This window comes from Stenotrophomonas sp. Y6, assembly GCF_022436665.1.
Lineage (GTDB): Bacteria > Pseudomonadota > Gammaproteobacteria > Xanthomonadales > Xanthomonadaceae > Stenotrophomonas > Stenotrophomonas acidaminiphila_A.
Window position 1 is genome coordinate 1 of record NZ_JAKUKB010000006.1, and the last position, 56131, is coordinate 56131.

Sequence of the window (56131 nt, forward strand, 5' to 3'; positions counted from 1 at the left end):
TAGATGTCCCCCCGCCCCCCCCCCACCCCCCCCCGCCCCCCCCCCCCCCCGCCCCCCCCCCCACGCCAACTCACATCAGAACTTCACACTGACGCTAGTGAAGAAGTAGCGGCCGGCCTGGTCGTAGCCACCCGGAGCATTGCCGTTGAGTGCCAGCGCGTTGCCGACCATCGGCGGTTCCTTGTCCGCGATGTTGTTGACGCCCATCGTCCACACCATGGGACCGATGTCGAAGTTGGCCGACAGGTCGAAGTAGTTGGCTGCGCTGAGTTTGTTCCCATTGGCCACCAACAGCTTGTCCGTGCTGAGCTTGCTGCCGGTGACGGCATTTACATAATCGACACCGGCGGTGTAACGCCAGCGCAGATTGACGCTGTACCAGTCACGCGCGAAGCTGGCATTGGCGATATGGCGCCACTTGGGATTCAGGCAGGAAACATTGATCTTGCCAGCGCAATCGAACTTCGTGCCTTCGATCTCGGGCAGGTTGTCGATCTCAACCTTCTGCGTACGGGTACCAACGAAGGTCGTGTTGAATCGGCCACCCAGGGCATCCCAACCATAGGCCGCGGTGAAGTCGAACCCACGGTGATGCGATTTGCCGAAGTTGCCGGTCAGGTTCTCGATGTAACCCGTGGTCGCCACATCATTGCCGATCCAAAGATCACCGCTTCCACTACGGCGGTGGATCATCGAGCACAGCGTCGGGTTGCCGGTACTGCCACACAACTCGAGGATCGTGGAGGCGCCGATATCGGCGATGCGATCGGTCATCTTGATATCGTAGAAATCAAGACTGAGATCCAGGCCATCGATCGGGCTGTACGCCGCACCCAGCGTCCAGGTCTTGGCCTTCTCCGGCGTCAGCTCCAGGTTGCCACCCGCATACTGGTTGTACTGGTCGGCGGGACTGGCCGGAATGTTCCCATACTGGGCGCCGGTCACGCCGGTATTGGCGCACTGTGCCGCGGTATAGACCGGGTTGGAACCAGCGCACGGATCTTCGCCTTCCCACAGGGAGATCGACTGCAGCGAGAACAGCTCACCGATGTTCGGGGCGCGGATGGCGCGGTTGAAGCCACCGCGCAGGCGCACCGGGCCCAGCTCGGCATTGGCGCCGACCTTATAGGTATTGGCGCGACCGGACAGATTGTAGTCGGATGCGCGGAAGCCCAGGTCCAGCGACAGGCTCCGCAGCAGCCCCATGTCCTGCGCCAGTGGCACCGCGCTTTCCATGAACAGTTCGCGCACGCTCACATCGCCATTGATCGCGGTCACGGGGCCACCAGCGCCCGTGAAGTTGCCGGACGCGGAATTACTGTCGGCCTCGACCTCGTAATGTTCCTTTCGCCATTCATAGCCAAACACCAGCTTGATCGGATCGTTGTCGGCCGTGGGAAAACCCCATCCCAGGTCTCCGCTCACATAGGCGTTCAGTACCTTCATCGAGGTACTGGTCGACACCATGCTGACGCCCTGCAATGCCTCGGCCGCCTCCTTGGTGACCCCATTCGGTACCCAGACGTTGTAGGGAACGCAGCCGGCGAAGGAGCCCGCCGGGCAGCCCAGTAGCGCCGACGCGACGCGGTCGGACAGGAAGTCGCCGCGCCCGATATTGGTATTCTCGGTACGACTGAAAGCGTACGAGGCGTTGTAGCTCCAGGTGTCGTTGATGAAACCCTCGGCACCGCCGATCAGACGCCATGAATTGGTATCGTCGCTGGTCCTGCGGGCGCCACCTTCGTTGTTGCGCTTGCCAACATAGATCTCCAGCGGTTCGGCGTCCGAAAGTCCCAGATCCGAACACATGGTGTTGATCAGCGGGTCATCGCACGCGATCGAAAGCGTCTGAGCAAAGAACGTGCCGGATTCCGCGACCTGGATGCTGCTCTTCTTGTTGACGTACATCATTTCCGCATAGGGACGGAAATAGTCATTAACGTCATAGCGAACCGATGCGCCGAAGTTATAACGGGTATCGGGGCGCTGGTAATAGTTGATGGGCGCGTAGTTGTACAGCTGGCCCATGTCCGGCGCCCACTTGCCGGTAGTGGGATCGAAGTGCGCGGCGCCGCCCGTATCCGAAAGCACGTAGTCGGCGTCATAGATGTAGAAATTGGGGATCGGCGCGGTTCCCGAGCCACCACAGGCAGTGCCGCTCGCATTCAGGGCACAGGAAGAGTAATCGCGATCGCCCTGCATCAACGCGTCGTTCTCGCGCCAGGTCATCCATGCCATCGCGTGGCCTTTGCCTTCGCCAAACTTGCCACCGATGGCGATGTCCACATTCCGCGAGATTCCGTCGAAACCCGAATCGCCCCTCGGATAGGTATACCCGACCTCGTCCATTTTCCCGCGGAGATAGGAATTGTCGTTCTTGTGCCGGTAGGCCGAGGTGCCGGCATTAAGGCTGATACCTTCGAAATTGGTATCCAGGACGAAGTTGACTACACCGGCGATCGCGTCGGAGCCATAAACGGCCGAGGCACCGCCGGTCAGAAGATCGACACGCTTGATGAGTGCCGCGGGCACGATGCTGATATCGCGCGATTCGAAGGTGCCCGGCGGCAGGCGGTGCCCGTTCACCAGGGTCAGGGTGCGGCCCGGCCCCAGGCCGCGCAGATCCGCCGTCGGATACGACTGCGCGCCGTTATTCGCGAAATTGTCGAAGTAGGGCGCCATCTGCGGGTACTGGTTGATCAGATCGTCCGCACGTGTCGCACCCGTGTTCTTGAAGGCCTCCCGGTCGATTTCCGCGACGGGACTGGAAGCCGTCATGGTCTGGCTCTTGATGCGGGTGCCGGTCACGGTGACCGTGTCGAGCATCTTGGCGTCGGGTTTTGTTTCCGCGTCCTGCGCGGCTGCCGTGCCTGCAAGCCCAGCCGTACCAATCAATGCAACGAGAATCGCATCACACAATTTACGTGTCTTCATCGATTAACCCCTGGATCTTTGAATGGATACCTCTTCTGCGGCGAATCTCCCTCGCCGCCCCCGGACAGCGCATGGCCCCCTTTCGACACCATTGCAGCGTCGAATCCATATGGCAGCGCTTAATGGGAAGCTAACACCCCAAACCTGACTCAGCAAACTCCGGCTGATACGGGGCCGGCCAAGACCAACGCGCCAGAAGTGATAAGCATCACATTACCTTGCGGAGCCATGCCTCCATCGACATGGACTGCAGGCAAGCCACCTGGCGGGAATAAATGACGGATATAGGGCAAAAGCACCACGACTTTCAGTGCCGCCGGAACCTTGACCAAATGCACGTTCCCGATAGCCCATGTCATCACGCTTTCACCTGCGACGGGCAGGCTTGGGGCTCCGCGCCGCATCGCCCTTCCGCCCATGCAACCGCGCAAGACCGACCTCGCGCATGCCGCCCTCCAGGCCCACCGTGCCCCGCTGGACCTGCGCCAGCGCCGCGCCCTGATCCTGTGCGACGGCAAGCGCGACCTGGCCGAGCTGGTCACCCTGCTCGGTGACGACGCCCCGGCCCTGATCGCGCGGCTGCAGCGTGACGGCTACCTGCACATGGCACAGCCGGAACCGGCGCCGGCAGCCGTGCCCGAAGCCGCGCCATCGGCGGCGGCACGGCGCCGCTCGCTGGTGGCCGCGCGCATCTACCTGCTGGACATGCTGGCACTGCAGCGCCACCCCGCCGCCGCGCGCCTGCACCAGCTGCTGCAGGCCACCCGCGGCGAAGACGATACCGTGCATGCGCTGCGGCTGGCGCTGGCGCAGTTGCCGGCGATGGCGTCGGACGGCTACGTCGGCCGCGTGCGCGAGCGCCTGCGCGAAGTACTGCCCGAGTCTTGCCTGGCAGCGGTGCTGGACACACCACTGCCGGCCTGAGTCACCGCGGCGGCACGAAGTTGTCGCGCAGCCCGCTCCAGCACGCCTGGTAGTCACGCTGCCGGTGCGCAGCGGCGATGGCCTGCTCGGTCGGGCGGATCACGCCACGGGTCTCGAACATGAACGCCATGGTGTCGGTGATCACGTCCGGCCGCGACAGGTCGGCGGCGGAGGCCTTGTCGAACGTGGCCGCGTCCGGGCCGTGGCCGGTCATGCAGTTGTGGATCGAGCAGCCGCCCGGCACGAAGCCCTCGGCCTTGGCGTCGTACGCGCCATGCACCAGGCCCATGAACTCGCTGGCGATGTTGCGGTGGAACCACGGCGGGCGGAACGTGTCCTGGGCCACCAGCCAGCGCGGCGGGAAGATCACGAAATCCAGGTTGCTGGTGCCGGGCGTGTCGCTGGGCGAATGCAGCACCAGGAAAATCGACGGGTCCGGATGGTCATGGCTGATCGAGCCGATGGTGTTGAAGCGGCGCAGGTCGTAGCGGTACGGCGCGTAGTTGCCATGCCAGCCGACCACGTCCAGCGGCGAATGGCCGATGGCGGCGCGCCACAGCCGGCCTTGGAACTTGGCGACCAGTTCGAAATCGCCCTCCAGGTGCTCGTACGCGGCCGCCGGCGTTTCGAAATCACGCGGGTTGGCCAGGCCGTTGCTGCCGATCGGACCGAGGTCGGGCAGCTTCAGCAGCGCGCCGAAGTTCTCGCAGACATAGCCGCGCGCCTGCCCGTCCGGCAGCTCCACCGCGAAACGCACGCCGCGCGGGATCACCGCGATCTGCTGCGGTTCGACCTCCAGCACGCCCATCTCGGTGCGCAGCCGCAGCCGGCCCAGCTGCGGCACGACCAGCAGCTCGCCATCGGCGTTGTAGAAATAGCGGCCGCGCATGTCGGCGTTGGCCGCGTACAGGTGGATCGCGGCGCCGGCATGCGCCTCGGGCGAGCCGGTGCCGCCCATGGTGTACAGGCCCTCGACGAAATCAGTGGGCGCCTGCGGCAGCGGCAGCGGGTTCCAGCGCAGCTGGTTGGGCGACACCGCCGCGTGGCTGAAATCGCCGTGCAGGCACGGCTGCGCGAACGGGGTGAACTCGCCGTGCATGGCTGCCGGGCGGATGCGGTACAGCCAGCTGCGGCGGTTGCTGCCGCGCGGCGCGGTGAACGCGGTGCCGGTCAGCTGCTCGGCATACAGCCCGTGGGCCACGCGCTGCGGCGAGTTGCGCCCCACCGGCAGGGTGCCGGGCACCGCCTCGGTGGCGAACTCGTTGCCGAAACCGGTCTGATAATCGTTGCTGAGCATGGAGCTGCCTGCCTGTTTGCTGTTTTCAGAGCCCTCTCCCTACCGGAGAGGGGCCTGGAGCGCTTTGCTTACAGCACGCCGCGCTTGATCTGGTCGCGCTCGATGCTCTCGAACAGCGCCTGGAAGTTGCCTTCACCGAAACCTTCGTTGCCCTTGCGCTGGATGATCTCGAAGAAGATCGGGCCGATGCAGTTCTGGGTGAAGATCTGCAGCAGCTTGCGCTGCTTGGTTTCCGGGTCGGCGTCGATCAGGATCTTGTTCCTGCGCAGGCGCGGCACGTCCTCGCCATTGTCGGGGATGCGCAGGTCGACCACGTCGAAGTAGGTGTCCGGCGTATCCAGGAACTCGATGCCGTGCGCGCGCATCGCCTCGACGGTGTCATAGATGTTGTCGGTGAAGCAGGCGATGTGCTGGATGCCCTCGCCCTTGTACGCGTCCAGGTACTCGTTGATCTGGCTCTTCGGGTCGGACGACTCGTTGAGCGGAATGCGCACGATGCCGTCCGGCGCGGTCATCGCCTTGGACACCAGGCCGGTCTTGGCGCCCTTGATGTCGAAGTAGCGGATCTCGCGGAAGTTGAACAGGCGCTCGTAGTAATCCGACCACTTCTGCATGTTGCCCAGGTACAGGTTGTGGGTCAGGTGGTCGATGAAGGTCAGGCCGAAGCCCTTCGGGTCCTGCTCGGCGCCGTCCACCGGCACGTAGTCCGCATCGTAGATGCTGCCGGCCTCGCCATAGCGGTCCACCAGGTACAGCATGCAGTCGCCGATGCCCTTGATCACCGGCGCCGGCACCGCGCGGGTGTCGGCCAGCAGGGTCACTTCCTCGGCGCCGTTGCCCAGCGCCGCGGACAGCACCTCGGCGGCCGGCTTCTGGAAGCGGATGGCGAAACCGCAGGCGCACGGGCCGTGCTTGGCGGCGAAGTCGGCGGCGAACGAATCCGGCTCCTCGTTCACCAGGAAGTTGACGCCGCCTTGACGGTAGACGGTAATAGCACGCTGCCGATGGCGGAGCACGGCAGTGAATCCCATGTTCCTGAAGTAGTCGTGCAGCCCGGCGGCCTGACCGGCCGGCGCGGCGAATTCGACGAACTCGAAACCGTCGATGCCCATCGGGTTCTCGAAGGTGGTCACCTGCATGCCCAGGTTGGGCGCGTTGGATGCGGCGTGGACGTGGGTGTTCATGGGTTGCCTCCGGAAGTGGGTCGTCGCCGCAGCCGGCGGCGCAATACAGGAAGACACGCGGCGAACGCGGGTCAGAACCGAAGGTTATAGTTTCACATGAAACCACCATCAAGGTGCACTGCAGCATGAGCGCTTCCGATTACAGCAAGTCCACCAGCATCCGTGCCTCGCACGTGCTGCTCGATCTAGAACAGTTCCTGCCCTACCGCATCAGCGTGCTGTCCAACCGGGTCAGCGGCAACATCGCGCGCCTGTACGGCGAGCGCTATGGCCTGTCGATCCCGGAATGGCGCGTGATCACCATCCTGGCGCTGTACCCCGGCTCGTCGGCGAGCGAGGTGTCCGAACGCACGGCGATGGACAAGGTCGCGGTGAGCCGCGCGGTGGCGCGCCTGCTGGAGCGCGGCTTCATCCGCCGCGAGACCCATGGCGACGACCGCCGCCGCTCGGTGCTGGCGCTGTCGGCGGCCGGCTTCGAGGTCTACGAGACCGTCGCGCCGATGGTGATGGAGATCACCCGCAAACTGATGTCGGTGCTCACCGAGGAAGAAGAGCAGGTGCTGGAACGGCTCATCACCCGCCTGGCCGATGCCGGCCTGGCGCAGATGACCCTGGATTGAAACGCCTGGCGGTCTTTCCCGTGGAAGCGGGGCACGCCCGGCAGGACACGGTACCGGTGCAGTCCATGCGGCGCAGGCTGCGCATCCACCGCTCTGCTCAGCTCAGGAACTTGCGGCGCGCGTAGATCCACGGCGCGGCCAGCGCGGCAATGGCGCCACCGGCGAAGCCGAGCGCCGCCGCCACTGCCGCGGCCTCGACGCGACCGGGCAGGGCCAGCGCCGCGATCAGCAGCAGTGCCGCCGGCAGGCCGATGAACGAGGCCAGGAAGAAGCGCCAGCGGGGCACCCAGGTATGCAGCTGCATCAGGCTCGCGCTGCTCCAGGCCTCGCCGGCCCGGCTGCGCTGGATCTTGTCCACCAGCCTGACCAGGTCAACCTCATGGGCCCCCTTGCCGGCCCTGGCCAGGCCAAGTTCGGCATCCACCTCGACCGGATCGGGCCATTGCGCCGGCCACGCCTGTGGCGCGACGACGCCGTAGGCGGTCAACAACGGGACGCTCAGCGACGGCGCCGACAGCGCGCGCAGCCTGCGGTTGTCCAGCACGCACCAGACCTGCGTGGCGCCGGCAACGCTCACCTGGTACAGCGCCAGCTGTTCCGGCGCCGGGTACGGCAACGCGGTGACCCGCGCGGCCAGTGACTCGGCCCCCATCGCACGCAGGAAGCCGACCCGGCTGCGGCCGACCTGGGCCCAGCCCAGCCCCAGCGGCCCCAGCAGCATCACCTCGGCCGCATCGGCCGCGCCCGCGGCGGCGCGTTCGTCGCTGGCCAGGAACGCACTCAGCGAACGGGGCTCGGCGACGTCATCCCTGCCCCAGCGATGCGACTGGCCCAGCAGGTACTTCAACGGTACCCGCGCGGCGACGGTCTCGCCGCGCACGCTGTCCGAGGCGAACGGCACCACCGAGGCGACGAACGCGCGCAGCTCGTTGCCCGGCACCGCGCTCCACTCGGCGGGGAACAGGCCGTCAAGCAGGCCTTCGCGGGCCAGCCGGTCGATGCGCTCCTTCTGCTCCACCAGCCGCGCCACCGCGGCCTGCAGCATGATGGTCGGCGGCACCGCCGATTGCGGCAGCCGGTAGCGCGGCGCCGGCGCATCGGCATCGGTATCGGCGGGTGGCTGCTCGTCCATCAGCGCGTCCACCGTGGGCAGGCCCGTGCCCGTCGCCCCGGCGGCGGCCGGGACGCTGGTTTCGAGGGTGGCATCGGAAGGAAGCGACATCGGCAATCGGCCCCGGCGAGCAAGCGAATGCTCCCGTTAGCGGCCGCTGGCCACGGAAATGAAGTCCGGATTGAAAACGGCGCCCTGCGTCGCCGTCGCTTGCCTCGTCCGCGCCCTGCTCAGGGCGTGGCCGGCGGCGCCCACTGCTTGAGGAACGCAAAGAAGCGGGTGCGGTCGTAGCCCTTGCCCTTCTCCAGTTCGCCGGTGAACTGCGAATGCAGCAGCTGGCCCTCGGCGTCGAGCACGAACAGGTGCGGGTAGGCGGTGATGGCGGGGAAGCGCGACAGGAACGCCGCGTTCTCGTTGTCCTCGCTGTAGTTGACCTTCATCCACACGTAATGCGCGTCGCGGAAGCGGCGGATCTCCGAGTCGCCTTCCATGAAGGCGTCCATCAGGTGGCACCAGGAGCACCACTCGCCGCCCACGTCCAGCACGATCCGCTTGCCGCCGCGCTGGGCCTCGACCTTGGCCGTCTCCAGGTCGGCGACCGGGTCGCGCGCGGGGTCGAACTGCGCGTTGAGCGCGGCCACGGCGGCGATGTCCGCCGCGGCCGGGGTATTGCCCGAGGCGACCGGCTGGCTGGTATCGGCCACCGGCGCCTTCTGTTCGGAGGTATCCAGCGGCTGCACCTTCTCCGCCGGCGGTGCCGGTGGCTGCGCACAGCCCCCCAGCAGCGCCGCCAGCAGCAGGGATATTCCACCGGACATCCGCTTCATCGTGGTTTCCTCACTTCACGCCGTGCATCAGCTTCTGCACCAGCGGCGCGATCAGGAACAGCAGCACGCCGGCGCCCAGCAGCGACCAGAAGCCGAAGGTATACCCCTTCAGCGCCGACTCGACGGTCATGCCGCTTTCACCGCTGACCACCGCGGCGAAGATGCCCGACAGGTTGTTGCCGATGGCGGTGGACAGGAACCAGCCGCCCATCGCCAGGCCGACGACCTTGAGCGGGGCCAGCTTGGTGGTCATCGACAGCCCGATCGGCGACAGGCACAGCTCGCCCACGGTCTGGATCACGTAGACCATGAACAGGGTCCAGAACGGGATCTTGCCGGCGTCGTCGACCAGCGAGGACAGCGCGTACATCAGCAGCAGGAAGGCCAGGCCGTTGAAGATCAGGCCCAGGCCGAACTTGCGCGGGATCGACGGGTTGGCCTTGCCCAGCGCGGTCCACAGCCACACGAAGATCGGGCCCAGCGCCAGGATGGCCACCGAGTTCACCGACTGGAACCAGCCGATCGGGAAGATCCAGCCCGCCAGGTCGCGGTCGACGATGTTCTGCGCCAGGAAGTTGAACGAGCTGCCGGCCTGTTCGAAGAACATGAAGAACAGCACGTTGAACACGAAGATGATCAGCATGGCGATGGAGCGGTCGCGCGCCACCTTGCCCTCGCGGATGCCCTCGACCAGGATCATCACGCACAGCGCGGTGAACAGCGCGCCCAGGATCCAGCCGAGGATGCCGGCGTCGATCGTCAGCAGGCCATAGGCCACCGGCACCGCGACCAGCGCGCCGACCAACACCGCGAGGGTGCGGCCAATGCCCGCCCCGGCCGGGGCCGCGCCGACGCTGCCCAGCTGGCGGCGGCCGATCCAGAACCACACCAGGCTGATCAGCATGCCGATGCCGGAGGCGATGAACACGTACTTGTAGGCCGGCATGGCCTCGGTGCCGAACAGCTTGTCGGCCAGGATGCCGGTCAGCACCGGGGCGACCAGCGCGCCGGCGTTGATGCCCATGTAGAAGATGGTGAAGCCCGAATCGCGGCGCGAATCATTGATGCCGTACAGCTGCCCGACCATGCTGGAGATGTTCGGCTTGAACAGGCCGTTGCCGGCGATGATCGTGGCCAGGCCGATGCGGAACACGCGGTCGTCGGGAATGGCGATCAGGAACAGGCCCAGCGACATCACCGCCGCGCCGATCAGGATCGAGCGCTGGTAGCCGATGATGCGGTCGGCGACGAAACCGCCGAACAGCGCCGCCGCGTAGACCAGCGCCAGATAGGCGCCGTAGAGCTTGCTGGCCCCGGCCTGGCTCTCGGCGAACTGGGCGACGATGTACAGCGCCAGCGCCCAGCGGATGCCGTAGAACGCGAAGCGTTCCCAGAACTCGGTCATGAACAGCATCCACAGCGGACGCGGGTGGCCGAGGAGGTTCTTGAACTCCGGCACGGGCGCCGGGGTGGATGCGGAATTCGGCGCGGCAGCGCTCATGCTGGGTTTCCCCCTGAGTGATTCGTTGGGCAGATGATGCAAAGGAAGTCGGCCGGAATCGGCACGACGCGCGAGGATCACCGAAGCGCCGGCTTCACGTCAAATCCACAAGCGCCGCGCCGGCGGCCCGGGCGGCGGCGGGGCGGCTGCGGCCGTGACCGGCCGCAGCCCCGTCCAAAATACTGAATACGTTGGCGTTTCAGGTCCCGGCGGGCACCGCCCCGGTATCGCCGCGGATGCTGGTGCGCACCTCGAACAGTTCCGGGAAGAAGGTCAGTTCCAGCGCCTGTTTGAGGAAACCCACGCCGCTGGAACCGCCGGTGCCACGGCGGAAGCCGATGATCCGCATGACCGTGCGCATGTGGCGGAAGCGCCACAGCTGGAACGCCGACTCGAGGTCCACCAGGTCCTCGCACAGCGAATACTCGCGCCAGTAGCGGTCGGTGTCCTGGTAGATGCGCTCGAACACCGGCCGCAGCGCCGGATCACTGACATGCGGGCGGGTCCAGTCGTGGCCGGCGTACTCCGGCGGGAGCGCATGGCCGAAGCGCGCCAGGTAGCGCAGGAACTCCTCGTACAGGCTCGGTGCCTCCAGGGTCCGGCGCAGCCGCCCCTGCCCCTCCGGGTCGTAATCGAACACCGCCAGCATGTCCGCGTTCTTGTTGCCCAGCAGGAACTCGATGCAGCGGTACTGCAGCGACTGGAACCCGGAGGCCGGACCGAGCACGTCGCGGAAGCCCAGGTACTCGGACGGGGTCAGGGTTTCCAGCACCGACCATTGCTCGGTCAGCTGGCGCAGCACCTGCTTGCCGCGCGCCAGCACCTTGCGGCACTGCCAGACCTGGTCGCGCTGCAGGAAGCCGATGGCCGCGCGCAGTTCATGGTCGAGCAGCTTCAGCCACAGCTCCGAGGTCTGGTGCTGGATGATGAACAGCATCTCGTCGTGGTGCGCCGGGCTGGACAACGGCTGCTGCGCCGACAGCAGCCGGTCCAGGCAGAGGTAGCCGCCATAGGTGAGCCGGCCGTGCAGGTCGGTGTGGATGCCGGCTTCGAGCTCACGCTGGTTCTGTTCTACGGTCATCGGCCTTGCCATCTGCGTGGGGCGCAAAGGGTAACCCGGCCCGGGCGGCGGCCGCTGCCCGCGCAAACGGAAAGCGAACACTTGCGATTGCAACCGGCGCGACAATCGGCCGGCGGCCGCGGCGGCTGGCTGAATGCGTTGGATCCACGTGCCGCGGCGGCCGCCCATGGGCCGGCGCACGGATTTCGTGCTGCGGCGCAGGACGGCTTTTCCCGCCCGATTCCTTACCATGCGCAATTCCTATCATTTGAAACCATCTGTCCAAGGTGTTGCTGCAATGACGGTTTCCGCCCAGTTCCACATCGACTACCTGCAGTACCTGGATGCCGACGGCAGCCTGGTACGCGACGACCTGCCGGCCTCGTTGCGCGATCCGCGCGCGCTGCTGCCCCTGTTCCGGCAGATGCTGGCCACCCGGGTGTTCGACACCAAGGCCGTGGCCCTGCAGCGCACCGGCAAGCTCGGCACCTTCGCCTCCTGCCTGGGCCATGAAGCGGCCCACGTCGGGATCGGCGCGGCGATGAAGCCCGGCGACGTGTTCGCCCCCAGCTACCGCGAGTACGGCGCCATGTTCATGCGCGGCGTGCGCCCGCGCGACGTGCTGATGTACTGGGGCGGCGACGAGCGCGGCAGCGACTACGACCGCGACAGCGACGCCGCGCGCGACTTCCCGATCTGCGTGCCGATCTCGACCCAGTGCCTGCACGCGGCCGGCTCGGCGCTGTCGTTCAAGCTGCAGGGCAAGCCGCAGGTGGCGGTGACCGTGTGCGGCGACGGCGGCAGCTCCAAGACCGACTTCTACGCCGCGGTGAACTCGGCCGGTGCCTACCAGCTGCCGCTGATCCTGTGCGTGGTCAACAACGGCTGGGCGATCTCGGTGCCGCGTTCGGCCCAGACCGGCGCCCAGACCCTGGCCCAGAAGGGCCTGGCCGGCGGCCTGTTCTGCCTGCAGGTGGACGGCAACGACCTGATCGCGGTGCTGGCGGCGATGGAACAGGCGCGCGAGCGTGCCCTGTCCGGCCAGGGCGGCACCGTGCTGGAGTTCCTCACCTACCGCCTGTCCGACCACACCACCGCCGACGACGCGCGCCGCTACCGCGACGACGCCGAGGTCAAGGCCGCGTGGCTGAAGGAGCCGCTGATCCGCCTGCGCAGGTACCTGACCGCGCAGGGCGTGTGGAGCGAGGAAGAGGAGAAGAACTGGATCGCCGAATGCGGCGCGCGCGTGGACGAGGAGGTCAATGCCTACCTCAACTGCCCGGTGCAGCCGGTGGAGGCCATGTTCGACTACCTGTATGCCGACCCGCCGCCGGACCTGCTGGCCCAGCGCGCCGCGGCCATTGCCCTGGAGCAGCGCCATGGATGACATCAAGCGCAGCACCGGCGTCCCGGCCGGCCACGACCTTGCCAGCGACCACGGCGCGACCGGCGCCAGCGGAGAGACCCCCATGACCGCCACCCCCATCACCCTGATCGAAGCCGTGACCCAGGCGCTGGCCTGGGAAATGGAGCACGACCCGTCGGTGCTGGTGCTGGGCGAGGACGTGGGCGTCAACGGCGGCGTGTTCCGCGCCACCGCCGGCCTGCAGCAGAAGTTCGGCGCGCAGCGCGTGCTCGACACCCCGCTGGACGAGACCACCATCGCCGGACTCACCGTCGGCCTGGCCGTGCAGGGCATGAAGCCGGTGGCCGAAGCGCAGTTCGACGGCTTCGTCTACCCGATGGTCGACCACATCATCTGCCACGCCGCGCGCATGCGTAACCGCACCCGCGGCCGCCTGCACTGCCCGATGGTGCTGCGCGTGCCGTGGGGCGGCGGCATCCGCGCGCCGGAACACCACAGCGAGGCCAACGAGGCCATCTTCACCAACGTGCCGGGCCTGCGCGTGGTGCTGCCGTCCAGCCCGCAGCGCGCCTATGGGCTGCTGCTGGCGGCGATCCGCGAGCCGGATCCGGTGATCTACATGGAGCCCAAGCGCATCTACCGCCAGTACAAGGAAGTGGTCGCCAACGACGGCGAGGCGCTGCCGCTGGACGTGTGCTTCGTGCTGCGCGACGGCACCGACGTGACCCTGGTGGCCTGGGGCGCGCAGGTCAAGGAAGCGCTGGAAGCGGCCGACAAGCTGGCCGGCGAAGGCATCAGCGCCGAGGTCATCGACGTCGCCACGCTGCGCCCGCTGGACTTCGCCACCATCGCCGAGTCGGTGGCCAAGACCGGCCGCTGCGTGATCGTGCAGGAAGCGCCCAAGACCGCCGGCTTCGGTGCCGAAATCGCCGCGCGCCTGGCCGAGGAGTCGATGTACGACCTGCTGGCGCCGGTCGAGCGCGTCACCGGCTACGACACCCACATCCCGCTGTTCCGGCTGGAAATGAAATACCTGCCGAGCGTGGAGCGGATCGTGGCGGCGGCAAGGCGCGCGGTGGCGGCCGGCTGACATGCGCGCGCGACTGCTCAACGCCTACCGCAGCCAGTACCCGGTGCCGTTGCGTTTCCACGCCGGGGAGATCGTCGAGCTCGGCGTGCGCGACGAGGAATGGCCGGACTTCGCCTGGGTGCGCACCGCCGACAACCGCGCCGGCTGGGCGCCGGTGGCGTGGCTGCGCGTGCTCGGCGATGGCCGCGCCGAGGCGCTGCGCGACTACACCGCGCAGGAGCTGGACGTGGACAGCGGCGAGATGGTGCGACTGCATCACGAACACGGTGGCTGGTGGTGGGCCGAACGCGCCAATGGTGCGCTCGGCTGGCTGCCGGCACGCGACCTGGAACTACTGGAAGAAACCCCCTGAAATGAGCCAGACCAAGAACTTCAACCTGCCCGACCTGGGCGAAGGCCTGCCGGACGCGACCATCGTGGAGTGGTTCGTCAAGGAAGGCGACGTGATCAAGCTGGACGAGCCGCTGGTGTCGATGGAGACCGCCAAGGCGGTGGTGGAAGTGCCGTCGCCGGTCTCCGGCAAGGTGCTGAAGCTGGCCGGCGGCGCCGGCGACATCGTGGTGACCGGGCACATGCTGGCCCAGTTCGAGATCGATCCGAACCTGCCGCAGCGCGCCGAAGGCCAGGACACCGGCCACCACCACGGCGCACCGGCAGCGGCCGCTGCGGCGCCCGCGCCTGCCGCGGCGCCGGCACCGGCTCCCGCTGCCGCCGAACGTGCCGACGAAGGCACCGTGGTCGGGGCGATGGTCAGCTCCAACGCCGTGCACACCGAACAGGCCGTGGCCGTGGGCGGGGTCAAGGCGGTGCCGGCGGTGCGCGCGATGGCGCGCAAGCTCGGCGTGGACCTGGCGCGGGTGCGTGCCACCGGCGCCGACGGCGCGGTGACGATGAGCGACGTGAAGCAGGCCGCCGAGGCCGGCACCGCCAAGGTCGGCAGCGCGCCGGCAGCGGCACCGCAGGCGGTCCAGGCCGCCGCGCCGGCGCCGGCCGTGCGTGCCGATGCCGCGCGCACGCCGCTGTCCGCCGCCGGCAGGCCGATGCGCACCGCGCCCCCGGGCGTGGTCGCCAAGGGCCAGCCGGAGCCGCTCAAGGGCGTGCGCCGCAACATGGCGCGGGTGATGGCCGACGCGCACAGCAAGGTCGTGCCGACCACGCTGACCGACGATGCCGACATCCATGCCTGGGCACCGGGCAACGACATGACCTCGCGGCTGGTGCGCGGCATCGTCGCCGCCTGCCAGGCGGTGCCGGCGATGAACGCCTGGTTCGACGGCGACACCCTCACCCGCACCCTGCACGCGCAGGTGGACATCGGCATTGCCGTGGACACCGACGACGGCCTGTTCGTGCCGGCCCTGCGCAACGCCGACATGCTCGACGCGCGCGGCGTCCGCGAAGGCATCAACCGCCTGCGCCAGCAGGTGGAAGAGCGCAGCATCGCCCCGTCGGAACTGAGCGGCTACACCATCAGCCTGTCCAACTTCGGCATGTTCGCCGGCCGCTATGCCACCCCGGTGGTGGTGCCGCCGTGCGTGGCCATCGTCGCCGCCGGGCGCGCCCGCTTCCAGGTGACGCCGGTGATGGGCGGGGTGGAAACCCACAAGGTCATCCCGCTGTCGGTCACGTTCGACCACCGCGCCTGCACCGGCGGCGAGGCCGCGCGCTTCCTGCGCGTGCTGATCGACGATCTGGCGCGGCCGCACTGACCGCCCCGGGCGAACGCTTTGCAGCAGAACTTGAGCCCGCAGCGATGCGGGCTTTTTTTTGCCGTGCTCGATGGCGACAACGCCCGCGACCGCGGCGGGCACCGCCGTCGATGCGCCCGGCCGCTCACCCTGGCGCGGCCCGCGCGCCGGTCACCACGACGCCCCGGGTCACGCTACGATGCGCGCATCGCACAGGACAGGCGTGACCATGACCCATTGGATCTGTAGCCACTGCAGGGAAAGCAACGAAGACACGTTCGAGCAGTGCTGGAACTGCGGCACCCGCGTCGATGGCAGCGCGGACCCGGACTTCCGCCCCGACAACGCCGATCCGGCGGCCCGGCCGCCGCGCCTGATCAATTGCCTGCGCTGCCCCGGCACGCCGATGGTGTTCGCCGGACGCAAGCGCTTCCACGAGGGCTCCCAGGCGCTGCCGTTCCTGCTCGGCAACCTCGGCGAACTGCTGGTGAACCGCGAGGCGTTCGACCTGCATGCCTGCCCGTCCTGCGGCAAGGTCGAGCTGTTCCTGGCCAGCGCAGCGCGCTGATCCGGCCTCCGGCACCCGCGCCGCGACCGCCATGTCCCACCCGCGCCGGATCGTGCCACTGTTGGTGCTCGCCTACCTCGGCATGCTGTTCGGCGGCGCGCTGCTCAAGCCCGGTTATTCGCACATGGCCCAGTACATCAGCGAACTGGGCGCCAGCGGCAGCGCGCATGCGCGGCTGATCAGCCTGGCCGGCTTCGTTCCGGTGGGCCTGCTCGCCGCCTGGCTGCTGCTGGCCTGCGCGCGGCTGGCGCCGGTCCGTGGCGCCAGCCGGCTCGGCTACTGGCTGCTGATGTGCGAACCACTGGCCTGGATCGGCTCGGCGCTGGCGCCCTGCGACCCCGGCTGCCCGGCGACCGGCAGTCTCGACCAGCAACTGCACACCCTGCTGGGCATGCTCACCTACAGCGGAACCGCGCTGGGCCTGCTGCTGTTGGCCACCGCGCCACGACTGCCGGCCCGCATCCGCCTGCTGTGGGCCGGGCTGGCGGCCAGCTGGCTGCTGTTGTTCGTGCTGATGGCCCTGCCCGAACTGCAGGCCTGGCGCGGGCTGCTGCAACGGCTGGCCGAATGGCTGGTCTATGGCGTGCTGTGCGGCGCCGCGTGGCGGCTCGGTGGGCCGGCGCGGGCCATTGCCGCCACGCGCCCGCCCATGGCAGGGGCGTAAGCTCGCGGTTCCCACCGCAGGAGCACGCGCATGGCCCACCGCAGCCGCCTGGCCGGCTTCATCATCGACTGCCAGGACACCGACGCCGGCACCGCCGCCCGCTTCTGGAGCGCGGCGCTGGGGCTGGCACCGCGCACCCCCGAGACCGACACCGACGGCGCGCAGTACGCCGAACTGTCCGGCGCCCCCGGCGGCCTGCACGTGGAAGTGCAGCGCGTCAGCCATCCCCCGCGCGTGCACCTGGACATCGAAGCGGACGACATCGACGCCGAAGCCGACCGGCTGGAAGCGCTGGGCGCGCGCCGCATCGGCTTGGTCAAGCGCTGGTGGGTGATGGAAGCGCCGACCGGCCACCGTTTCTGCGTGGTGCGCATGCAGCACCCCGACAACGGGCAGCCGGCCACGACCTGGCCGTGAACCGCGGCCTTTGCGGCGACAATACCCACCGGTTCCCGCGGAAGACGCCACGATGACGGTTCAGCCACTGCGCGATGCCCGCGTGCTGATCGCCGGCGGCAGCCGTGGCATCGGCCTGGCCATCGCCACCGCGTTCGCGCGGCACGGCGTGCGCCTGGGCCTGTGCGCACGCGGCGACGACGGCCTGCAGCGCGCACAGGAAGCACTCCAGGCCACTGCCGCCCACGTCCACGTGCACGCCTGCGACCTGGCCGACCCGGCACAGATCGAAGCCTGGATCGAGGCCGCCGCCGCCGCGCTCGGCGGCATCGACATCGTGGTCAACAATGCCTCCGGGTTCGGCAACGGCAACGACGACGCCAGCTGGCAGGCCGGCTTCGACATCGACCTGATGGCCGCGGTGCGCAGCAACCGCCTGGCGCTGCCATACCTGCGGCGCAGCACGATGCCGGCCATCCTCAACGTCAGCTCGATCAACGCCCGCGTGCCGACACCGCGCGCGACCGCCTACTCCACCGCGAAGGCCGCGCTGGACTACTACACCGTCACCTTGGCCACCGAGCTGGCGCGCGAGCGCATCCGCGTCAATGCCATCGCCCCCGGCTCGATCCTGTTCCCCGGCGGCCTGTGGGACCAGCGCCGCACCTCCGAACCGGCGCTGTACGCCAGCGTCCGCGACCGGATTCCGTTTGGGGGCTTCGGCGACCCTGCCGACGTGGCGGCGGCCGCGGTGTTCCTGTGCTCGCCCGCCGCCCGCTGGATCACCGGGCAGGTGCTGGCGGTGGATGGCGGCCAGTCGCTGCCGGCCTGAGCGCGGCCGCTCCCGGCGCGCGGCGGCTATGCCAGCTGCGCCGAGCCGATCACCCGCACCCCCGGCGCCGGCGCCAGCGCCGCCTCCACCAGCGCCGCGGCGATGCGCCCGGCCGGGTTGGTGCGCCATGCGCGCGGCAGTACCGGCCCCAGCGCACCCAGCACCCGCGCCGCCGCCTGCTCGCCCGGGCGTGGCTCGGAGCGCGCGCCACCGATCAACCCCGGCCGCACCAGCGCCAGCGACGCGAACCCCAGTGCGCGCAGGTCGCGCTCCAGTTCGCCTTTGACCCGGTTGTAGAAGAACGCCGAACGCGGGTTGGCGCCCATCGCCGAATTCAGCGCGAACACCGTGCAGCCGTGCATCTTCACCGCGCGGGCGATGGCCAGCGGGTAGCCATGGTCGATGCGCGCGAACGCCTGCCGCGAGCCGGCCTGCTTCAGGGTCGAGCCCAGCGTGCAGATCGCCGCATCCACCTGCCACCAGGGCGCCTGCAGCGGCAGCGCGTCGAAATCCAGCAACGGGGCGGACAGCCGTGGATGCTGCAGCGGCAACGGCCGCCGCACCGGTGCCACCACCGCCGTGCAGCGGGTATCGGCCAGCAGCCGCTGCAGCACCTGAGACCCCACCAGGCCGGTCGCTCCGGCCAGCAGTACGCGCATCCCGCTCCTCCTCTGCCCGGCGGTTCAAGCCGGCATCCGCCTCGCCGATAATGGGGGACATCGATCCCCCGCCCGCGGCCCGTCCGCACAGCCCGTCCGGAACCGCCTCGCGATGGCCGACAGCACCGACATTCCGCCCTCCAAGCCTGCCGGACTGGGACGCATCCTGTCACGCCGCCAGGTCATGGCCGGCGCCCCGGCGGCGGCCGCGCCGGCGCCGAAAGCCGCCGCGCACGGCCACGGCACGACGCCGCTGCAGCGGATCTTCGGCCACGCCCACGCGCCCGATGCGCTGCTGCACGCGTTCGCCCAGGGCATGTCCAGCCTGCCCGGGGAGCTCGGCGATCTCGGGCGGCTGCTGCAGAGCGCCTACGACGGCCAGGAATGGGAGCGCTACGGCCGCCTGCTGCGCCAGCTGATCGACAAGTACATCCGCACCATCGACCTGGAACCGGCGCAGGCCGGCAACAGCGAAGCCGAGCGGCTGCGCGACATGCTGCGCAACACCCTCGGCGCGGTGCTGTCCAGCCTGCTGCAGCAGGCGCCGGAACTGGAGACCCAGGCCCGGCGCATGGGCGAGGAACTGCGCGGCTGGCAATCCGGGCAATCGCTGGAACCGGTGGAACAGCACCTGCGCGAGCTGTGCCACCAGGTGGGCGTGCGCAACGATGTCCTGCACGAGCAGCACGACCTGCTGCTCAACCTGTTCGACCTGTTGCTGCACAACATCGCCGAGCTGATCGACGGCGGCAGCTGGCTGCATGGCCAGATCGGCAACGTGCGGCAGGTGCTGGCCGGGCCGCTGGACCGCACCTCGCTGGAACGCACCCGCAACGACCTGCGCGAGGTGATCTACCGCCAGGGCGTGCTGCGCCAGGGCATCGAGGAATCCAAGGCGGCGATGAAGGACCTGATGGTCGACTTCGTCGAGCAGGTCGAAGGCATGGCCTCGGAAACCGGCGATTACCACGACCGCATCGCCAGCTACGCGGTGGCGGTGCGCCAGGCGCGCAGCCTGGCCGACCTGGGCCAGCTGCTGCAGAACGTACTGCAGGACACCGCGCGCGTGCAGGCGCAGGCGCTGCGCGCGCGCGACCGCCTGGCCAGCGCGCGCGCCGAGGCGCTGGCCGCCGAACAGCGGGTGCAGCAGCTCGAGCGCGAGCTGGAGGAAGCCGGCAGCCAGCTGCGCACCGACCCGCTGACCGGCGCGCTGAACCGGCGGGGCCTGCAGGACGTCCTGGCCGAAGCGATGGGCGGCGCGCAGCCGCTGCTCAGCATCGCGATGCTGGACCTGGACCACTTCAGCCGCACCAACGCCGACCATGGCCACGCCGGTGGCGACCATGCGCTGCGCCACCTGGTGGCGACCGCGCAGACCCGCCTGGGCAGCCACGGCCAGGTCGCCCGCCTCGGCGGCGATGAATTCGTGCTGGTCCTGCCCGGCATGCCCCAGGACCAGGCCGACGCGCAGCTGCGGCGGTTGCAGGAAGCGCTGGCCCACCGCCCGTTCCAGCATGAGGGCCAGCGCGTGCACGTGCGCTTCAGCGCCGGCGTCGCGCAATGGCGCCCGGGCGAATCCGCCGACGCACTGCTGCAGCGCGCCGACCGCGCGCTCTACGCGGCCAAGCAGGCCGGTCGCGACCGGGTCGGCAACGCCGATTGACCCTGCCGCCGGCGCGGACCGCGGCCCCGCGGACGCGCGTCCAGCGATACGACCGGGGCGGCACGTGGCCGCCCCGGCATCCCTTTGCCTGATGCGGCGTTACTTGAAGTCGCCGGCCACGAACACGCTCAGGCTCTCCGGCTTGAGGTGCTTGCGGATGGCGGCATTGACCTGCTCGACCGTCAGCGCCTGGTAGGCCGCGTCGCGCTCGATCACGAACGCCATGGTGCGGTCGTAATCGAGCAGGCCCTGCAGCAGGCCGGCCACCGCGGCATCGCTGGCGCGCGACTGTTCGCGCTGCACGATGCGCGCGGCCACCGCGTCGCGCACTTCCTGCGCGGTCACCCCGTCGGACACCAGCCGTGCCAGCTCCTCGCGCAATGCGGTCTCGACCTTGCCCATGTTCTGCGGCGCAGCGATGGCCTGCACGGTAAGGCTGCCGTTGTCGTCGCGGCCGACGCGGCTGTCGTCCGCGCGCAGGCCGGCGCTCACGCCGTAGCTCAGGCCTTCGCGTTGGCGGATGCGGTCGGCCAGGCGCGACTTGAGCGGATCGCCACCCAGGATGTCCACGGCGATGCTCAGCGCCGGCATGTCGGCGTCGGCCACGTTGAGCGACAGGTTCTGCCGCGCCAGCAGCACCGCGTTGGGCTTGTCCGGCGTGGTGAAGCTCTCGCGGTGCGCGGCGCGCGGCTGGTAGCGCGTGGCGATGGGCGCGTAAGGCACCGGCGACTTCCAGCCGGCGAACAGTTCCTGCAGCTGCGCCTTCACCGCGTCGGGATCGAAGTCGCCCACCACGCTGATCTGGCCGCTGGCGGTCCCGTAGAAATCGCGGTGCCAGGCGCGCAGGTCGTCGAGCTTCAGCGCCTTGAGCTTGGCCAGGGACTCGTCCAGCGAATCGGCGTGCAGCGGATGGCCCGCCGGCCACGGATCGAAGTACCTGGCCATCGCCATCGACGCCTGCATGCCCGGCTCCTTGCGCTGCGCCTCGATCCCGGTGATGGCCTGCAGCCGCAGCTGCTCGAACTGGTCCTGCGGGAAGTCCGGCTGGCGCAGCACCTGCGCGGCCAGTGCCAGCGCCTCGGCCAGGGTTTCGCGCTTGCCGCTCAGGCGGATCTGCGCGCCCTGCAGGTTGCCGCCGATGGACGCCTCGGTCTTGAGCGCGTCGAAGCGGGCGACGAGCTGCTCGTAGCTCAGCCCCGCCGCGCCCCGCAGCAGCATCGATCCCACCCACTGCGCGGCGGTGTCGCGCCCGGTCACGGCCTGTTCGTTGCCGAACTCGAAACTGGCGTTGACGGTGACCGTCTGCCCGCGCGTCCGGCGCGGCAGCAGCGACACCTTCAGGCCCTCGCCCAGGGTGAAGGTCTGCGTGCGCGCGGCGATGTTCTGCGGCGTCGCCTCGAACGTTTCGCCCGCCTCAACCGCCGCCCGGCCGGTGTAACCGTCGACCACGCTGGCGATCGCCGGCGCGGCGGGAACCTCGGCGCGGTCCGGCGCATCGGTGGGCACGAACCGGCCCAGCGTGCGGTTGCTCGGCTTCAGGTATGCCGCCGCCACCCGGTTGACGTCCGCCGCGGTCACCCTGGCGATGGCGTCGCGCTGCATGAACAGCAGGCGCCAGTCGCCGGCCGCCTGGTATTCGGACAATGCCATCGCCACCGCGTTGACGTTGTTGAGCAGGTTCTCCTGGTCGTTGGCGATGCGCTGCTTGGCCGCCTCCACTTCCTCCCCGGTCACCGGCCGGGCCGCGATGGCTTCGGCCTGCCGCAGCAGCTCGGCTTCGGCCTTGGCCGCGTCGCCGTCCCTGGGCAGCACCGCGATCACGTTGAACAGCCCCGGATCGCGCATGCTCCCGCTGCCGGCTCCCGCGCCCACCGCCAGCTTGGTTTCCACCAGCGCCTTGTGCAGGCGCCCGCTGGGCGTATGCCCGAGCACATTGCCCAGCACCGCCAGCGCCGCGCTGTCGGCCTGCGCCAGCGCCGGCACGTGGTAGGTGGTGGCCACCAGCGACAGGTCGCCGCTGCGGCGCACCGTCACCTCGCGCTCGCCGTCCTGGGTCGGCTCGACGGTATGGAACGCCGGCAGCACGCGCGCCGGCTTCTTCAGCGGCCCGAAATGCGCGGCCACGCGCGCCAGCGTGGTGTCGGCGTCGATGCGGCCGGCCACGATCAGCAGCGCGTTGTCCGGCTGGTACCAGGTGCGGTAGAACGCCTGCAGGTTGCCGATCGGCACGTTCTCCACGTCCGACCGCGCGCCGATGGGCAGGTTGGCGTAGTTGTGCCAGTCGTAGGCGACCGAACGCATGCGCTTCATCAGCACGCCTGCAGGATTGTTGTCGCCGGCTTCCATCTCGTTGCGGACGACGGTCATCTCGCTGTCCAGGTCGGCCTTGGCGACCCTGGAATTGACCATGCGGTCCGCTTCCAGCGCCAACAGCCAGTCCAGCGTGTCGTCGTTGGCGGGGAACGAGGCGAAGTAATTGGTGCGGTCCAGCGAGGTGGTGGCGTTCTTGCTCACCCCGCGCTGCTGCATCTCGCCGGGGATGTCCGGATGCGTCGGCGTGCCCTTGAACAGCAGATGCTCCAGCAGGTGCGCCATGCCGGTCTCACCGTAGTTCTCCTGCATCGAGCCCACGCCGTAGACCAGGTTGACGGTGACGGTGGGCTTGCTCGCATCCGGGAACAGCAGCACCCGCAGTCCATTGGGCAGGCGATACTCGCAGATCCCCTCGACGCACGGCCCGGCCGTCACGGCGCGCGGCAGCGTCGCCGACTCGCCCTTGGCGTATACCGCCGGCATCAACGCAAACGAAAGTGCCACGCCCAGGGCGCAGGAAGACAGTTTCAGCATCATTTCCCCTTGTCTGATGATCGACACGACACGCCGGCCCGTACACCGCCGGCATTCACTGCAAGGCGCGCATGCGCCGCAAACCTGACGATTTGAGCCGGAACGCGCTTGTGGGCGCAACTGTCGAAACTGACAGCATCGCCCGGCTTCATCGCTCGTCTACGTCACAGGCATACGGATGCCTCGCCATCCGGCCGCGGCCATTGCGGGCAGGCATGTGTACATGAGGCATCGTCATCTTCATGCACGGATACGCCCTGCTACACCGGCATCGCTGCTGCTTCGGCTTCGGCTTCCACCGCCTCCGCGCTCCGCGGAGCCTGCGGACGCAGCTCCTGCACGATCCTTCCCTGCTCCATCACCAGCACGCGATCAGCGCTGGCGATGGTTTCCGGGCGATGGGCGACGATCACGCGGGCGACGTCCAGCCGCCGGATCGCCGCATTCACCAACTGCTCGTTGCCCACGTCCAGGTGGCTGGTCGCCTCGTCCAGGAACAGCAGCTTCGGCTGCCGGTACAGCGCACGCGCCAGAATGATGCGCTGCTTCTGCCCACCGGAGAGCGAGCTGCCCATGTCGCCGATAAGGCCGTGGTAGCCCATCGGCATCGCGGCGATATCGTCGTGCACCGCCGCCAGCCGCGCCGCCTGCTCGACCCGCTCAAGATCGAACTCGGGATCGAAGAAACCGATGTTGTCGGCGATGCTTCCGGCGAACAGCTGATCGTCCTGCATCACCGCGCCGACGATAGCGCGCACGTTGCGCGCGCCGAGCTTGTGCAGGTCGTGGCCGCCGACGTGAATGCTGCCCTCGCTGGGCTTGAGCAGGCCCAGCAGCAGCTTGACCAGCGTGGTCTTGCCGCACCCGGACGCACCAATGATCGCTACCGACTCGCCCGGCGCGATGCTGAAACTGCAGTCACGCAGCACCCACGGCTCGCCCTCGGCATAGCGGAAGGACAGGTTGCGCACCTCGATGCGTACGTCCTGCGGCGGCAACGCTTCCGGTAGCGCGTGATCGTCCTCCGGCGGCGTCAGCACGATATCGGCCAGACGCTCGCCGTGCAGGCGCAGCATGCGGAACTCCACCCATTTGTCGATCAGCGCGCTCATGCGCCCCGCAAACTGATCCTTGTAGGCCAGGTAGGCGATCAACATGCCCACCGAGAACACATTGCCCAGCGCCAACACCGCGCCGATCCAGATCACCGCAATGCGCTCGATACCGAATACGAGCTGGCTGGCACCATTGAACCCCAACCCAAGGTGTGCAAGCTTCACGTCCTTGTTGACCGTTTCCACCATCAGGTTGTCGTAGGTACTGCGACGCCGCGACTCCTCGCCCGCCACCTTCACGCTCTGCATGCCACGCAGCGATTCCAGCAGGTGGGTCTGCTGCTTCGCTGCAGCCACAAGCTGCTGCTCGGTGCCGTCGCGCAGCGGGCGGTAGGCCAGTGCGCGGATGCCGGCGTACAGGGCCACCGCCAGCAGCGTCACCAGCGCTAGCTTCCAGCTGTAGACCAGCATCAGGCCCAAAGTGACCACGGCCATCAGACCGTCAATCAGGGCTTCTACGAAGCTGGTGGTCAGCGTGCGCTGGATGGCCTGCACCGACGACAGGCGCGACGTCACGTCGCCCAAGTGGCGCTTCTCGAAGAAATCCAGCGGCAGCTTGAGCAAATGCGCAAACACATTGCCCATCCATTGCAAGCCCAGGCGCGACGACAGGTGCACCACCGCCACGCCGCGCAGCAGACCAATGCCAATCTGCAGCAGCAATGCCAGTCCGAAACCCAATCCCAGTACGGTGAGCAGGTCGCGGTCGGCCGAGACCAGCACCTGGTCCACCACCCACTGCATGAAAAACGGGGCCAGCACCACGAATACCTGCAAGGCCACCGACAGCAACAGGATCTGTCCCAGCGCACGCCACAGGCCCCGCACCGGGCCGGTCAACTGCCGCGCGGTGATCGCCGGCACCGCCTTCTGTGGCTTGAACCCGGCGCTCGGCGACAGTTCCAGCGCCACGCCGGTGAAATGTTCGGAAACCTCGGCCAGCGACAACACCCGTTCGCCGATGGCCGGGTCGAGAATCGTGACCTTGCTGCGGCCGACTTTGGCCAGCACCACGAAGTGGTTCAGATCCCAATGCAGGATGCAGGGCAGTTTCAGCTTGCCCAGATCCTCCATATCCAGTCGCAGCGGACGGGTGGAGAAGCCCAGTTGCTGGGCGATCTGGATCAGATGCGAAAGCTTGGCGCCCTTGAGCGATAGCGGGAAGCGGCGGCGCAGCTGCGGCAAACCGATATGGAGGCCGTGGGCGGAAGCAGCCATTGCCAGAGAGGCCAAGCCGCATTCGGCGGACTCGGATTGGAGGATTTGTTTCAACCTTCATGCCCTATCAATGCGTAATAGCAAGCCTTGATCCGTCCTGCCGCAGATCCGGCAATTTCAAGCCCACCGCCTGCTTGCACAAAATCCAGGGCATGCCCAGGAAATCACCTTCCCTTGCGCCTCCTTAAATCCATAAAACTGAACAACATCAAACAAAGAAAAATTCCAGCCCCCATAGAAATAAATGCCTCTGCATTAACCCGCCCACCCATCCTGAAAAATGCAACAACAAAAACAAAGAAAGAAAATATCATCAATACGAGCCTTCCCATATTTATTCTCCAAATCAACCATCAGGACCAACAAAGGGCGCCAAATAGACTTTGGCGCCCGTCAGACCTATTTTAGATTAGCTTCGCATGCGGCCTGCTTATCCATCAAAGACTTCTGGAAAGCCAACATACCCATCAATCCCGCAAACCCCGCAACGCCACCAGCGGCAAACCCCAAGCCCGTTGCAATTGACAGCCCCGCCAATATCAAAACATCACCACCATCCGCATCGCATTGCGAAGCAGCGCCATCAACAAACGAAACCTCCTCAGACATCAAATCGCGCATATCCTCAATCTCCAACGTATGCGACACAGACCCCCTGCGCCACGGGGCCGGGATACACCGGCAATCCATTACCTGCGAAGAAGATCAGCCATTGCCGACTTTCCCTTTCAGCGAATACAACGGCTCGAAAATCCATTCGATCAACCTACGCCGTTCGCCCATCACATCGGCGTCCAGCAGCATGCCGGGCTTGAGCGGCTCGGGCTTGCCATAGGCAGTGATGGCCTGCTGCGCCAGCGCCACGGTAATGCGGTAATACGGTTCGCCCTGCTGGGCATTGCCGATCAATGCCCCCAACTCGCCACTGCTCAATGCGCTGCGGCTGATGCGCGCCACCCGCCCCTCCTGGTGGCCGAATTTCTGGTACGGAAACGCCTGGTAGCGCAGCAGCACGGTATCGCCGGGGGCGATGAAGCCGATGGCACGGCTGGGCACCAGCAGTTCGGCTTCCAGCTTTCCGTCACCGGGCAGCAGGCTCAGCAACGGTTGTCCGGCCTGTACCGCCTGCCCCGGCTTGACGATCTGCGTGGCGACCACACCGGTTACCGGCGCCTTCACCAGCAGCGCACCACTGGCTTGCGTCTGCACCCGTTCCTGTTCCAGCTGGGCCAGATCGCGCTGGTAGCCGGCGTCGCTGGCCTGATGCTGGCCGGGCAGTTCGCGCTGTGCCTGCTGCAGTTGCGCCATCAGCCGGCGGGTGCCGATCGCTTGCCGCTGCAGGGTCTGCATCTGGCCGGTGTAGTCCAGCACCAGCGCTTCCTGCTGTTTGATCTGCAGCACGCTGACGTACTGCCCGCCCTCGAGCCGGCGCAGGCGATCGAGGGTTTCGCTGGCGATACGGATCTGCTGCTGGCGGGTGACTACTTCTGCCTCCACCTGCGCCAGTTCGCGCTGCGCATTCGCCAGTTGACTGGCGATGCCCTGCGCCTGCGCCTGCAACTGTGCATGCTGGGCCTGTTGTGTAGCGAGCAGACCGTCCTGCCGTTGCTGCAGACGTTGTTCCAGGGCCGCCTGCGTGTCGCCGCTGCCTTGGGTGGCACGCGGTACGGTGACCAAGGCCAGCATGCCGCCGGCGGCGACCTGCCCTCCCTCCGGAACTTCCATACGCGTCACGACGCCACTGGCAGGCGCCACTACGGTCGCCAACCCCTGCGTTGGCACCAGTTGACCCGTGACGGTGGAACGGCGGGTATAAGTCCCCAAGGTGATGAACAGCACGATGGCGGACGCGGCCACTACCGCCAGCCCGGTCAGTACCCACAGCCGCAGCGGTTGCGCCAGCGAAATGCCGCCCAGCCAGCTGGTGCGGCGAGCCTTGAGCACTTCATCGCGGAACAACGGTTGCGACATTGCATCCCCATGCGTCGTCATCGGACGAGAACGACTCTTTCCCATCTACGGAGATGCGGCAAGCCTCGATACATGCCACATCTGATGACACAACCGCTTCATGAACCAGACACGACGGCACATATGAGACAGCTGTCAGCCTTAATGACCAAATGCGACAGTATCGATGGCATGCCTATCTGACGTGGCGACATGCCATCGTGGAATCAGTCGTGAGCCTTGATCAGGCGGCCCCATCCCGGTCGTGCCTATAATGACCACGTTCCTGTAGGGGGAAGGAGTGAAATGGCGGGAAGCCTGGGAATAAGAATCCGCATGGCGCGACAGCGGAAGAAGATGACGCAGGGCGAACTGGCCGCGGAACTGCGGGTCAGCCGCAGCGCGGTCGGCAACTGGGAAAGCGTTACCGGGATTTCGCCCAGCAGTACGCGCCTGATCGCCATCGCGCTGGCAACGGACGTCTCGTACGAATGGCTGGCAACGGGCCGCGGCGAGCCCTCACTGCGCGAGGACTGGACGCCCGCCGCCGACGCCGAGCTGGTCGACGATCCGGTCGAACGGCGCCTGCTGCACGCATTCCGCCACGCCCGCTCGGCCACGCGCAGGAGGGTGTTGCAGATGCTCGAGGCAAGCACGACGTTACGCACCTGAGAAGCGCCATCGAGATGGCGCCCTGCGGCATCCTCATCTGGCGGGACATGTGAGGCTCAATGCGCCGACTTGCCGCTCCGCAGTCGTTGCACCCCGCTCACCGCCACCAGCACCAGCGCGCCGACCAGGATGCCGATCACCACGCTGCCCAGCGCGTTGGCCGCGATCTCCCAGGACGGTGACGGAATCCAGCCCACCACCAAGTGGTGCAGTGCCGGTATCGCGTGCACGAGGATGCCGCCGCCCACCAGGAACATCGCCGCGGTGCCGGCGATCGACAGGCCGCGCATCAACCACGGCATGGCGCGCAGGATGCCGCGGCCCAGCGCGGCGGCGGCACGGCCGCGACGCAGCAGCCACAGGCCGATGTCGTCGAGCTTGACGATGCCTGCGACCAGTCCGTAGACGAACACCGTCATCGCCAGGGCGATGGCCGCCAGCACCAGCACCCGCTGCAGGAACGGCACGTGCGCCACCACGCCCAGCGACAGCACGATGATCTCGGCCGAGAGGATGAAATCGGTGCGGATCGCGCCGCGCACCTTGTCCTTTTCCCAGGCGACCATGTCCACCTCGGCATCGGCCAGCGCCTGGATGCGCTCGGTGTGGCGTTGCGCGTCTTCCTTGCCGTGGAGGAACTTGTGCGCCAGCTTTTCCACACCCTCGTAACAGAGGAACGCACCGCCGAGCATCATCAGCGGCGTGATCGCCCACGGCAGCCATGCGCTGATCGCCAGCGCCGCCGGCACCAGGATCGCCTTGTTGAGCAGCGAGCCCTTGGCCACCGCCCAGACCACCGGTAGTTCGCGCGCGGCACTGACCCCGGTGACCTGCTGCGCATTGAGCGCCAGGTCGTCGCCAAGCACGCCGGCGGTCTTCTTGGCCGCGACCTTGGTGAGGATGGAAACGTCGTCGAGCAGGGTCGCGATATCGTCGAGCAGGGCGAACAGGCCGGCTCCAGCCATGGGGCACCGTGAGTGTTGGGGACTCCGCGATTGTCCCGCATCGCGGCGCCGCGCGACATGCCCGCCACGTTCACCCGGCGACCACCGGCCGCCGGTGACACTGCCAGGCCATGCCGTACGGGAGAACGCCTTGACCGCAGCGAAACAAGATCCGGCCGCGCCCACCACCGTCGGCAGCATGAGCCGGCGCCAGCAGATCCTGCGGTTGCTGCTGCGCTATCGCAATTCGGGGGTATTTTCCGGGCTGCAGCTGGACGGCGAGCCACCACGCAACACCCGGCTGCCCGATGATGCCGATCCGGCGCAGTTCGTGGCCGACCTGGAGGCATTGGGGACGACCTTCGTCAAGCTCGGCCAGGTGCTGTCCACGCGCCCGGACATGATCCCGCTGGAGTACGTGGCCGCGCTGGAGCGCATGCAGGAGCAGGTCGCGCCGATCCCGGTCGAGCAGGTGCGCGCGGTGATAGAGGAAGAGCTGCAGGCGCCGGTCGGCAAGCTGTTCGCCGTGTTCGACCCGGAGCCGCTGGGCTGCGCCTCCATCGCCCAGGTCCATCGCGCGGTGCTGCACGATGGCCGCGAAGTGGCGATCAAGGTGCAGAAGCCCGATGTCGCCGCGCAGCTGCGCTCGGACATCGCGGTGCTGCGCAGCTTTGCCAGCGCCGCCGATCACCTGACCCGGGTCGGCCGCCGCGTGCGCTTCGCCGACTGGCTGGACGAGTTTGCCACCACCCTGCGCATGGAGCTGGACTACGAAGCGGAGGCGGCGAACCTGGCGCGCTTCGGCCAGCACCTGGCGCCATATCCCGAACTGTGGGTGCCGCAGCCGCTGTGGGACCTGTGCCGGCGGCGGGTGCTGACCATGGAACTGGTGCATGGCGTGCGCGTGGACGCGATCCCGCCGGTGCGCCGCACCGAGCAGTCGATGCAGCCACTGGCCGCGGCGCTGGTACGCGGCTACCTGGACCAGATTTTCGTGCACGGCGAGATCCATGCCGACCCGCATCCGGGCAACCTGCGGGTGACCGACGACCAGCGCTTGGCGGTGTTCGACCTGGGCATGGTCGCGCACGTGCCGCCGCGCCTGCGCGAACGGCTGCTCAAGGTGCTGTTCGCGGCGGTGGACGGGCGTGGCGAGGAAGTGGCCGACGAAATCATCGGCATCAGCACGCGCCTGGAGGACTACGACGAGGAGCGCTACCTGCGCCTGACCGGGCAGATGATTGCCCGCTATGCCGCCAACGACACCCTGTCCGAGGGCCGCGTGGTCCTGGAGATCGTGCGCATCGCCACCGCCTGCGACCTGCGCACGCCGCCGGAGCTGAGCCTGCTGGGCAAGGCGCTGCTCAACCTGGAAGGGGCGTGCCGGCTGCTGGCACCGGAGCTGGATACACGCAGCGTGGTCGAGCGCCAGCTGCAGCACGTGATGCGCGCGCGTCTGGTCAAGTCGTTGTCGATGGCCAACGTCGCCAGCGAGGCGATGGAACTGCAGCAGTTGTTGCGCACCGGCCCGCGGCGGGTGTCCGACATCCTCAGCCTGGTGGCCGAGAACCGGCTGCAGATGAAGGTCACCGGGCTGGAGGAATCGCGGCTGATGGAGAACATCCAGAAAGTCGCCAACCGCATCGCCGCCGGCCTGATCACCGCCGCGCTGCTGCTGTCGTCGGTGCTGTTGATGCGCGTGCCCAGCCGCTTCTCGCTGTTCGGCTACCCGGCGTTCGCGATGCTGCTGTTCCTGGTCGGCGTGGTGATCGGCCTGGGCCTGATCGTCAGCGCGCTGCTGTTCGACCGCCGTACCCGTGCACGGGCGCGCGAGGAACGCGGGCACCGCTGACCCCCTGCGCGGTGACACCACCGCGCGGATGCCGTGCGGCATTGCGCACCGGTAAACGCACGCGTCCGCGCGGTGTGCGCGCGGTGCGCGCATGCCCTGCACACGGGAATCCAGGCCGCTGATGGACACGGTGTCGCGGCATGCGCCATGCCGCTTCCTGCAAACATTTCAGTCAGGTTCGTCTGTGCATGATTTCCGTCATCCACGTTTCATGAGCCTGACATGGGCCTGTGGATCGCGCCTTTGCTCCCCGTGCGAAGGCGCCTTCCGTCTCCACTACCCAAGCGACCGCATGCATTGGACTTTCTGGCTGTACCTGCCCGCCCTGTTCCTGTTGTTGCTGTGTACGCCCGTGCTGGCGCGGCTCAAGGCGGCACTGTTGGCACTGACGCTGCTGGCGTTCAGCGGGTGGTGGCTGATCGATCGGCTGAGCGGTGATGGCATCAACTCGGCCACGCTCTACCACCTGCGCAGCGACATGGAAGGGGCGGGCGTCGGCGACTTCACCGGGTATATCGCCGCGTTCGCGGTACTGGCGGTACTTTCGCTGGTTCCACTGCTGCTGGTGCGGGTGCGGCGCCTGCACCGGCCACGCCATGGCGGCCTGCTGACGGCGGCATTCGCGGCGCTGCTGGTGGCCGCGGTCGTTGGCAGCCCGCTGTACGGCGACGCGCGGCGCATGTACCAGCAGATGAAACCGGTCGACTACAGCGCGGTGGCGCCGGAGTACGTGGTTCCCACGCAGGCGCTGGCGCGTGCCAGGAACATCGTGTGGATCTACGGCGAAAGCCTGGAACGCACCTACCTGGACGAGCGCGTGTTCCCCGGGCTGATGCCGAACCTGCAACGGCTGGCCGGGCAGGCGCTGGACCTGCGCGGCATCGCCTCGGCCGACGGCAGCGGCTGGACCATCGCCGGGCTGGTGTCTTCGATGTGCGGCGTGCCGCTGACCACCGCGCAGGGCGACGAGAACAGCATGGGCCGCATGGGCAGCTTCCTGCCGGAAGCGTTCTGCCTGGGCGACCATCTGAAACAGCAGGGCTACAGCAACCATTACCTGGGCGGCGCCAACGGCCAGTTCGCGGCCAAGGCCGATTTCCTTGCCAGCCACGGCTACGACGACATCCGCGACCTAGCCTGGTTCCGGCAGCAGCGCATCGCTGCCCGGCATTTCTCCAATTGGGGCATCCACGACGACGTGCTGCTGGAACGCGCCTACGACCGCTTCATCGAGCTGTCGCGCGCCGGCCAGCCGTTCATGCTCACCCCGCTGACCATGGATACCCACCATCCGGCCGGGCACCTGCCGGTGGCGTGCAAGGGCACGCGCTACCGCAGCGCGCATGGCGACATCGGCCTGCTCAATGCGCTCAAGTGCACCGACCGGCTGATCGCGCGGCTGGTGGACCGCATCCGCGCCAGCGAGTTCGGCGACGACACGCTGGTGGTGGTCGCCTCCGACCACCTGGCCATGCCCAACGACCTGAGCCACGTGCTGGAAACCCTGCAGCGCGAGAACCTGCTGCTGTTCCTGGGCAAGGACATCGCCCCGCGCCAGCTGTTCGCCAGCGCCGGCACCACCCTGGACTCGGGCGCGACGCTGCTGCAGCTGCTGGATCCGGCAATCGACGCGATCGGCTTCGGCCGCTCGCTGCTGGCAACGCCACGCGCGGCCAGCGCCAGCGTCGCCGCGCTCAAGGCCGATCCGTCCGACTATGCGCGCTACCGCGCGTTCGCGCGCTCGTTGTGGCTCGGCGAACAGACCCGCGTGCTGCGCCTGGAAGGCGACCAGGTGCTGGTCGGCGTGCAGAAGGTGCAGCCGCCAGTGCTGCTGGAATACGACGCGCAGTGGGCGCTGGAGTCGGTGTACCTGGAGAACACCTCGCGCCGCTTCGACGAGGCCGACCCCAGCCACCGCCTCGCCTATGTGGACCGCTGCACCGCGTTCGAGGACGCCTCGGTCGACGGCGACTGGTGCGCGCTGCTGGTGGACAGCGACCAGGGCATGCGCCTGTACCGCGACGCGCAGCTGCGCCGCGGCATCGCCGTGGACGCGCCGCTGGAGCCGTTCCATGGCCCACGCCCGAGCGTGCGCCAGTCGCGCATGATCAGCCGTACCGCGCAGCCCACCCGTCCCGGCCAGTACGTGCTGGAGCTGTACGCAAGCCAGCGCCCGGCACGCGCCTTCTGGGTCGAGGCGGTGTCGCCGCAGCGCAAGGTGGTCGTGGCACAGCAATGGGTCCAGCCGGACAGCGACGGCCGCATCCGCCTGCCACTGGGCCTGGACGAAGAGATCGACGACCTGGAGATACGTGCCTGGCTGGGCCACGCCGAGACCCTGGCGGTGGAGCGTTACGCGCTGGTGCCGGCGATCCGCGCCCGCCCGCGTTCCTGAGCCGCCACGCGGCCCTTGCCGTGGACCCGGCCGACGCCGCCCGGCGACCGGTGCCGCCGACGCCGGCGGTTCAATGCGCCGGGTCGCCGGGCTGCGGATCGGCGTGCAGGACGCGTACGTCGGTGGGGGTCACCAGCGCGATGCCCTGCTCGGCGGTGGCGCGCAGCAGTTCGAACAGCAGGTCCGAGCGCACGCCGTATACGGCACGCGGGCTGGACACGTAGGCGAAGCAGTTCAGCGCCACCAGGCCGCCGCTGATGGAGTCGATGAACACCGACGGCGCCGGGTCCGCCAGCACCTTCTCATGCCCGGCGAACAGGTCCAGCAGCAGTTGCCGCACGCGTCCCACGTCGGCGCCCAGCGGCACCGAGAACTGGATCTGCACGCGGCCCAGCGCGTTGGCCATCGTCATGTTGCGGATGGTCTTGGTGATCAGCTCCGAGTTGGGCACGATCAACGTGGACTTGTCGCCCACCTGGATCTCGGTCGAGCGCACCGAGATGCGACGGATGTCGCCCTCCTGGTCGCCGATCTTCACCCAGTCGCCGATCTTCACCGGGCGCTCGGCGAGCAGGATCAGACCGGACACGAAGTTCTGGGTGATCGCCTGCAGGCCGAAGCCGATGCCCACCGACAAGGCGCTGGCCAGCAGCGCCAGTTTCTCGAAGCCGATGCCCAGCGTGGCCAGCGACCACAGCACCGCCAGCGCGATGCCCAGGTAGCGGGCGACCGTGCTGATCGAATTGCGCGCACCGGTATCCAGGCCGGTCTTCGGCAGCCAGGTATCCACCAGCCATTGCTGCAGCACCTTCATCAGGCCCAGGCCGAGCAGCAGCACCACCACCGCCCACAGCAGCGCCGCCGGGCGCAGCGTCTGCCCGCCGATCTTCAGGCCGGTATTCAGCGTGTCCAGCCAGGCGGTCAGCGCCGCGGTATTGCCGAACCACACCACCACCGCGGCAACGCCCAGCAGCACCAGGGTGATGCGCAGCGCGGCCGACAGCAGCACGCCGGCCTGCTCCAGCCGCGCCGGCGACACGCCGGTGGACAGCCGCAGGGTGCGGCCGAAGGCACTGTCCGGCGCGAACAGCCACAGCGACAGGTCGTCGGCGAAGCGGGTCAGAAGCGCGACCGCCATCACCACCACGGTGACCCACACCATCTGCTGGGCGACGAACATCGCGAAGTTGAGATAGCCCAGCAGCGTGGCCACCAGCGCCGACAGCACGGTCAGGTGGCCGCCCAGCCGCGCCAGTACCAGCCAGCCGCTGCGGGTGGCGCGTGGCGGCCTGCCATCGGCGGTGCCCGCCTCCTGCTCGGCCTGCGCGGCCGCTGCGGCACGGCGCCGGTGCAGCCGCGCCAGCGTCACCAGCGCCGCCATGATCAACGCCACGTAGCTCAACGCGACCAGGCCATCGAGCGTGACCGTGCTCACCGTGGAGGTACGCGCCGAGCGGTTGATCTCGCGCAGCAGCGCGGACAGCCAGGTCAGCCCGGCCGCGCCCCAGGCGAACCGGCGCAGGTGCAGCGCGGCGACGTCGTCGATGCCCAGCAGCCGCCATGACGGCCGATGCGGCACCAGCAGGCTGGCCGCCAGCGCGGCGTAGAAGGCGGCCACGAAGCTGGCCATGACGAAGATGTCGGCCACCGATTCCAGCCGCGGCGGAATCGCCGAGATGCCGCGCAGGCTGGCGACCACGACCATCGCCGCGAAACCCGGCAACAGGGTGCCGACCAGCAGCAGCCACACCGCCAGCCCGGAGCGCCGCAGGCGCCCGTCCGGGGCCAGTTCGGAGGCGGCGTAGCGGCGACCCAGGCGGCGCAGCCACAGACGCAGCGGGAACACCATCAGCAATGCCAGTCCCGCGCCCACCAGCGGCGCGGTCCAGCCGTGCGCCGCCACCGCCGCCTTCAGGCCGCCGGCGGCCTGCCGGTAAAGCCCCTGCAGCCGTGCCAGGTCGTCGGGCAGGCTGGCGGCGAACTGCCGCCACAGCGCCGGCGACAGCGGCGAGCCGACCTTGCGCCCGAGCTGCTCACCGAACTGCTGGGCGCGCGTCTTCTCGATCGAATCGCTCAGCTGCCGCGCATCCTCGGCCAGCAGCTTGCCGCGCTTGATGTCCGCATCGAGCTGGCTGCGCTGCTGGTCCAGCGCACCGCGCTGGCGGCTGATGCTGCGTTCCTCGGTGGCGCCGTCGTCCAGCGGCCCGAGCTGGGCGATGCGGGCGTCGATCTGCTCCAGCTGCGGCGCCAGCGCAGCCACCGCCGCATCGGCATCGCGCTTGGCCTGCAGCGCCTGCTCGGACAGCGTCCGCAGCGTTTCCGGCGCATCGGCGTCGTCGAGCGAGCGGCGTACCGCCTGCAGCGCGCGCTCGGCCTGGGTGATACGGGCCTGCGGCGATGGCGCCTCGGTGGCGGTGTCGACCGCCGCGGCCACCCCGGTCGACACCCCGCTGCCGACCAGCAGGAACACCAGCAACAACGCGCGCAGCAACGGGAAACGGTGGCGGAGGGACAAGGCGGTGGACCGGCGGGCATGCGCGGACCACCGCGCGTGTGCGGACTATAAGTCAGCGCGCGTCCACGCTCCGCAAACGGCGCGCCACCCGCGCCGCGACCGTCAGTACTTCAGGCCGAGCTCGGCCACGTGCGGCCGGTGCGTGGCGTACAGGTCCTGGAATTCCTCCTCGGTGAGCTCGTCGGGCGCGTACACCGCCACCGGATCCCATTGCCGGTCGGTGGCCAGCGGCTGCCGCGGCCCGGCGCGCAGCGAGTAGCTCGCGCCCGCGTACTCGACCAGGTCCGGCACCTGCTCCCAGCGCTCGCGCGCGTAGCGCTCCGGGTCCGTGAGAAGGATCACCGCGTACATGTGCGTCTCCCGTTTTCGGTAGCGCAAGCCTAGCGCAGGCATGCCGCCCGGGGGTGCGGCGCGGCCGCTGCGCACGCCGCATTCACCGCCGCTGCCCTATAGCTGCACCGCCCTGCCCGGAAAGGAGCCGTCATGGACCACCCACCGCTGCCCACCGTCCCCGCCCTCGACCTGCCGCGCTACCTGGGCACCTGGTACGAGATCGACCGCCTGCCGATGCGCCATGAACCGGAGGACGCCACCGACGTCAGTGCGCACTACACGATCGACGACGACGGCAGCATCCGCGTGCGCAACCGCTGCCTGCGTGGCGGCGAGCTGGAAGAAGCGATCGGCCAGGCCAAGCCGGTGGACGCCTCCAACAGCCGCCTGGAGGTGAGCTTCCTGCCCGAAGGCCTGCGCTGGATTCCCTTCACCAAGGGCGACTACTGGGTGATCCTGGTCGATGGCGCCTATACCGCGGCGCTGGTCGGCAGCCCCGACCGCAAGTACCTGTGGCTGCTGTCGCGCGAACCACGCATGGACGAGATCACCCGCCAGCACTACATCGCCTATGCGCGCCAGCAGGGCTTCGACGTGGACCGGCTGATCCACACGCCGCATACCGGCCACCCCACCGCCTGAGCCGGCCGGCGGAACCCGCGCATGGACCTGAAAAGTGGTTATCCCTTCTGGGCGGTCAGGAACGGCCTGATGCACGCCTATCCGCCGCTGGCGCAGGCGCTGCGCTGCGACGTCCTGGTGGTCGGCGGAGGCATCACCGGCGCGCTGATCGCCGACGAGCTGGCCCGGCACGGGCACGAGGTGGCGGTGGTCGAGCAGCGCGACATCGGCTGGGGCTCCAGCGCCGCCAGTACCGCGCTGCTGCAGTACGAGATCGACACCCACATGACCGAGCTGGCCGCGGACTACGGCGAGGACGCCGCGGTGCTGGCCTATGGTGCCTGCGCCGACGCCATCGGCCAGCTGCAGGCGCTGGCCACGGACCTGCGCGGGGTCGATTTCCGCCGTGCCGACAGCCTGTACTACGCCAGCCACCGCCGCCACCGCAGCGCGCTGCATGCCGAGTATGCGCTGCGCAGGAAACACGGCTTCGGCGTGCGCTGGCTCGAGCCCGGCGACGTCGAGGACGGCTACGGGTTCAGCGCGCCGGCGGCGATCCTCAGCGACCTTGCCGCCAGCATCGACCCCTACCGCATGGCGCACCGGCTCCTTGCGCGGTTGCAGCGTAACGGGATGCAGGTGTTCGACCGCACCACCATCAGCGCCCTGCGCGCGACCTCGCGCGGGGTGGTGGCCACCACCAGCGACGGTGTCCAGGTGCGATGCGGGCACGTGGTGCTGGCCGCTGGCTATGCCAACCAGCAGTGGCTGGAGCAGCGCGTGGCGCGCAACCGCAGCAGCTACGCGTTCGTCACCGACCCGCTGCCGGCCGAGGCGCTGGGGCCGCTGCGCCGGACCATGCTGTGGGAATCGGCGCGCCCCTACCTGTACCTGCGCAGCACCGCCGACCTGCGGCTGCTGGTGGGTGGCGAGGACGACGCGCTGGACATCCCGGCGCGCCGCGACACGCGGGTGGAACGCAAGGCGCGGCGGCTGGCCGACAAGCTGCAGCGGCTGTTCCCGCAGCTGGCGCTGACCCCGGCGTTCGCCTGGGCCGGGACCTTCGCTGAAACCCGCGACGGGTTGCCGTTCTTCGGCGCGCATCCGCAGTGGGGGCCGCGGGTGTTGTTCGCCATGGCCTACGGCGGCAACGGCATCACCTACTCGATGCTCGGCGCCGGCCTGCTGCGCGCCGCCATCGAGCGGCGCCGGCACCGCCTGGCGCGGTTGTTCGGGTTCGGGCGGCTGGGCTGAGCCACCCGGCCGCGACAGCCCCGGTTCACCGCCGCCGCGCTAGCGTCGGCGTGTCCCACCTGCCACCATGACCGCCCCCGCCAGGAGCACCCGCGCGATGAACCGGTTCCCCATCATGCTTGCCTGCCTGCTGGCCTCGCCGCTGGCGGCGGCGCAGCCGGCGGACACCGCGCCGGGCGCGCTGGACCTGAGCGTGCCGCAGGCGCCGCTGCGCTACCTCAACGATCCGTCCTACCAGGCCGACGCGCCGGGCACCTATTACGGCGACCACAGCGGTCCGCAGCCGCGACGCGACGCGGCCGCCGCGACCGTCACCGACGACAAGCTGCAGGTGCACGGCACCCTCAGCACCGGCATCGGTTATTCCAAGGCGTTCGGCAACAGCCACTGGAGCGCGGCCGACATCAATCTCGGCAAGAACTACACCACCGACGAGGGCAAGACCCGCCGGGTGGACCTGAACATCCATGTCAGCCAGGGCAAGGGCGTGGGTCCGTTCGGCTACGGCCCGGGCCCCTGGTACGGCTGGTAAGCCCGCGCTGCCCGGCAGCCGGCACGGCCGGCCTCAACCGCCGCAGCGCATCCAGACGCAATCGATCGCGTCCAGCGCCAGATGCAGCAGCAGGCCGATGCCGAACAGCCGGGTGCGGCGCGGCAGCAGCAATCCCGCGTAGACGGCCGCCGCCGGCGCGGTGTGCAGCGGGTGGAAGCCGATGCTGCAGCGGTCCGGCGCGTAGATCGGATCGGCCAGCAGGTGGTCCAGGTCGATCACCCAGCCCAGCAGCAACAGCACCCAGGCGCGGCCGAACCGCGGCCGCCAGAACATCCATGCCAGCAGTGCGGGCACCGCCGCGTGCAGGCACACGTGCAGAATCGCGCGCAGTCCCATCCGCTCAGGTGCCCATGGGCTGGCCGACGCCGGCGGCGGGACGGCGCGCCTGGCCCGCGCGCGGCGTGCGCCAGGCGCGGGACGGTGCCGCAACGGCGGTGGAAAAAGCAGCAGGAACGGGTGGGTGCATGACGCGGCGGCAAGGCGATCGGCCAGCGAGTGTACCGGCCGCCGGCGGGCGCCGGCGTTACACTGTGCATCTTGCCGGGCAGTGGCGCCACGGCCGTTCCGGAGTGGTGATGATCAACAACGACGTACTGCGCAGCATCCGCTACATGCTCGACCTGGGCGACAGGCACGTGGTGGACCTGATCCACCTGGCCGACCCGGCGTTCGATGTCGACCCGGCGCAGGTGCACGACTTCCTGCGGCGCGACGACGAGCCGCTGTTCGAGCCCTGCCCGGATGCCGCGCTGGCACGTTTCCTCGACGGGCTGATCTACCACTTCCGTGGCCGCGACGATTCGCAGCCGCAGCGCGCGCCCGAGGCCCGCATCACCAACAACCTGGTGCTGAAGAAGCTGCGCGTCGCCTTCCAGCTCAAGGACGTGGACATGCACGCGATCTTCGCCGCGGCCGGCTTTCCGCTGTCCAAGCCGGAGCTGTCGGCGCTGTTCCGGCAGCCGGACCACAAGAACTACCGCGCCTGCGGCGACCAGTTGCTGCGCAACTTCCTCAAGGGCCTGACCGCGCGCGTGCGCGGCGCATAACGGCAGCAACAACCGGCGCGTCGCCGCTGCGTACGCAGGCCACGTGCATGAAGGAAAAAGCCCGGCATCGCCGGGCTTTTCCTGTTACGCCATGTGCGGGCTGCTTACCAGCTGAAGCGCGGGCCGACCGACCATTCCTTGTTGCCGTGGCGGTCCATCTTGATGTCGCCGTTGATGCCCCAGTTCTGGTTCAACTTCACCTGGCCGCCCAGGCGGCCGTAGAACGCGCCGTCCGGGTTGACGCCGTGCTTCTTGGTGTAGTCCTGGTAGCCGGCGAAGGCATACACCTCGACGTGCTCGCCGAATGCGTTGCGCAGGCCCACTTCGGCGTTGTAGCCGTCGAAGTCCAGGTTGCTGTGGTGCCGGTCGAACTTCTGGTAGCCCACGCGCGCGACCAGGTCGGTGCTCGTCGCGATGGCGCGGTTGTAGCCGGCGCCGATGCGCCACTGGTCGAACTTGGCGTCGGTGTGGTCGACCTTCTGCTGGGTGAAGTCGCCGAACACGTGGAAGTTCGGGTGGAAGGCCCAGGAGCCCTTCAGCGCCCAGCCGTCGGCGTCGGGACCGGACACGTCGGTCTTGACGTAGTCGCCTTCGACATAGTTGTAGGAAAGGTTGTCAGCAGCGGAAGCGGCGAACGGGAGGGCGGCCGCCAGGGCCAGGGCAATCAGGGACGTCTTCATGGGGGTACACCTTCAGGAATTACTGTCTGGTGGCGCGGCGGCTCGTCGGCTGCCTGCGTCCGGATGTAATTTTTCCGTTATCCAGCCCAACCCTTCCTGAAATCGCGAGGCGCACTGCAACGCGTTTTTAGGCCTCTATTCAGGCGTTTTCTGGCACGCGCGCGCCGTGCCACGGTTCGCCGGCCGCGTGCTTTGCCGCGAGCGGCGGTGCAGCGGGGCGCCGCTGGCGATATCGCTCAGGATCGGGCAGTCCGGGCGCTCGTCGCCGGCGCAGCAGTCGGCCAGGGCGCGGACGGTGGCGACCATGTCCTGCAGCTCGGCGATGCGCTGCTGCAGTACCGCCACGTGCTCCAGCGCCATGCGCTTGACGTCGGCGCTGTGGCGCGAACGGTCGCGCCACAGCTGCAGCAGTTCGCCGATGCGCTCGACGCTGAAGCCCATGTCGCGCGAGCGCTTGATGAAGCCCAGGGTGTGTATGTCGCGGGGGCCGTAGACGCGGTAGCCGGCCCCGCTGCGCGCGACCGGGCCGATCAGCCCGTTGTCCTCGTAGTAGCGGATCATCTTGGCCGAGATGCCGGTGGCCCTGGCGGCCTGGCCGATGTTCATCACGTCTTGCATCGTCGTCTCCGTCGCCGCCGGGCAGGATCAGGGCGCGAAGCGCCGCAGCCGCAGCGCATTGCCCAGTACGAACACCGAGGACAGCGCCATGGCGCCGGCGGCGAACACCGGCGACAGCAGCACGCCCCACAACGGATACAGTACGCCGGCCGCCAGCGGGATCAACGCGGTGTTGTAGGCGAACGCCCAGAACAGGTTCTGGCCGATGTTGCGCATCGTCGCCTGGCTCAGCGCGATGGCGTTGGGCACGCCCTGCAGGCTGCCGGACATCAGCACCACGTCGGCCGCCTCGATCGCCACGTCGGTGCCGGTACCGATGGCCAGGCCCACATCGGCCGCGGCCAGCGCCGGCGCGTCGTTGATGCCGTCGCCGACATAGGCCAGGCGGCCATGCGCGGCCTGCAGCCGCTTGACCGCCTCGACCTTGCCCTCCGGCAGCACTTCGGCGACCACCTCGTCGATGCCGAGCTGGCGGGCAATGGCGTCGGCGGTACGGCGGTTGTCGCCGGTGATCATCGCCACCTTCAGTCCCAGCGCATGCAGGTGGGCGATGGCCGCGGCGGTGTCGGCCTTGACCGGATCGGAAACGGCGATGATCGCCGCCAGGGTGCCGTCGATGGCGGCGTACAGCGGGGTCTTGCCCTCGCCGGCCAGCCGCGTGGCGACTTCGGCGAACGCCGCCACGTCGAGCCCCAGCGTACGCATGAAGCGGTCCGCGCCGACGTCCACGCGCACCCCGTCCACCTGCGCGCGCACGCCCTGGCCGGTGACCGACTCGAACGCCTGCACCGGGGGCAGCGCCAGGCCCTCGGCCTGCGCGGCGCCCACGATCGCGCGCGCGATCGGGTGCTCGGAGCGGTCTTCCACCGCGGCCACCTGCGCGAGCACGCGTTCGCGGTCGAAACCGCCGGCCACGTGCAGGTCGGTCAGCAGCGGCCGGCCTTCGGTCAGGGTGCCGGTCTTGTCCACCGCCACCACCGCCGCTTCCTTCAGCAGCTGCAGCGCCTCGCCCTTGCGGAACAGCACGCCCAGTTCGGCGCCGCGGCCGGTGCCGACCATGATCGAGGTCGGGGTTGCCAGGCCCATCGCGCACGGGCAGGCGATGATCAGCACGGCCACCGCGTTGACCAGGGCGAACGTCAGCGCCGGCGATGGACCGAATGCCCACCACACAGCGAAGGTCAGCAGCGCCAGGCCCATCACCACCGGCACGAACCACATCGTGATGCGGTCCACCAGGCCCTGGATCGGCAGCTTGGCGCCCTGCGCCTGTTCCACCAGGCGGATGATCTGCGCCAGCACGGTGGCGCCGCCGACGGCGGTGGCGCGCACCCCGAGCGTGCCGGTCTGGTTGACGGTACCGCCGACCACGCGCGCCCCGGCCGCCTTGGCCACCGGCACCGGCTCGCCGGTGATCATCGATTCGTCCACGTAGCTGTCGCCGTCGACCACCTCGCCGTCGACGGCGATGCGCTCGCCGGGACGCACGTCGATCACGTCGCCGGCCGCCACCTGCGCCAGCGGCACTTCCACCGCGCCGCCGTCGCGGCGCACCCGCGCGGTCCTGGCCTGCAGCCTGAGCAGGCGCTTGATCGCTTCGGAAGTGCGGCCCTTGGCGCGCGCCTCGAGCATGCGCCCGAGCAGGATCAGGGTGACGATGACCGCCGCCGCCTCGTAGTACACGTTGACCGTGCCGGCCGGCAGCAACCGCGGCAGGAAGGTCGCCACCAGCGAGAAGCCATAGGCGGCCAGGGTGCCGACCGCGACCAGCGAGTTCATGTCCGGCGCGGCGCGCAGCAGCGCGGGAATGCCGGCGCGGTAGAAGCGGCGGCCCGGGATCGCCAGCACCAGCGTGGTCAGCGCGAACTGCAGCAGCCAGCTGTTGCGCGTGCCCAGGGTGCTGGCGATGGCGTGGTGGAACGCCGGCACCAGGTGCGCCCCCATTTCCAGCACGAACACCGGCAGGGTCAGCGCCGCGGCCAGCAGCAGGTCGCGGCTGAGTCCGCGCAGTTCCGCGTCGCGACGCTGCGCTTCCCGGTCCTCGTCCACGGCCGCCTGCAGGACGCGCGCCTCGTAACCGGCCCTGGCGACCGCGGCGAGGAGCGCGGCCGGATCCAGCGAGGCGTCGCCATGCACCTGCGCGCGGCTGGTGGCCAGGTTGACGCTGGCCGAAAGCACGCCGGGCACCTTGCCCAGCGCGCGCTCGACCCGGCCCACGCACGACGCACAGGTCATGCCGTCGATGCCCAGTTCCAGCGGCGCCGGCGCGGGCACCGCGTAACCGGCCTTCTCCACCGCGCGCACCAGCGCCTGCCGGTCCACGGCGTCGCCGCGCACGGTGGCGCGGCCGGTGGCCAGGTTGACCGCGGCGCTGGCCACCCCGGGCACGGCGGCCAGCGCGCGCTCCACCCGGCCCACGCACGACGCGCAGGTCATGCCCTCGACCGCTAGGGTCTGCGTCATTCCGCCCTCGGCGGCGGGGTTCTGGCTGTTCGGGGTCATCACCGGCTCACCTGGCGTTGTCCATGATGGCGGCATCTTGAAGCTTCCCATCATGGGAAGGTCAAGGGGCGAGGAGTGAGTGAAGAGGAGTGAGAGATGAGAGAGAGCGGCATTGCTTGCGCTTTGGCTTTTTCTCACTTCTCACTCCTCTTCACTCACTCCTCGCCCCGCCCCTTGACCTTGCCACCATGGCAAGCCCCAGACTGCCCTCCCCTCAAGGAGAAACCGCCATGAACCTGCATATCGAGAACATGACCTGCGGCGGCTGCGCGCGCAGCGTCACCGCCGCCATCAAGGACGTGGACCCGGCCGCGACGGTCACGATCGACCTGGCCAGCAAGCGCGTGCACATCGAATCGGCGCAGCCGGCCGAACGCTTCACCGCGGCGCTGGACGACGCCGGCTTTCCGCCACGGCAGGACCCCTGAAGGCGGGGGCCTGCCCCCGCATCAGGCATTCCCGGTGAAGCCCCATGCGCGGCAAGCCACGCATCCGCCCGACCGGCACCGGCGCGATCGGCGCTACCGGCCCACCCGCGTCCACACTTCGCGCTCGACCATGCGCCCGCCGTCCCAGCGCTCCAGCGTCCAGGTGTCGCCTTCCAGCGTGTAGCGGAATTCGTAGCTGCCGCCGTTCTGCAGCGGATAGGACGCCATCAGCGGCCGCTCCAGGTAACGCGTGGCGTCGCCCTCGTAGGTGCCCGAGCCCGCGGCCCAGAACGCGCCGTTGCGGGTGCTGGTGAAGGCGAAACGCCCGTCGGCCAGTACCTTGGTGCCGGCCAGGCCCTGGCTGGCATAGTCCATGCGCGCGCCGTCGCCATCGAGCGACTCGCCCGACCGCAGCTGCCACGCGCCCTGCAGTCGCGCCAGGTCGGTGGCCGCGGTGGCCCAGGCGGGGGACGCCACGCACAGCAGCAGCACGGCGGCGGGCAGCCGCAGGATCGGGGGCATCGGCATCGGGATCTCCGCACAGGGCAAAGCGGCATTGTGCCGGCATCGACGCGGCGCCGCCGGCATCGGTTCATCGGCAACTTCCGCCCGGGCGGGGCCGTGGGCCGGGGCGCTATCATGGCGCCCGTACTTTCTTCGGCGGCATGCACGTGCAGACCATCCTCACCCCGGTATCGATCGGCGAACTGATCGACAAGATCACCATCCTCGAAATCAAGGCCGAGCGCATCACCGACGCGGCCAAGCTGGACAACGTGCGCACCGAACTCGACGGGCTGTGGCCGCTGTGGCTGCAGCAGCAGGCCGCGCGCCCGGAACTGGCCGCGCTCAAGCAGCAGCTCAAGGCGATCAACGAGCGCATGTGGGACATCCAGGACCAGCTGCGGGCCAAGGAAACCGCGCAGGACTTCGGCGAGGCGTTCATCGCCCTGGCGCGCGGCGTCTACGGCACCAACGGCGAGCGCGTGGCGGTCAAGAACGCGATCAACCACGTCGCCGGCTCGGCGCTGGTCGAGGAAAAGCAGTACCAGGGCGAGTAAGCCGCCCGGCACGGCGCGATGCAAATGAAAAGGCCAGGTCGATGACCTGGCCCGCGGGATACAGCGCAGTTGCGGTTCAGTGCAGGGCGGCCGGGGTGCCGCGTGCCTGTTCGGCCGGCACCGGTGCGGTCTTGATCGACAGGCACATCGGGCAGACGCTCTCCAGCACCTTGATCGCGGGTTGATACACCGTATTGCACTTCATGCACTGGACCATTCCAGTCGTGACGGCTTCCATAAGCCCTCTCTTTGTCGTTGCTCGATCCTGCAATATCGCGACGACCACCGGGTTTTTCAAGGGCCGGGGGCATTTCCGGCGCGCGGGAGGCTCAATCCAGCGCCAGCAGCGGCACGTCGTACCAGCGCGCCTGCGGGAAGCGCGCCTGCATCCAGCCACGCAGGTAGCGGCGGCTTTCGGCGGCGATGACCTCGTCGCTGCCGTCGTCGCGGCTGTTCCAGGCGATGCCGTGCAGGGCGACGCCACGCGCGGCGATGGCCTCCAGCGACAACAGGGTGTGGTTGATGCTGCCCAGCCGCCCCGAGGTGACCAGGAGCACCGGCCAGCCCTGCCGGGCCACGTAGTCGAGGGTCAGCAGGTCCGGGGTCAGCGGCACCAGCAGCCCGCCGGCGCCCTCCACCAGCACCGTGGCGTAGCGCGCGCGCAGGCGCGCGGTGGCGGCGCCGATGGCGTCCAGGTCCAGCGCGCGCCCCTCCAGCCGCGCCGCCAGGTGCGGCGAGGCCGGGTAGGCATAGAGCGCCGGCATGGTGGTGCCGTCGCGATCCTCCTCGAACAGGCCACAGCCCATCAGCCGCCGGTGCAGCAGGATGTCGTCCGACGCGCCGACGCAGCCGGTCTGCACCAGCTTCTGGGTGATCACCTCGCCGTCCTGGTCGAGCCACTGCCGCGCCAGCCAGCCGGTGACCACGGTCTTGCCGATCTCGGTGTCGATGCCACCGACGAAAATCACCTCGCCGTTCATGCCCGCATGTCCTCGTCCTGCAGTCCTTCCACCAGCGCGACCATGCCGTCGCACAGCCGCCGCAATTGTTCGTCGTCGATCACGTAGGGTGGCATCGCGTACACCAGCCGCCCGAACGGACGCAGCCAGATGCCCAGGTCCAGCAGGCGCCGCTGGATGCGCTCGAGCCGCAGCGGCGCGGTCAGCTCGATCACGCCGATGGCGCCGAGCACGCGCACGTCGGCCACCCGCGGCAGCGCGCGCGCCGGCGCCAGCCGTTCGCGCAGGACCTGTTCGATGCGCTGCACGTTGCCCTGCCAGTCCTGCGCCAGCAGCAGTCGGGTGGACGCCAGCGCCACCGCGCAGGCCAGCGGATTGGCCATGAACGTCGGCCCGTGCATGAACACGCCGGCCTCGCCGGCCGCGATGGTGTCGGCGATGTCGCGGCGGGTAAGGGTCGCGGCCAGGGTCAGGTAACCACCGGTCAGCGCCTTGCCGATGCACAGGATGTCCGGCGTGATGCCGGCATGTTCGCAGGCGAACAGCCGGCCGCTGCGGCCGAAGCCGGTGGCGATCTCGTCACAGATCAGCAGCACGTCGTGGGCGCGGCACAGCCGTGCCAGTTCGCGCAGGTACTGCGGGTGATAGAAGCGCATGCCGCCGGCGCCCTGCACCACCGGCTCGATGATGAATGCGGCCAGCTCGTCGCCGTGGTCGGCGAACAGGCGTTCCAGCGGTGCGATCTCGGCCGGATCCCAGGCCCCGTCGAACGGCGTGACCGGCGCCGGCACGAAGCGCCGCGACGGCAGCGCCGCGCCGAACAGACCGTGCATGCCGGTGACCGGGTCGCACACCGACATCGCGTTCCAGGTATCGCCGTGGTAGCCCGAGCGCGTGGTGGCGATGTTGTGGCGGCCGGGTCGGCCGCGCGCGGCCTGGTACTGGATCGCCATCTTCAGCGCCACTTCCACCGACACCGAGCCGGAGTCGGCATAGAAGATCGCATCCAGTGGCTGCGGCACCATCGCCAGCAGCTGCCTGCCCAGGGCGATGGCCGGTTCGTGGGTGAGCCCACCGAACATCACGTGCGCCATGCGCCCGAGCTGCTCGATCGCCGCCTGGTTCAGCTGCGGATGGTTGTAGCCGTGGATCGCGCACCACCACGAGGCCATGCCGTCGATCAGCCGGGTGCCGTCGGCCAGCTCCAGCAGCACGCCATCGGCACGCGCCACTTTCAGCGCCGGCGGCGCATGGCCCAGCGCGCTGTAGGGATGCCAGAGGTGCTCCCTGTCGAATGGATCGGTCAGCATGTACGGGTGTGTCGTGACACCGGCGCGGCGGCGTGCGGGCGCGTACCTTACCGCGTCGTCCGCGGGCCTGCATCCGGATCGGCGGGCATCGTGCCGGCGCGTCGCTGCGGCTGGGCCTGGTGGGTGAACACCGTATAGGTATCGCCCGGGTGCGGCACCCCCGCCAGGTCCAGCGCATGGCCGATGGCGCCGCGGTGGTAGGTGGCGTGGTTGAGTACGTGGAACAGGATTTCGCGGCGCGTCATGCAGCCGTCGCGGCCATCGGCGAAGCGGAAGCGCAGCGCCTGGTCCCATTGCGCCGGCGCCAGCGCGGCCAGATGGGCCGCATACCACTGGTCGGAGGCTTCCAGGCGCATGGCCAGCGCCTCCAGGGCCGGTACTTCGGCGCTGTTGGTGGCCGCATGCGGCGACGCCTCGCCCAGCAGCCGCGCGCGGAACAGTTCCTCCACGATCACGATGTGGTTCAACTGCTGCCGCGCGAAGGCGACGCTGGCGGGGAACGCCCGTGCGTCCACGGCGCGTATCGCCTCCAGCGTGCGCTGCATCGCCCAGCGCTTGTAGGCGAAGGCATCGTCGAACAACGTGTCCGACGCCGGGGCAGGCGATGGCATCACCGGGGTGGGCCGGCGATGGCGCGGGGAAAAAGGTACGACGCGGGCATCACGCCTCGTCTTCTTCCTCGTCCTCGTCTTCCTCGTCCTCGTCGTCTTCTTCCTCGAACGCGTCCAGCTCCTGCACCCGCACGAAGTTGGGCAGTGCATCGGCGAAGCCGATCTGGGCGCCGTCGGCGATCATCGCCCGCACCTCGCGCTTCATCGCGCTTTCCACCAGCGCGAAGCACACCACGCCCTGCGCGCTCTCCTCGCCGTCCTCGTCGAACACGGCCACCCAGCCGGCCGCGGGCATGATCTGGATGATGTTGTCTTGCATGGACGGTCACCAGGAATGAAGAAGCCCAGAGCTTGCGCGAAGCGCATGGCCAACGCAATCGCGGCGCACCGGTTCACCGCGCCGTCGCCGGCGTGGCGTTGTCGGCCAGGTACGCCGCCGCGCGGCTGAACGCGGCCGGCGCACCGCAGCGGCAGCATTCCCGGGGCGCGGGCAGCCACGCGCACGGCTCGGCACGGGCCGCGGCAATGGCGCCAGGCAGGCAGCGGCCGGCCGTGCGGTGCCGGCGCGGCCGCGGTCAGTCGGCCTTCCAGGTACCGCCGCCCTGTGCGCAGCTGGCCGGCAGGCCGGCCAGGTCGTCGGCCGAACGCTCGTAGTAGAAGCCGTCGAAATCCTGGCCGAACAGGCGCCGGCAACTGCCCTGCGCCGGCGCTGGACAGGCGTCCATGTAAGTGATCTCGCCCGCCTTGCCGCCCATCTGCGCCGAGGTCTGCGCCAACCCCTCGCACACGCGCTTGAGTTGAGCTTCGGTGGAGGCACCCGCGGTCTGCACGCAGTCGCGGGAACGGATGACCTGGCCGAGGAGCGAAAACTCGCCGGCGATCATGCACGCGTGCGTGGCGGCGACACCGGGGGCCGCATCCGCTGGGGCCGCCGTCGCCGCTGCATCCGCCGGGGTGGCCTGCGCCGGCGTGTCCTGCGCGCCGCAGCCGGCCAGTACGCTCATCGCGCCCGCCAATGCCCATGCCTTTCCATGCCGCCATGCCCATGCCATGCAGTGTTCCTTCATCCGTGGGAACGCCGATCATAGCGTGCGCGGGCGGCGGGCCAGTGGCGGCGGGCAGCGCAACGCGCGTGGTCAGCGCTCGCCGGCCTCACCCTGCAGCGCCAGCGGACGCACCTGCTCCAGCAGGCTGACCAGGGTCTTGCCCGGCTCCTCCCACGGGATCATGTGCGCCGAATGCTCGAACCAGACGCCGCGCTTGTACGGCGCGCGCACCTGCGCCAACCAGGCCGCGGTCGGTTCCGAGGGCGTGGTGTAGTCGTGGCGCCCCATGAACATCAGCACCGGGATGGGGAACCGCTTCACCCCGCGGTAGTCCACCTGCAGGAACTCATCCAGCAACCGCCCGAGGGTGAATTCGCTGCCGGCGTTGATCGCGCAGCGTGCCGCATCGTCGTAGTCGGGCGACAACCGCGGCCCCTGGAAGAAGTAGTTCGACTCGCTGCGGAACGCACTCAGGCCGCCGTAGTGCTGTGGCCATTTGCGGGCCACGACGATCCGCTCGCGGGTGAGCGGCGCGTCGCCCGGATAGGGCGCGATGGCCTCCATCTCGCGCACCGCTTCGGCGTTGCCGCGCTCGCGCGCGGTGCGCAGGCCGTAATCGAAGCTGACCCGCTCGTTGGTGCGCACGTCGATCACCTGGCCGATGCCGACATACGCATGGAACAGGTCCGGGCGCTGCAGCGCCGCCTGCATCGCCACCACGGTGCCCCAGCTGTGCCCGACCAGCACCAGCTTGCGCTTGTGGTAGCGGCTGCGCAGGTAGTCGGCCAGTTCGATGGCATCGTCGACGTACCGCTGGATGCGCAGCGTGCCGGCCACCTCCTGCTGCGGGTTGAGCAGCAGCGTCCGCCCGGCACCGCGCTGGTCGTAGTTGACCACGGTGAAGTACTCCTCCAGCGGGCGCTGGAACTGCCACAGCGTGGGGATCACCGGCGATGCCGGCCCACCGTGCACGAACAGCAGCAGCGGGTTGTCGCGGTCCTGGCCGCGCACGTTGACCCACTGCGCGATGCCGCCGATCTTCGCCGCGTAGTCCTCCTGCACGCCGTTGGGCGCGACGATGCGCCCCAGGTCGGCGATGATCCCGCGCGCCGGCGCGTAACTGGAACGGTCCGGGCAGGCATCCTGCGCGGCCGCCAGCAGCGGCGCCAGCGCCAGGACCAGCGCTGCAGGCAGGCGAAAACGGTATGCGCTCATCGGCATTGGCCTCCAGGCCGGATTGTGGGCACCGCCGAACGCGGCATGCTGGCGCCCGCCGCGGCTGGACCGCGGCGGTCATGCACCGCGCCGCCGGACATCGGTGGTCGACCGTTCCCGATCCGCGTTGCCCGCCGGCGACGGCAGCGGCTCATTCGCCCAGTTCCGGGTCGAGCAACAGGAGCGCGGCGGCGGCCGCGGCGAAGTACACGCGCTGGTCATCGTCGAGCCGGCGGTCCAGGTGCACCCGGCCGCGGTTGAGCACGTCGACCACGGCGCGCGTGCCGCCATCGCCGGCGATGACGTAACCGGTCGGTGTCATGCCCCTGACCGGCGTGCCCTGGTAGGCATACACGGCGCGCACCGCGTAGTCGCTGCCCCATGGCGACTGCAGGCGCCCGCCCAGGCCCTCGCCCTCGCGCCTCACCTCCAGCACCTGCATGGGCTGGCCATCCATCCGCAGCCCGCACGCGAGCAGCGGCCCGGCCATCGCCGTCAGGTCGACCGTCAGCCGGTGTGATTCGCTCCCCCGGCCCGCGGTCCATGCCTGCGTGCGGCACTGCACCTGCACCGGTGGCTGGTCGCGCGCCACCATCGTGTAATCGTAGGGCCGGGACGTGCGGCCCACGTCGAATGCCGGCAAGGGCACGCGCCAGGAGAAGGTCGAGCCCTCGCGCATCCGCAGGGCGCTGTACGGACCGAACCGCACCGGTTCGTTGAAGCGCCGCGGCGAGTGGCCGCTGACCTCGTAGGCCACCGCATCGGCAGTGAAGCCGTCGGGCATGCGCATCTGCGCGGGCGTGCAGGCCGGCAGCAGCGGGACCAGCAGCAGGCAGACCGCGACCGGGGCAGTGATGCGCATGACCGTATCCAGCAGGGGCGATGGGCGGATGCTAGAGCGCATGCGCGGACCGCCACCCCTGCCATTGGTTTGCCGCGCCCGGGAGGTTCAGGCGCCGTTGCCGGCGCGCGGGCCGCCAGCGCCGGACGTTACCGCGGGTGGTCCACCGGCCGCCGCCTGGCCGCCGGTACACCCTCGACGCGTGCTCCCACGGGGATCAGTACCAGATCGCGGCGGGCAACCCGGTGCGGTCCGGCTGCACCTGCGCCGGCAGCGATCGCGCGCGGCCAGCGGCAATGCGTTCGGCACTCCACAACGCCGCCAGGGCATCCAGTACGTCGTCGGTCGCGGCCTGGCGCGCCGGCACCGCACGCAGCAGCGCCATCACTGCGTCCTGGCCGTAGATGTCCGCCAACAGGCTGACGCGCCTCTGTGCACCGGCGAAGGTGCGCTTGCCATCCGCCAGGCCGCGCCCCGCTCCACCATTGAGCGCAGCGAACGACACCTCCGGATGTATCTCGCGCACCCGTTGCCGTGCATCCACGTCCCCCTGGAGCAGTTGGTCCCACTGGCGGATCTTGGGCAGGATCGCGAACGACTGCGCGCCGAAGCCGCGCCCGTCGATCTCCCGGTGGCGGCGGGATGCCTCGGGCTGCGAGCCCGCATCGAGAATGCCGCGCACGGGCGTGGAAAAAACACTGCTGGCCCGCTTGCCGCCAACGAAGCAGCGCGCCTCGCGATCGGCCGGGCGGCCACCCTGCTCGCAGAGCCCTATCGGAATATCCACCGCGATCACCCGGGCCGTCCGGTGCGTATGGAAAAGTTGCTGGGCGTCGGGGTGCAGCGCATGCACCAGCCCGCCCCCGCCCCACCAGACGGCGATCCATCCGCTGCCGGCGCCATCCACGCCGACGCACCCCTTGAACTGTTCCATGCTTCCCCCCGGGCACTGGTCACAGGACGACGCAGCCGCCCAAGCACGCCTGCGTCCACACCAACTCGCAAAGCAGCCCCGTCGGCTGCTCCCCGCCGGCGGAAAAGACAAGGGCCGGGTGCTCGCGCACACCGGCCCCGGTCTCATCCGGCGTTGCCACCGGTCAGCCGCACTTGCTGTAGCCGCAGTTCAGGCAGGTGGCGCACCCGTCCATCACCACAAGCGCCTTGGTGCTGCACTTGTGGCACATGGTGGCGCTGGGCGGGAAGCTGGTGCCCTCGCCGGTGACCTGGACGTCCTCATCGCGCCCGGCGGGGGCGGCGACTACGGCGTCAGTGTTTTTTTTTGAGCGGTCCTCGAACTGCTTGCGCTTCTCGGCGATCAGCGCGCGCTGGTGGGCGCTCATTTCCGGATCGTGCAGCAGGCCGATCGACTTCATGTGGTCTTCGACGATGGAGCCCAGCTCGGCGACCAGCGACGGCATGTACACGCCGCCGGCCTTGAAATAGCCGCCCTTGGGGTCGAACACGGCCTTCATCTCGTCGACGATGAAGGTGACGTCGCCGCCCTTGCGGAACACCGCCGACATGATGCGGGTCAGCGCCACGATCCACTGGAAATGCTCCATCGACTTGGAGTTGATGAAGATCTCGAACGGACGGCGCAGTTCGTGCTCGGTGCCGGCGTTGAGCACGATGTCGTTGATGGTCACGTAGAATGCGTGTTCCACCAGCGGCGACTTGATCTTGTAGGTGCTGCCGATCAGCACGTCGGGGCGCTCGATGCGCTCGTGCATGTGCACGATGTTGCTGTCCTGGGCATCGTCCTGCGCCTGTGCGACCGGAGCCTTGGCCGTCGCTTCCCGGGCCTTGTCGTCCGGGGTGATGACGGAATAACCCTTGATTTTCTTGTCGATCTTGACGGCCATGGTGCGGGTCCTGGTTATGCGTTGTGGTGCGGGTTGCGGCGCCCCCGCCCGCGGCGGGCGGGGGCGCGGGTGCGGCTTACTTGCGGGCGGCCTTCTTCGCCGCCTTCTTCACCGCGGTGGTCTTCCTGGCCACCGTCTTCTTCGCCGAAGCCGCCTTCTTGGCCACGGTCTTCTTTGCGGAAGCGGTCTTCCTGGCCACCGTCTTCTCGACCTTCTTCACCGCCTTACGGGTGGCGGCGGTGCGGGTGGCGACTTTCTTGGCGACCTTGCTGCCGGCCTTGTCCACCGCCTTCTTCACCGCGGCGGTCTTCTTGGCCACGGCCTTGGCCACTTTCTTCTCCGCGGCCTTCACCGTCTTCCTGGCCGAGGCGACCTTCTTCGCCACCTTCTTCTCGGCGGCGGCGACGGCCTTCTTGGCGGCGGCCTGCTTGCCGGCACCCTTCTTCTTCAGGGCCGCGGCCTCGGCCTTGGCATTAGCCTTGGCGGCCTCCAGCTTGCGGCGCACGCTGGAAACGGTCTTGCCGACCTCCTTCTTCGCCGCGGCGGCCTTCTTGGCGACGACCTTCTCGGCCTTCTTGACCGCCTTCTTCACCTTGGCGACCTGCCGGGTGGCGCCGGCCTCGACCTTGCGTGCGCGGGTCTTGACCGCGGCAACGGCATCGCCGGCGGTGGCGGCCATGGCGTCGCCGAGGTTGGCTGCGGTTTCCTTCACGTTCTCGGCAACCTGGGACACGGTCGCCGTCACACCATTGCCATTGCTCATAAAGCCCTCCTTAAGGGCATTGGATCGGTCACGTTGGCGATGCGGAATGAAGCGGGTGGGGCATGGAACACAGGCGACAACCCGGTGGTGGCGGCCACCGTCGCCGTCCCGCGCGGCGGCGGGACGGCGTGCGAAGGCGACCTCAGAACTTGCCGTAGTAGCCTTCCTTGAGGGCGTCGAACAGATTGGCGGCGGTGTGCATCTCGCCGTCGTACTCGATCTGCTCGTTGCCCTTGACCTCGACCACCTGGCCGTCTTCCAGTTCGAAGCGGTAGGTGGTGTTCTCCAGGTCCGCCTCCTTGACCAGCACGCCCTGGAAGGCGGCCGGGTTGAAGCGGAACGTGGTGCAGCCCTTCAGGCCCTGCTGGTGGGCGTAGCGGTAGATGTCCTTGAACTGCTCGTACGGGTAGTCCGTCGGCACGTTGGCGGTCTTGGAGATCGAGCTGTCCACCCACTTCTGCGCGGCCGCCTGCACGTCCACGTGTTCCTTCGGCGAGATGTCGTCGGCGGCGATGAAGTAGTCCGGCAGGCGCGAATCGGCGTCCTCGGCGAACGGCATCGCCCGGGGGTTGACCAGTTCGCGGTAGGCCAGCAGCTCGAAGGAGAACACGTCCACCTTCTCCTTGGTCTTCTTGCCTTCGCGGATCACGTTGCGGCTGTAGTGGTGCGCGAACGAGGGCTCGATGCCATTGGAGGCGTTGTTGGCCAGCGACAGGCTGATGGTGCCGGTCGGCGCGATGGAGCTGTGGTGGGTGAAGCGCGCGCCGGTCTCGGCCAGTTCGTCGACCAGCTCCGGGGCGACCGAGGCGATGCGCTGCATGTAGCGGCTGTAGCGCGCGTGCAGCACCTTGCCCTGGATCTTCTGGCCGACCTTCCAGCCGTCCTTGCGCATCTCCGGACGCTGCCGCAGCATCGCCGCGGTGACCTCGAAGGTCTCCTCCATGATCGGCGCCGGGCCCTTCTCGCGGGCCAGTTCCAGGCCGGTTTCCCAGCCGGCCACGGCCATGTCGCGGGCAATGGCTTCGGTGAACTCGCACGACTCCGGCGAACCGTACTTCATGCGCAGCATGGTCAGGGTGCTGCCCAGGCCGAGGAAGCCCATGCCGTGGCGGCGCTTGCGCATGATTTCGTTGCGCTGCTGTTCCAGCGGCAGGCCGTTGACCTCGACCACGTTGTCGAGCATGCGGGTGAACACGCGCACCACTTCCTTGTACTCGTCCCAGTCGAACGAGGCCTTGTCGGTGAACGGGTCGCGCACGAACTTGGTCAGGTTGACCGAGCCCAGCAGGCAGGCGCCGTACGGCGGCAGCGGCTGCTCGCCGCAGGGGTTGGTGGCGCGGATGCTCTCGCACCACCAGTTGTTGTTCATTTCGTTGACGCGGTCGATCAGGATGAAACCCGGCTCGGCGTAGTCGTACGTCGAGACCATGATCATGTCCCACAGGTGGCGGGCACGGATATGGCCGTACACCTTGCAGGCCACCAGGCCGTCGTCGCGGACGATGTAGTTCTCATGGGTCGGCCATTCGCGCCAGACCACTTCCTCGCCGCTGGCCGGATCCAGCTCGGCCTGCTCCTTGGTGTTGATCGGGAACACCAGCGGCCAGTCGGCGTCCTTGTCCACCGCCTCCATGAAGCCGTCGGTGATCAGCAGCGACAGGTTGAACTGGCGCAGGCGGCCGTCCTCGCGCTTGGCGCGGATGAAGTCCTTCACGTCCGGGTGCGACACGTCGAAGGTGCCCATCTGCGCGCCGCGGCGGCCACCGGCCGAGGACACGGTGAAGCACATCTTGTCGTAGATATCCATGAAGGACATCGGCCCGGAGGTGTAGGCGCCGGCGCCGGCCACGAATGCGCCGCGCGGGCGCAGGGTGCTGAACTCGTAGCCGATGCCGCAGCCGGCCTTCAGGGTCAGGCCGGCCTCGTGGACCTTCTCCAGGATGCCATCCATCGAGTCGGTGATGGTGCCCGACACGGTGCAGTTGATGGTGCTGGTGGCCGGCTTGTGTTCCTGCGCGCCGGCGTTGGAGGTGATGCGGCCGGCCGGGATCGCGCCGCGGCGCAGCGCCCAGACGAAACGCTCGTACCAGTAGGCGCGCTTGTCGTCGCTGCCTTCGGCGTCGGCCAGGGCGCGGGCCACGCGCTGGTAGGTGCCGTCGATATCGGCATCCAGCGCCTGCCCGGCCTTGGTCTTGAGGCGGTACTTCTTGTCCCAGATGTCCTGCGAGGCGGGCTGCAGGGGGATAAGGTCCGATCGGGTTGGGTTGCTGACCACTTCCAGACGCACCGTGCTCATGATGGTGGAACTCTCCTTGTGCACCTTGCGGTGCGTTTACCGTTTCCCCGGTCGGGCGGGGCTGCAACGACGACGATGCCGGCGCGTGGTCACGCGCCTGCGGGCGGGCGGGGATTGGTCCGGCGAGGGCCGGAGGTCTGCATCGCTTCCGTCGTCATTGCACGCCTTCCTATGGGGTGCCTGCACCCCGGGCCTCAACCCTACTTCTTGGGGACGCATTTCACATCAACCCAACATCTA

General features: G+C 68.8%; 52 protein-coding genes. 20 read left to right on the forward strand and 32 right to left on the reverse strand.

Annotation, left to right across the window (positions count from 1 at the left end; genetic code table 11):
* Positions 1-75 precede the first annotated feature (75 nt).
* Positions 76-2934, reverse strand: a complete 2859-nt coding sequence (locus MKP15_RS08320) for a TonB-dependent receptor (RefSeq protein ID WP_240212393.1) — start codon at positions 2932-2934, stop codon at positions 76-78.
* Positions 2935-3351: 417 nt separating this feature from the next.
* On the opposite strand from MKP15_RS08320, the gene MKP15_RS08325 reads away from it, so the two are divergent.
* Positions 3352-3858, forward strand: a complete 507-nt coding sequence (locus tag MKP15_RS08325; protein ID WP_240212394.1) for a hypothetical protein — start codon at positions 3352-3354, stop codon at positions 3856-3858.
* Between the two features lies 1 nt (position 3859).
* Here MKP15_RS08325 and hmgA read toward each other — a convergent pair whose 3' ends face one another.
* Positions 3860-5155 carry a homogentisate 1,2-dioxygenase gene (gene hmgA, locus MKP15_RS08330; protein ID WP_240212395.1) on the reverse strand — a complete coding sequence of 432 codons (1296 nt, stop codon included), beginning with the start codon at positions 5153-5155 and terminating at the stop codon, positions 3860-3862.
* A 68-nt stretch (positions 5156-5223) separates the two neighbouring features.
* Positions 5224-6339: a 4-hydroxyphenylpyruvate dioxygenase gene (hppD, locus tag MKP15_RS08335; RefSeq protein WP_233996235.1), complete on the reverse strand. Its 1116-nt coding sequence runs from the start codon at positions 6337-6339 to the stop codon at positions 5224-5226.
* A 125-nt stretch (positions 6340-6464) separates the two neighbouring features.
* Here hppD and MKP15_RS08340 point away from each other — a divergent pair, with 125 nt between their 5' ends.
* Complete coding sequence (locus MKP15_RS08340; RefSeq protein ID WP_104939739.1) at positions 6465-6959, forward strand: MarR family transcriptional regulator; 495 nt, start codon at positions 6465-6467, stop codon at positions 6957-6959.
* Positions 6960-7056: 97 nt separating this feature from the next.
* Here MKP15_RS08340 and MKP15_RS08345 read toward each other — a convergent pair whose 3' ends face one another.
* The 4 genes from MKP15_RS08345 to MKP15_RS08360 form a co-directional block, all read right to left on the reverse strand.
* Positions 7057-8181 (reverse strand): hypothetical protein, encoded by a 1125-nt coding sequence (locus tag MKP15_RS08345; protein WP_240212396.1) that lies wholly within the window; start codon positions 8179-8181, stop codon positions 7057-7059.
* Between the two features lie 119 nt (positions 8182-8300).
* Entirely contained in the window at positions 8301-8897 is a 597-nt protein-coding gene (locus MKP15_RS08350) for a thioredoxin family protein (protein ID WP_240212397.1), read from the reverse strand.
* A gap of 10 nt (positions 8898-8907) precedes the next feature.
* Complete coding sequence (locus MKP15_RS08355) at positions 8908-10398, reverse strand: oligopeptide:H+ symporter (protein ID WP_240212398.1); 1491 nt, start codon at positions 10396-10398, stop codon at positions 8908-8910.
* Between the two features lie 199 nt (positions 10399-10597).
* Complete coding sequence (locus tag MKP15_RS08360; RefSeq protein WP_240212399.1) at positions 10598-11479, reverse strand: tryptophan 2,3-dioxygenase family protein; 882 nt, start codon at positions 11477-11479, stop codon at positions 10598-10600.
* Positions 11480-11756: 277 nt separating this feature from the next.
* On the opposite strand from MKP15_RS08360, the gene pdhA reads away from it, so the two are divergent.
* From pdhA to MKP15_RS08400, 8 genes are all read left to right on the forward strand, one after another.
* A complete protein-coding gene (gene pdhA, locus MKP15_RS08365) occupies positions 11757-12845 on the forward strand; it encodes a pyruvate dehydrogenase (acetyl-transferring) E1 component subunit alpha (RefSeq protein ID WP_240212400.1) in 1089 nt (362 codons plus the stop codon).
* A gap of 82 nt (positions 12846-12927) precedes the next feature.
* Positions 12928-13914 carry an alpha-ketoacid dehydrogenase subunit beta gene (locus MKP15_RS08370; protein WP_104940285.1) on the forward strand — a complete coding sequence of 329 codons (987 nt, stop codon included), beginning with the start codon at positions 12928-12930 and terminating at the stop codon, positions 13912-13914.
* Position 13915: 1 nt separating this feature from the next.
* The gene (locus MKP15_RS08375; RefSeq protein ID WP_182335426.1) at positions 13916-14266 is read left to right on the forward strand and encodes an SH3 domain-containing protein; all 351 of its coding nucleotides are present in this window, start codon (positions 13916-13918) and stop codon (positions 14264-14266) included.
* 1 nt (position 14267) lies between these two features.
* The gene (locus MKP15_RS08380; protein ID WP_104939747.1) at positions 14268-15623 is read left to right on the forward strand and encodes a dihydrolipoamide acetyltransferase family protein; all 1356 of its coding nucleotides are present in this window, start codon (positions 14268-14270) and stop codon (positions 15621-15623) included.
* 208 nt (positions 15624-15831) lie between these two features.
* The gene (locus MKP15_RS08385) at positions 15832-16170 is read left to right on the forward strand and encodes a hypothetical protein (protein WP_240212401.1); all 339 of its coding nucleotides are present in this window, start codon (positions 15832-15834) and stop codon (positions 16168-16170) included.
* A gap of 31 nt (positions 16171-16201) precedes the next feature.
* Positions 16202-16834 carry a DUF998 domain-containing protein gene (locus MKP15_RS08390; RefSeq protein ID WP_240212402.1) on the forward strand — a complete coding sequence of 211 codons (633 nt, stop codon included), beginning with the start codon at positions 16202-16204 and terminating at the stop codon, positions 16832-16834.
* A gap of 30 nt (positions 16835-16864) precedes the next feature.
* A complete protein-coding gene (locus MKP15_RS08395; RefSeq protein WP_240212403.1) occupies positions 16865-17251 on the forward strand; it encodes a VOC family protein in 387 nt (128 codons plus the stop codon).
* Positions 17252-17303: 52 nt separating this feature from the next.
* Complete coding sequence (locus MKP15_RS08400) at positions 17304-18062, forward strand: SDR family NAD(P)-dependent oxidoreductase (RefSeq protein ID WP_240212404.1); 759 nt, start codon at positions 17304-17306, stop codon at positions 18060-18062.
* A gap of 26 nt (positions 18063-18088) precedes the next feature.
* On the opposite strand, the gene MKP15_RS08405 is transcribed toward MKP15_RS08400, so the two are convergent.
* The gene (locus MKP15_RS08405) at positions 18089-18721 is read right to left on the reverse strand and encodes an NAD-dependent dehydratase (RefSeq protein ID WP_240212405.1); all 633 of its coding nucleotides are present in this window, start codon (positions 18719-18721) and stop codon (positions 18089-18091) included.
* Between the two features lie 112 nt (positions 18722-18833).
* Between MKP15_RS08405 and MKP15_RS08410 the strand changes: the two genes are divergently transcribed.
* Entirely contained in the window at positions 18834-20384 is a 1551-nt protein-coding gene (locus MKP15_RS08410) for a GGDEF domain-containing protein (protein WP_104939752.1), read from the forward strand.
* A gap of 99 nt (positions 20385-20483) precedes the next feature.
* Here MKP15_RS08410 and MKP15_RS08415 read toward each other — a convergent pair whose 3' ends face one another.
* The 4 genes from MKP15_RS08415 to MKP15_RS08430 form a co-directional block, all read right to left on the reverse strand.
* Positions 20484-23234, reverse strand: a complete 2751-nt coding sequence (locus MKP15_RS08415; protein WP_240212406.1) for a pitrilysin family protein — start codon at positions 23232-23234, stop codon at positions 20484-20486.
* Between the two features lie 257 nt (positions 23235-23491).
* Positions 23492-25618 carry a peptidase domain-containing ABC transporter gene (locus MKP15_RS08420; RefSeq protein ID WP_240212407.1) on the reverse strand — a complete coding sequence of 709 codons (2127 nt, stop codon included), beginning with the start codon at positions 25616-25618 and terminating at the stop codon, positions 23492-23494.
* Positions 25619-25963: 345 nt separating this feature from the next.
* On the reverse strand, positions 25964-26185 hold the full coding sequence (locus tag MKP15_RS08425) for a hypothetical protein (RefSeq protein ID WP_161614927.1): 222 nt from the start codon (positions 26183-26185) through the stop codon (positions 25964-25966).
* Positions 26186-26269: 84 nt separating this feature from the next.
* Positions 26270-27535: an HlyD family efflux transporter periplasmic adaptor subunit gene (locus tag MKP15_RS08430; RefSeq protein WP_240212408.1), complete on the reverse strand. Its 1266-nt coding sequence runs from the start codon at positions 27533-27535 to the stop codon at positions 26270-26272.
* Positions 27536-27820: 285 nt separating this feature from the next.
* Between MKP15_RS08430 and MKP15_RS08435 the strand changes: the two genes are divergently transcribed.
* Entirely contained in the window at positions 27821-28186 is a 366-nt protein-coding gene (locus tag MKP15_RS08435) for a helix-turn-helix transcriptional regulator (protein WP_240212409.1), read from the forward strand.
* Positions 28187-28242: 56 nt separating this feature from the next.
* On the opposite strand, the gene MKP15_RS08440 is transcribed toward MKP15_RS08435, so the two are convergent.
* On the reverse strand, positions 28243-29151 hold the full coding sequence (locus MKP15_RS08440; protein ID WP_240212410.1) for a DUF808 domain-containing protein: 909 nt from the start codon (positions 29149-29151) through the stop codon (positions 28243-28245).
* A 178-nt stretch (positions 29152-29329) separates the two neighbouring features.
* Between MKP15_RS08440 and MKP15_RS08445 the strand changes: the two genes are divergently transcribed.
* The gene (locus tag MKP15_RS08445) at positions 29330-30982 is read left to right on the forward strand and encodes an AarF/UbiB family protein (protein ID WP_240212552.1); all 1653 of its coding nucleotides are present in this window, start codon (positions 29330-29332) and stop codon (positions 30980-30982) included.
* A 292-nt stretch (positions 30983-31274) separates the two neighbouring features.
* The gene (locus MKP15_RS08450) at positions 31275-33377 is read left to right on the forward strand and encodes a phosphoglycerol transferase I (protein ID WP_240212411.1); all 2103 of its coding nucleotides are present in this window, start codon (positions 31275-31277) and stop codon (positions 33375-33377) included.
* 70 nt (positions 33378-33447) lie between these two features.
* Here the strand turns inward: MKP15_RS08450 and MKP15_RS08455 are convergent, their stop codons facing one another.
* Positions 33448-35892 carry a DUF3772 domain-containing protein gene (locus MKP15_RS08455; protein ID WP_240212412.1) on the reverse strand — a complete coding sequence of 815 codons (2445 nt, stop codon included), beginning with the start codon at positions 35890-35892 and terminating at the stop codon, positions 33448-33450.
* Between the two features lie 102 nt (positions 35893-35994).
* On the reverse strand, positions 35995-36243 hold the full coding sequence (locus MKP15_RS08460) for a hypothetical protein (protein ID WP_104939759.1): 249 nt from the start codon (positions 36241-36243) through the stop codon (positions 35995-35997).
* 132 nt (positions 36244-36375) lie between these two features.
* Here MKP15_RS08460 and MKP15_RS08465 point away from each other — a divergent pair, with 132 nt between their 5' ends.
* From MKP15_RS08465 to MKP15_RS08475, 3 genes are all read left to right on the forward strand, one after another.
* Positions 36376-36867 (forward strand): lipocalin family protein, encoded by a 492-nt coding sequence (locus MKP15_RS08465; RefSeq protein ID WP_240212413.1) that lies wholly within the window; start codon positions 36376-36378, stop codon positions 36865-36867.
* A 21-nt stretch (positions 36868-36888) separates the two neighbouring features.
* A complete protein-coding gene (locus MKP15_RS08470; protein WP_240212414.1) occupies positions 36889-38100 on the forward strand; it encodes an FAD-dependent oxidoreductase in 1212 nt (403 codons plus the stop codon).
* Positions 38101-38197: 97 nt separating this feature from the next.
* A complete protein-coding gene (locus tag MKP15_RS08475; protein ID WP_161614920.1) occupies positions 38198-38632 on the forward strand; it encodes a hypothetical protein in 435 nt (144 codons plus the stop codon).
* A gap of 33 nt (positions 38633-38665) precedes the next feature.
* On the opposite strand, the gene MKP15_RS08480 is transcribed toward MKP15_RS08475, so the two are convergent.
* A complete protein-coding gene (locus MKP15_RS08480) occupies positions 38666-38989 on the reverse strand; it encodes a DUF6122 family protein (RefSeq protein WP_161614919.1) in 324 nt (107 codons plus the stop codon).
* Positions 38990-39228: 239 nt separating this feature from the next.
* Here MKP15_RS08480 and MKP15_RS08485 point away from each other — a divergent pair, with 239 nt between their 5' ends.
* On the forward strand, positions 39229-39699 hold the full coding sequence (locus tag MKP15_RS08485; protein WP_104939764.1) for a DUF1456 family protein: 471 nt from the start codon (positions 39229-39231) through the stop codon (positions 39697-39699).
* Positions 39700-39803: 104 nt separating this feature from the next.
* On the opposite strand, the gene MKP15_RS08490 is transcribed toward MKP15_RS08485, so the two are convergent.
* From MKP15_RS08490 to MKP15_RS08500, 3 genes are all read right to left on the reverse strand, one after another.
* Positions 39804-40379, reverse strand: a complete 576-nt coding sequence (locus MKP15_RS08490) for an Ax21 family protein (RefSeq protein WP_240212416.1) — start codon at positions 40377-40379, stop codon at positions 39804-39806.
* Between the two features lie 135 nt (positions 40380-40514).
* Positions 40515-40985 carry a Cu(I)-responsive transcriptional regulator gene (gene cueR / locus MKP15_RS08495; RefSeq protein ID WP_161614938.1) on the reverse strand — a complete coding sequence of 157 codons (471 nt, stop codon included), beginning with the start codon at positions 40983-40985 and terminating at the stop codon, positions 40515-40517.
* A gap of 39 nt (positions 40986-41024) precedes the next feature.
* Entirely contained in the window at positions 41025-43499 is a 2475-nt protein-coding gene (locus tag MKP15_RS08500; RefSeq protein ID WP_240212417.1) for a heavy metal translocating P-type ATPase, read from the reverse strand.
* A gap of 230 nt (positions 43500-43729) precedes the next feature.
* On the opposite strand from MKP15_RS08500, the gene MKP15_RS08505 reads away from it, so the two are divergent.
* Complete coding sequence (locus MKP15_RS08505) at positions 43730-43927, forward strand: heavy-metal-associated domain-containing protein (RefSeq protein ID WP_104939768.1); 198 nt, start codon at positions 43730-43732, stop codon at positions 43925-43927.
* A gap of 93 nt (positions 43928-44020) precedes the next feature.
* Here MKP15_RS08505 and MKP15_RS08510 read toward each other — a convergent pair whose 3' ends face one another.
* Positions 44021-44455, reverse strand: coding sequence for a hypothetical protein (locus tag MKP15_RS08510; protein ID WP_240212418.1), 435 nt, complete (start codon positions 44453-44455; stop codon positions 44021-44023).
* A gap of 143 nt (positions 44456-44598) precedes the next feature.
* Here MKP15_RS08510 and MKP15_RS08515 point away from each other — a divergent pair, with 143 nt between their 5' ends.
* Complete coding sequence (locus MKP15_RS08515) at positions 44599-44988, forward strand: DUF6165 family protein (RefSeq protein ID WP_104940287.1); 390 nt, start codon at positions 44599-44601, stop codon at positions 44986-44988.
* Positions 44989-45064: 76 nt separating this feature from the next.
* On the opposite strand, the gene MKP15_RS16990 is transcribed toward MKP15_RS08515, so the two are convergent.
* The 12 genes from MKP15_RS16990 to MKP15_RS08570 all read right to left on the reverse strand — a co-directional run bounded on the left by MKP15_RS16990 (position 45065) and on the right by MKP15_RS08570 (position 55891).
* Positions 45065-45193 carry a hypothetical protein gene (locus tag MKP15_RS16990; RefSeq protein WP_256363880.1) on the reverse strand — a complete coding sequence of 43 codons (129 nt, stop codon included), beginning with the start codon at positions 45191-45193 and terminating at the stop codon, positions 45065-45067.
* A gap of 124 nt (positions 45194-45317) precedes the next feature.
* Positions 45318-45968, reverse strand: coding sequence for a dethiobiotin synthase (gene bioD, locus MKP15_RS08520; protein ID WP_240212419.1), 651 nt, complete (start codon positions 45966-45968; stop codon positions 45318-45320).
* Positions 45965-47257, reverse strand: coding sequence for an adenosylmethionine--8-amino-7-oxononanoate transaminase (gene bioA / locus MKP15_RS08525; protein ID WP_240212420.1), 1293 nt, complete (start codon positions 47255-47257; stop codon positions 45965-45967). Before bioA ends, bioD begins: the two co-directional genes overlap by 4 nt.
* Positions 47258-47304: 47 nt before the next feature.
* Positions 47305-47868 (reverse strand): DinB family protein, encoded by a 564-nt coding sequence (locus MKP15_RS08530; protein ID WP_240212421.1) that lies wholly within the window; start codon positions 47866-47868, stop codon positions 47305-47307.
* Between the two features lie 49 nt (positions 47869-47917).
* Positions 47918-48187 carry a hypothetical protein gene (locus tag MKP15_RS08535; RefSeq protein ID WP_104939773.1) on the reverse strand — a complete coding sequence of 90 codons (270 nt, stop codon included), beginning with the start codon at positions 48185-48187 and terminating at the stop codon, positions 47918-47920.
* Between the two features lie 256 nt (positions 48188-48443).
* Entirely contained in the window at positions 48444-48872 is a 429-nt protein-coding gene (locus tag MKP15_RS08540) for a hypothetical protein (protein WP_240212422.1), read from the reverse strand.
* 132 nt (positions 48873-49004) lie between these two features.
* Positions 49005-50129: an alpha/beta fold hydrolase gene (locus MKP15_RS08545; protein ID WP_240212423.1), complete on the reverse strand. Its 1125-nt coding sequence runs from the start codon at positions 50127-50129 to the stop codon at positions 49005-49007.
* Positions 50130-50280: 151 nt separating this feature from the next.
* Complete coding sequence (locus tag MKP15_RS08550) at positions 50281-50991, reverse strand: hypothetical protein (RefSeq protein WP_240212424.1); 711 nt, start codon at positions 50989-50991, stop codon at positions 50281-50283.
* Positions 50992-51187: 196 nt separating this feature from the next.
* Positions 51188-51904 (reverse strand): DUF429 domain-containing protein, encoded by a 717-nt coding sequence (locus MKP15_RS08555; protein WP_240212425.1) that lies wholly within the window; start codon positions 51902-51904, stop codon positions 51188-51190.
* Positions 51905-52067: 163 nt separating this feature from the next.
* Positions 52068-52832 carry an NrdJb gene (locus tag MKP15_RS08560; RefSeq protein ID WP_054667934.1) on the reverse strand — a complete coding sequence of 255 codons (765 nt, stop codon included), beginning with the start codon at positions 52830-52832 and terminating at the stop codon, positions 52068-52070.
* Between the two features lie 76 nt (positions 52833-52908).
* Positions 52909-53595, reverse strand: coding sequence for a hypothetical protein (locus MKP15_RS08565; protein WP_104939777.1), 687 nt, complete (start codon positions 53593-53595; stop codon positions 52909-52911).
* Between the two features lie 142 nt (positions 53596-53737).
* Positions 53738-55891, reverse strand: a complete 2154-nt coding sequence (locus tag MKP15_RS08570; protein ID WP_161614906.1) for an adenosylcobalamin-dependent ribonucleoside-diphosphate reductase — start codon at positions 55889-55891, stop codon at positions 53738-53740.
* Between the last annotated feature and the right edge of the window lie 240 nt (positions 55892-56131).

Bases quoted from the DNA above. Each gene is read 5' to 3' on its own strand.
- MKP15_RS08565 (WP_104939777.1), bottom strand. From the start codon at position 53,595: ATGAGCAATGGCAATGGTGTGACGGCGACCGTGTCCCAGGTTGCCGAG.
- MKP15_RS08390 (WP_240212402.1), top strand. From the start codon at position 16,202: ATGTCCCACCCGCGCCGGATCGTGCCACTGTTGGTGCTCGCCTACCTC.
- MKP15_RS08435 (WP_240212409.1), top strand. From the start codon at position 27,821: ATGGCGGGAAGCCTGGGAATAAGAATCCGCATGGCGCGACAGCGGAAG.
- hmgA (WP_240212395.1), bottom strand. From the start codon at position 5,155: ATGCTCAGCAACGATTATCAGACCGGTTTCGGCAACGAGTTCGCCACC.
- MKP15_RS08410 (WP_104939752.1), top strand. From the start codon at position 18,834: ATGGCCGACAGCACCGACATTCCGCCCTCCAAGCCTGCCGGACTGGGA.
- MKP15_RS08415 (WP_240212406.1), bottom strand. From the start codon at position 23,234: ATGATGCTGAAACTGTCTTCCTGCGCCCTGGGCGTGGCACTTTCGTTT.
- MKP15_RS08425 (WP_161614927.1), bottom strand. From the start codon at position 26,185: ATGCGCGATTTGATGTCTGAGGAGGTTTCGTTTGTTGATGGCGCTGCT.
- MKP15_RS08530 (WP_240212421.1), bottom strand. From the start codon at position 47,868: ATGCCATCGCCTGCCCCGGCGTCGGACACGTTGTTCGACGATGCCTTC.
- MKP15_RS08450 (WP_240212411.1), top strand. From the start codon at position 31,275: ATGCATTGGACTTTCTGGCTGTACCTGCCCGCCCTGTTCCTGTTGTTG.
- MKP15_RS08470 (WP_240212414.1), top strand. From the start codon at position 36,889: ATGGACCTGAAAAGTGGTTATCCCTTCTGGGCGGTCAGGAACGGCCTG.
- bioD (WP_240212419.1), bottom strand. From the start codon at position 45,968: ATGAACGGCGAGGTGATTTTCGTCGGTGGCATCGACACCGAGATCGGC.
- MKP15_RS08350 (WP_240212397.1), bottom strand. From the start codon at position 8,897: ATGAAGCGGATGTCCGGTGGAATATCCCTGCTGCTGGCGGCGCTGCTG.
- MKP15_RS08370 (WP_104940285.1), top strand. From the start codon at position 12,928: ATGACCGCCACCCCCATCACCCTGATCGAAGCCGTGACCCAGGCGCTG.
- MKP15_RS08345 (WP_240212396.1), bottom strand. From the start codon at position 8,181: ATGTCGCTTCCTTCCGATGCCACCCTCGAAACCAGCGTCCCGGCCGCC.
- MKP15_RS08475 (WP_161614920.1), top strand. From the start codon at position 38,198: ATGAACCGGTTCCCCATCATGCTTGCCTGCCTGCTGGCCTCGCCGCTG.
- bioA (WP_240212420.1), bottom strand. From the start codon at position 47,257: ATGCTGACCGATCCATTCGACAGGGAGCACCTCTGGCATCCCTACAGC.
- MKP15_RS08550 (WP_240212424.1), bottom strand. From the start codon at position 50,991: ATGCGCATCACTGCCCCGGTCGCGGTCTGCCTGCTGCTGGTCCCGCTG.
- MKP15_RS08320 (WP_240212393.1), bottom strand. From the start codon at position 2,934: ATGAAGACACGTAAATTGTGTGATGCGATTCTCGTTGCATTGATTGGT.
- MKP15_RS08430 (WP_240212408.1), bottom strand. From the start codon at position 27,535: ATGTCGCAACCGTTGTTCCGCGATGAAGTGCTCAAGGCTCGCCGCACC.
- MKP15_RS08505 (WP_104939768.1), top strand. From the start codon at position 43,730: ATGAACCTGCATATCGAGAACATGACCTGCGGCGGCTGCGCGCGCAGC.
- MKP15_RS08555 (WP_240212425.1), bottom strand. From the start codon at position 51,904: ATGGAACAGTTCAAGGGGTGCGTCGGCGTGGATGGCGCCGGCAGCGGA.
- MKP15_RS08485 (WP_104939764.1), top strand. From the start codon at position 39,229: ATGATCAACAACGACGTACTGCGCAGCATCCGCTACATGCTCGACCTG.
- MKP15_RS08395 (WP_240212403.1), top strand. From the start codon at position 16,865: ATGGCCCACCGCAGCCGCCTGGCCGGCTTCATCATCGACTGCCAGGAC.
- MKP15_RS08400 (WP_240212404.1), top strand. From the start codon at position 17,304: ATGACGGTTCAGCCACTGCGCGATGCCCGCGTGCTGATCGCCGGCGGC.
- MKP15_RS08340 (WP_104939739.1), top strand. From the start codon at position 6,465: ATGAGCGCTTCCGATTACAGCAAGTCCACCAGCATCCGTGCCTCGCAC.
- MKP15_RS08545 (WP_240212423.1), bottom strand. From the start codon at position 50,129: ATGAGCGCATACCGTTTTCGCCTGCCTGCAGCGCTGGTCCTGGCGCTG.
- MKP15_RS08385 (WP_240212401.1), top strand. From the start codon at position 15,832: ATGACCCATTGGATCTGTAGCCACTGCAGGGAAAGCAACGAAGACACG.
- MKP15_RS08490 (WP_240212416.1), bottom strand. From the start codon at position 40,379: ATGAAGACGTCCCTGATTGCCCTGGCCCTGGCGGCCGCCCTCCCGTTC.
- MKP15_RS08355 (WP_240212398.1), bottom strand. From the start codon at position 10,398: ATGAGCGCTGCCGCGCCGAATTCCGCATCCACCCCGGCGCCCGTGCCG.
- MKP15_RS08360 (WP_240212399.1), bottom strand. From the start codon at position 11,479: ATGACCGTAGAACAGAACCAGCGTGAGCTCGAAGCCGGCATCCACACC.
- MKP15_RS08540 (WP_240212422.1), bottom strand. From the start codon at position 48,872: ATGAGCGTACTGGCCGGCTGCGGCGCGCAGGACACGCCGGCGCAGGCC.
- MKP15_RS08480 (WP_161614919.1), bottom strand. From the start codon at position 38,989: ATGGGACTGCGCGCGATTCTGCACGTGTGCCTGCACGCGGCGGTGCCC.
- MKP15_RS08465 (WP_240212413.1), top strand. From the start codon at position 36,376: ATGGACCACCCACCGCTGCCCACCGTCCCCGCCCTCGACCTGCCGCGC.
- MKP15_RS08325 (WP_240212394.1), top strand. From the start codon at position 3,352: ATGCAACCGCGCAAGACCGACCTCGCGCATGCCGCCCTCCAGGCCCAC.
- MKP15_RS08405 (WP_240212405.1), bottom strand. From the start codon at position 18,721: ATGCGCGTACTGCTGGCCGGAGCGACCGGCCTGGTGGGGTCTCAGGTG.
- MKP15_RS08440 (WP_240212410.1), bottom strand. From the start codon at position 29,151: ATGGCTGGAGCCGGCCTGTTCGCCCTGCTCGACGATATCGCGACCCTG.
- pdhA (WP_240212400.1), top strand. From the start codon at position 11,757: ATGACGGTTTCCGCCCAGTTCCACATCGACTACCTGCAGTACCTGGAT.
- MKP15_RS08560 (WP_054667934.1), bottom strand. From the start codon at position 52,832: ATGGCCGTCAAGATCGACAAGAAAATCAAGGGTTATTCCGTCATCACC.
- MKP15_RS08510 (WP_240212418.1), bottom strand. From the start codon at position 44,455: ATGCCGATGCCCCCGATCCTGCGGCTGCCCGCCGCCGTGCTGCTGCTG.
- hppD (WP_233996235.1), bottom strand. From the start codon at position 6,339: ATGAACACCCACGTCCACGCCGCATCCAACGCGCCCAACCTGGGCATG.
- MKP15_RS08500 (WP_240212417.1), bottom strand. From the start codon at position 43,499: ATGACCCCGAACAGCCAGAACCCCGCCGCCGAGGGCGGAATGACGCAG.
- MKP15_RS16990 (WP_256363880.1), bottom strand. From the start codon at position 45,193: ATGAAGTGCAATACGGTGTATCAACCCGCGATCAAGGTGCTGGAGAGC.
- MKP15_RS08460 (WP_104939759.1), bottom strand. From the start codon at position 36,243: ATGTACGCGGTGATCCTTCTCACGGACCCGGAGCGCTACGCGCGCGAG.
- cueR (WP_161614938.1), bottom strand. From the start codon at position 40,985: ATGAACATCGGCCAGGCCGCCAGGGCCACCGGCATCTCGGCCAAGATG.
- MKP15_RS08380 (WP_104939747.1), top strand. From the start codon at position 14,268: ATGAGCCAGACCAAGAACTTCAACCTGCCCGACCTGGGCGAAGGCCTG.
- MKP15_RS08535 (WP_104939773.1), bottom strand. From the start codon at position 48,187: ATGCAAGACAACATCATCCAGATCATGCCCGCGGCCGGCTGGGTGGCC.
- MKP15_RS08445 (WP_240212552.1), top strand. From the start codon at position 29,330: ATGAGCCGGCGCCAGCAGATCCTGCGGTTGCTGCTGCGCTATCGCAAT.
- MKP15_RS08570 (WP_161614906.1), bottom strand. From the start codon at position 55,891: ATGAGCACGGTGCGTCTGGAAGTGGTCAGCAACCCAACCCGATCGGAC.
- MKP15_RS08375 (WP_182335426.1), top strand. From the start codon at position 13,916: ATGCGCGCGCGACTGCTCAACGCCTACCGCAGCCAGTACCCGGTGCCG.